Source organism: Bacillus sp. JZ109, assembly GCF_053903135.1.
The window spans coordinates 114323-171993 of the sequence record NZ_CP096388.1 but is presented as its reverse complement, the minus strand read 5'-3'; the positions used below and the strand labels follow the sequence as shown (position 1 = coordinate 171993).

The window sequence follows — 57671 nt, the reverse complement described above, 5'->3', positions numbered from 1 at the left end:
TCTTCATCATATTTAGTCAAAGGAATGAGGTTGCCATCATAATATTGTTCATTACAAAACTTGATGATCATAGGATGGCAACGATAGTGCTCCTTTAATAAAGTAACAGGAATTTTATTCTCGTATACTTTTAAAACAGAATGCAGTAGGCTATTTTCTACATAATCAAAGCAAGGTTCGATTCCCATTTCTCCCTTTGATATGTTCTTATCTGGAATGTGAGGTAGTTGTTTTGTATCTCCAACAATAATTACATTTTTAGCACAGCCTAGAGCAAGGATACCTGGCATCAATTCTAACTGTGAGGCTTCATCAATAATTAAGTAATCAAATAAGAAACCATCTGGAATTGATTTCATTAAAGAGAATGCAGTACTCAGAATAATAGGATATCGATTTATAAATCGATCAAACTGCTTTGCATCTTTATATTTCTTGTACTCAAAATTCTCTTTCTTAACCGTTTTTTGCTTATTATGTATATAATTTTTGAAAATTAATGTAGAGTAATTTTCAATTCGATTACTTAGCTCATCAAAATTTTTGGCATGTAGCATTTGATTTATTTTATTTAACTCAGAATTTAATTCAGTTAGTTTTTGCTTATAGAATTGATATTGGAGTTGAGAAAGCATTTTCTCTTTATTTAGACTGTCTCCTATTTGTTTGAAATCATATAACCCATAGTAGAAAAGATATTTGGTTTTCTTAAAGAAGTTCATTCGATTTTGTTTGTTCAGTGCTTCGTCAGCCATAAAATTTAAAATCTTATAATTATTAAACTTATAAAAAGGTAAAAGTTTTGGTTTCATGGTTTCTAATGACTCAAAATGTTGTTTATAATATTTTTCCTCCGTCTCTAGGTCTTTTATTTGCTGTTTTATCACTGCTTGTCGGTTTTGTAACTTTAATAGTTCTTTAATAGATTCTACATCACTTAAGACGCTTTTCAGTAACTCTGATTCTCTCTCATTCTCAACCTTCCATTCGGCTATATTTTGAGGGAGTTCCGGAAGTTGCTCAAAGAATTTTTTTTGATTATCTTGGCTACCTAATGATGCAAGAAGAAAATCGTAGCCTGCTTTCTCCATTTTTTCTCTTACATTGGCGACAGCAGAATTATTACTTGAGACAATTGCAGCATTTTTTCCCTTCATCATTATATTAGTGATCAAATTTAAAATAGTTTGTGTTTTTCCTGTACCAGGAGGACCTTCAATTACACTTATTTGAGAAGAAAAAGCAGACTGAACTGCCTGAATCTGACTTAGGTTTAAACCAAAAGGAAAAAGGAGTGTCTCTGAATCCTTATACGATCGATTTTCTTTTGAAAAATAAGCATAGAGAGCACTTTCTATTCTTAACGGCATACGCTGAATTTCACCTTCCAAAATAGGTGGGATATCATTTTTTGTTTTATCTTTAACGGCCGCTACATGTCTAAAATAATCCAAAAGTTGTTTAAACTTTGCATTACCTAAAGTAATCTTTTCAATATCTTTTTCTTTATAAATATATTTCTGATCATTTCCACTAAAAATCAAAACAGCATACTTATCTCCATATATTTTAACGCTTTCTATATTTGCTTTTACATTTCCCTTTAGAACTAGTCGCTCTTGCTTGTTAATGACCAATTCTCGAACAGGGGTAATTATACACCTATCTAATTCTTCACTAATCTTCATTCCACTGTTCAATGTAATATGAACAGTTATTTTAGCATTATCACGTTTAGATAATCGCCATTCTTTAATTTGATCAGAATATGTTGTATTACCTACCTCAATGCTTACACCCGTCAAATTATTCCCTCCAAAATAACTTTATCAAAATTGTTATTTTTTGTTATAGTATACAAAATTAATAAGGTGTTTTCAAAATACCTGATATGAAGTAAGTAAGAAAAGAACCTTTTCTTTTCCAAGAAAAGGTTCTTAAATATAATTTTATCTTTTAAGCTTACTACCCCATACAGCCTCACCGCTGCCATTCAACACACTAAACGTCATGACGTTCTTCTCTCTCACCGAATCCCACTGGCGTAAAAATACTCCGTTATACTTCTTGCCAGCTAACGTAAGTTCAGCTGTATTCTTTCCGGTGTTCTGCCATGTTCCGGTCATTTCCCCGGAAATGGTGTGGTTTTTGTTGAGCTGGATGTTGATGGTTTTTTTGATGTCGGCTGAGATGTCTTTTCCGTGCTGAATGAGCTTGTATGTTCCTGTGATGTCTTTTTGTTTTACTTCTTTCAATGTTTCGCCCGCATAACGATAGGGCGCTGCTACCGGCCAGCCGTCTTTGTTCATGAACAATTGGTGGACTCTGACTTCGTGTTCCTCACCCCTGCCCGGGAAGCGTGTGTGGAAGATTAAATAGGAACGCCCGGTTTTCTGGTCATAGTATGCGGAGTTGTGGCCTGGTGAGACGTACCCGGTGCCTTTTTCATTTTCTGTTTCAAAAGTGTAGCTGCCCATAAGTTTGACCCCGTATGGTTCGATGGAACGGTCGTCGAAGAATGTGCCTTCTTTGCCGCGGACGTCGAGCATTGGATTGCCTTCTGCATCATAGTAAGGACCGTCTGGTTTCTTGGAGCGGGCCACACGTATGTTATAGCCGCCTGTTGCATCAAGGCCGCCGAATGACAGATATAAGTAGTAGTATTGGGTGTCTGGATTGTAGAGAACATACGGGCCTTCGATTCTGCTGTGGTTGCCACCGAGCAGTTTTTTGCCGTAGCCCTGCCCAGGAAGCGGGAAGCCCGTTTTCGGATTCATTTCAAGTATGAAAATGCCGCCTGAGTATGATCCGTACACCATCCACAGCTTGCCGTCTTTATCAAAGAAGGTATGCGGGTCGACGACATTCGGGTGTTTGGTTGCGTCATACGGCGTTCCATCGCTGCTTGTGCCTTCCATTCCTGACTTCAAAAAGATGCCTTTGTTTTTGTATGGGCCTTCGATGTTGTCAGCAACGGCAACACCCATGGCGGATCTTGGTGAGTCGCCGCGGCAGGCGTTGTAGTACATGTAGTATTTGCCGTCCGCCAGCTGCGTGACGTCAGCCGCCCAAAGAGTATCGGATTGCGCCCATTCGAAGGTTTCTTTTAATTCTTCATAGACATTCGGGATAAGTGGGTTGTCGTTGCTTACGCTGGTGGTCAGCTGCTGCCATTGCATGAGGTCATTTGTTTTTGCTGAAGCGAGATGAGATCCAAAAACATAAAAGGTGCCGTTTGTTTCAATGATGGAAGGGTCATGGACGCTGACTTCTTTAAAAATAGGTTTTTGTGCATTGGCGGAGTTTGGGAGGGTGAAGGCCATGATAAGAGCTGCAAGAAAACATACACGAAACAATCGGTTGAACATCTAAACAATTCGCCTCTCTTTTTCATTAAATTTTAAACGCTTACATTTCTCTATGAAGAAACCCCGGCCTATTAAAACAGCCGAATGCTTTCATATTCAAACAGATAGGTGATTTCTCACTGTTCTCTTACATTGTCAGACTGATGTCTGTCTGTTTTGCGCAGGACTGCTGCTTGCATGTCCTCTCCTTCATAGTTCAACTCTTTTGCTGTTTCTCCTTCTTGCATCACGTCTGTTTTTCATTCGCGTACATGTAATAACTGCTTTGTCAGGTTTTGCATCGACTGTGATACAGCCATTTCGTTGTCGGCGTTTTTTAAGATGATGCCTGATTGCCCGTCAACACCGGAGTCATTCGGCTGGCTCTTTATAAAATGCCTTGCGAAAAATGCGACTTCGTAAACGCATATTGAGGGTTAGACAGCGGCCGCTTGCCTCCTGTCTGGATATCGTGTGCAATCGCTGAAAAAACCTGTGCTGCTTTCTGCGTCACGCTATTACAATAGTAATCTAACTTGTTAAAGACTGTAAAAAACCTTTTGACTTCTGCTGCTGAACCAATTAATATAATACTCAGTTAATAGTTATCAGAATTTTTAGGAATTGAGTGATTCATATGACACTGCATAAAGAGCGTCGGATCGGACGGCTGTCTGTTCTCCTGCTGCTGAATGAGGCTGAAGAGAGTACGCAGGTTGAGGAGCTGGAGCGAGACGGATGGAAGGTCTGTCTTGGCAAGGTAGGATCAATGGACGCGCATAAAGTAGTAGCCGCAATTGAAACCGCTTCCAAAAAGAGCGGTGTCATTCAATCTGAGGGTTATCGGGAGTCACATGCGCTTTATCATGCGACGATGGAGGCTTTGCATGGCGTGACCAGAGGTGAAATGCTACTGGGATCGCTGCTTCGGACGGTGGGCTTGAGGTTTGCCGTTTTGAGGGGAAATCCTTATGAAAGTGAAGCGGAAGGCGATTGGATTGCTGTCTCGCTTTACGGAACAATCGGGGCGCCGATTAAAGGTCTTGAGCACGAGACATTCGGTGTTGGAATTAATCACATATGAAACAGCCCATAGATCTTAGACGATAGGGGGCTATGCGTGAAAACAGATGTTCACAGCATAGCTCCTTTTTGTATGGGCGCTTTACCAAAGTAAAGAAAAAGGAGTTGGGCTTATGGTGACTTTAGACGGTTCTTCATTGACAACAGCCGACGTCGCTCGTGTGCTGTTTGATTTTGAGGAGGCAGCGGCTTCCGAGGAAAGTATGGAGCGCGTGAAAAAAAGCAGAGCGGCAGTGGAACGGATTGTACGCGACGAAAAGACAATCTACGGCATCAACACCGGATTTGGCAAATTCAGCGATGTCCTGATTCAGAAAGAAGACTCGGCGGCGCTGCAGCTGAATTTAATCCTTTCTCATGCCTGCGGAGTCGGCGACCCTTTTCCTGAGTGCGTTTCTAGGGCAATGCTGCTTTTGCGTGCCAATGCGCTGTTAAAAGGCTTTTCCGGTGTACGCGCTGAGCTGATCGAACAGTTGCTTGCTTTTTTAAATAAACGCGTCCATCCTGTCATCCCCCAGCAGGGATCACTTGGCGCAAGCGGAGATCTGGCGCCGCTTTCCCACCTGGCGCTTGCGCTGATCGGACAAGGAGAGGTCTTTTTTGAGGGGGAAAGAATGCCGGCAATGACAGGCTTGAAAAAAGCAGGTATTCAACCGGTAACGCTGACATCCAAGGAAGGGCTTGCCTTGATTAACGGGACTCAGGCCATGACTGCAATGGGGGTGGTCGCCTACATTGAAGCTGAGAAACTAGCCTATCAAACAGAACGCATTGCCAGCTTAACGATTGAGGGGTTGCGGGGAATTATCGATGCATTTGACGAGGATATTCACTCAGCCCGCGGCTATCAGGAGCAGATCGATGTCGCAGAACGAATTCGCTTTTATCTATCTGACAGCGGCCTGACAACCTCCCAGGGAGAACTGCGGGTTCAGGATGCCTATTCATTGCGCTGTATTCCGCAAGTACACGGTGCGACTTGGCAGACACTAGGCTATGTCAAAGAAAAATTAGAGATTGAAATGAACGCAGCTACAGACAATCCTCTCATTTTCAATGACGGTGACAAAGTGATTTCCGGCGGAAACTTTCACGGACAGCCGATCGCCTTTGCCATGGATTTTCTGAAAATCGCAATATCAGAGCTTGCGAATGTCGCAGAGCGCCGGATCGAACGACTTGTGAATCCGCAGCTGAATGACCTGCCGCCGTTCCTGAGCCCTCATCCCGGTCTGCAATCCGGTGCAATGATCATGCAGTACGCCGCGGCCTCACTCGTTTCTGAAAATAAAACACTGGCCCATCCGGCAAGTGTGGATTCCATTCCGTCATCCGCCAACCAAGAGGACCATGTCAGCATGGGAACCATCGCCGCTCGGCATGCTTATCAGGTGATCGCAAATACAAGGAGAGTCATTGCGATCGAAGCCATTTGCGCATTGCAGGCTGTTGAATACAGAGGCATAGAACATGCTGCGTCCTATACGAAACAGCTTTTTCAAGAAATGAGAAAAGTCGTGCCGTCCATTCAGCAGGACCGTGTTTTTTCCTATGACATTGAACGCTTGACTGACTGGCTGAAGAAGGAATCTTTAATACCTGATCATCAGAATAAAGAACTAAGGGGGATGAACATATGACTGATGTAAAAAAATCAATCCGTGCCAACAGAGGAACAGAGCTTGAATGCTTAGGATGGGAGCAAGAGGCAGTGCTTCGGATGCTTCGAAACAACCTTGATCCAGAAGTCGCCGAGAAGCCGGAGGACCTCATCGTATATGGCGGGATTGGCAAAGCCGCACGAGATTGGGACGCTTTTCACGCCATTGAGCATTCCTTGAAAACATTAAAAAATGATGAAACATTGCTCGTGCAATCCGGAAAGCCCGTTGGCATGTTCCGTACACACCCGCAGGCCCCTCGCGTGCTCCTAGCAAATTCTGTTCTTGTTCCGAAGTGGGCAGACTGGGAGCATTTCCACGAACTTGAGAAAAAAGGGTTGATGATGTACGGACAGATGACGGCTGGCAGCTGGATTTACATTGGCTCACAAGGCATATTGCAAGGAACCTATGAAACCTTCGCTGAGCTGGCGCGACAGCACTTTGGAGGCAGCTTAAAAGGAACGTTGACGCTGACAGCGGGTCTCGGCGGAATGGGAGGCGCCCAGCCGCTGTCAGTCACGATGAATGAAGGCGTCGTGATTGCCGTCGAGGTTGACGAGAAACGCATCGACAAGCGGATCGAAACAAAATACTGCGATCGAAAAACAGCATCGATTGAGGAAGCCTTAGCTTGGGCTGAAGAGGCAAAGCGGGCAGGAAAACCTTTGTCCATTGCACTTCTCGGAAACGCAGCTGAGGTGCATCACACACTTTTGAACCGAGGCGTCAAAATTGATATTGTGACAGATCAGACATCTGCCCATGACCCTTTAATCGGTTATGTTCCCGAGGGCTATTCCCTTGATGAAGCTGACCGTTTGCGTCAAGACACTCCAGAGCTTTACGTGCGCCTTGCGAAGCAAAGCATGAAAAAACATGTCGAAGCCATGCTGGCCTTTCAGCAAAAGGGCTCTATTGTATTTGACTACGGCAACAATATCCGGCAAGTCGCAAAGGATGAAGGGCTGGAGAATGCCTTCGATTTTCCGGGGTTTGTCCCTGCCTACATCCGCCCCTTATTCTGTGAAGGAAAAGGGCCGTTCCGTTGGGCGGCGCTTTCCGGAGATCCGGCAGATATTTACCGTACGGATGCGTTATTAAAAGAGCTGTTCCCGACAAATAAAGCCCTTCACCGCTGGATTGATATGGCACAGGAAAAAGTCACCTTCCAAGGCTTGCCGTCCCGTATCTGCTGGCTTGGATATGGAGAACGAAAAAAGATGGGCCTCGCCATTAACGAGCTGGTTAGAACCGGGGAGCTAAAAGCGCCTGTCGTTATTGGGAGAGATCATTTGGACTGCGGGTCTGTCGCCTCTCCAAACCGGGAAACAGAAGCGATGAAGGACGGAAGTGACGCTGTCGGTGATTGGGCTGTGCTAAATGCGCTTGTCAACACGGCGGCGGGTGCAAGCTGGGTTTCCTTCCACCATGGCGGCGGCGTCGGAATGGGCTATTCCCTGCATGCCGGCATGGTTGCAGTGGCCGATGGAAGTGAGCTGGCTGACGAGCGGCTCGCGCGGGTCTTAACGAGCGACCCAGGAATGGGCATTATCCGTCATGCGGATGCGGGTTATGAACGTGCCGTTGAAGTAGCGAAGGAACAGGACATTATCGTGCCGATGCAAAAATAAAGGAGTGATGACATGCCAAAGCAAATTGATACGATTCTCATCAACATCGGTCAGCTTTTGACGATGGAAAGCAGCGGTCCGCGGGCAGGCAAAAGCATGCAGGATCTTCATGTGATCGAAGACGCTGTTGTCGGCGTCCATGAACAGAAAATTGTGTTCGCCGGACAAAAAGGGGCTGAAGCCGGTTACGAGGCAGACGAAATCATTGACTGTTCGGGACGCCTTGTAACGCCTGGCCTCGTTGATCCGCACACCCATCTTGTATTTGGCGGATCTCGTGAAAAGGAGATGAACCTTAAGCTTCAGGGCATTTCATATTTGGATATTCTGGCGCAGGGCGGCGGGATTCTGTCTACAGTCAAGGATACCAGGGCGGCTTCAGAAGAAGAGCTGCTGCAAAAAGCCCATTTTCATCTGCAAAGAATGCTGTCCTACGGCACAACCACAGCAGAAGTGAAAAGTGGCTACGGCTTGGAAAAAGAGACAGAGCTCAAACAGTTGCGTGTCGCAAAGAAACTGCATGAAAGCCAGCCTGTTGACCTTGTCTCCACATTTATGGGAGCCCATGCGATTCCTCCCGAATATCAAAACGATCCAGATCAATTTCTGGATCAAATGCTTTCCCTTTTGCCGGAAATCAAAGAGCTGGAACTCGCCAGCTTCGCTGATATCTTTACAGAAACAGGCGTTTTTACAGTCAGCCAATCCCGCCGTTATTTACAAAAAGCAGCTGAGGCAGGCTTCGGATTAAAAATACACGCAGATGAAATCGATCCGCTTGGAGGTGCTGAATTAGCAGGTGAGCTAAAGGCCGTCTCAGCCGACCATTTGGTAGGTGCATCGGACGAAGGCATAAAGAAATTGGCTGAGGCAGGAACGATCGCCGTCCTCTTGCCGGGCACGACATTTTATCTTGGCAAAAGCACATACGCCAGGGCAAGAGCTATGATTGATGAAGGTGTATGTATCAGCTTGGCAACGGATTTTAACCCTGGCAGCTCGCCGACTGAAAATATCCAGCTGATCATGTCGATTGCCGCGCTTCATCTGAAGATGACTGCAGAAGAAATATGGCACGCGGTCACAGTCAATGCCGCATACGCCATAGGGAAAGGAGAAGAAGCCGGTCAGCTCAAAGTCGGCCGCTCAGCTGATCTAGTCATTTGGCAAGCCACGAACTATATGTATATTCCGTATCACTACGGGGTTAATCATGTACATCAAGTCATGAAAAACGGAACAATTGTTGTCAACAGGGAGGGAGCCATTCTTGGATAAGTACCCTTTTCTCAGAGAGGCCGGATCTTCGTTTAAAGACCGGGATGTCACAAAAATGAGCGACCTGATCGCAACATGGGACGGCCAAGACATTAAGGGACCGGCGTTGATGGGTGTCCCCCTATCAAAATCATCCATCAGTCATTCAGGCGCTTCCTTTGCACCCGGAACAATACGCCAGGCTCTGAAACATTCATCAGCCTATTCTGCTGAGCTTGGAGAGCACGTCGTAGCAGAGCTTCTATATGATCTGGGGGATATCGATATTCATGTCACTGATATCGTAAAGTCACATCATCACATTTTCCAAACCATGCACGCTCTGCTTTCGGACCATCCGGATTGGGTGCCGCTCATACTCGGGGGAGATAACTCTATCAGCTACTCCACTATAAAAGCGATAGCACAAACAAAAGGAACGACAGCGGTGATTCAATTTGATGCCCATCACGATGTTCGCAATACGGAGGACGGGGGGCCGACAAACGGCACCCCCTTCCGCCGCCTTTTGGATGAAGAGATTATTGAAGGTCAACATTTGATCCAGCTGGGTATCAGAGAATTCAGCAACAGCCAGGCCTATGAAGCATATGCAAAAAAACATAGCGTGAACATTCACACGATGGACATGATCCGCGAAAAAGGACTAATCCCAACGTTAAAAGAGATTTTGCCTGTTGTTCAAGATAGAACAGATTTCATTTTTATATCTGTTGACATGGATGTCTTAGACCAGTCCCATGCACCCGGCTGTCCAGCGATTGGCCCGGGCGGCCTCTATACAGACGAATTGCTTGAAGCAGTCAAGTACATCGCACAACAGCCCAATGTTGCCGGGATTGAAATTGTTGAAGTCGATCCTACCCTCGATTTTCGAGATATGACAAGCAGAGCTGCAGCTCATGTTCTGTTACACGCATTAAAAGGAATGAAACTCTCCCCATTCAAGTGATCTTCTGGCAGGTTGTATTTTGGGTATAGGAAACTCATTTGCCTAATGAATGGCAGTTAAAAGGAGGGCGAGACAGTGAATCTTCAGGAGAACAGCAGCCAACAGCTAAAACGCACAATGAAAAGCAGGCACCTATTTATGATCTCATTGGGAGGCGTCATAGGCACAGGACTTTTCCTCAGTACGGGCTATACGCTACATCAAGCCGGACCCGGCGGTACGATACTCGCTTATGTAATCGGCGGGTTGATGATGTACCTCGTCATGCAATGTCTCGGCGAATTGTCGGTTGCCATGCCGGTGACCGGCTCTTTTCAAAAATATGCTACAACATTTATCGGTCCATCTACCGGTTTTATGGTCGGCATCATGTACTGGATCAATTGGGTGGTGACGGTAGGCTCTGAGTTTACCGCATCAGGTATTCTCATGCAGCGCTGGTTCCCTGACAGCAGTGTATGGATGTGGAGTGCGATTTTTGCAGCCCTTCTTTTTATATGCAACGCATTTTCAGTTAAGTTATTTGCGGAAACTGAATTTTGGTTTTCCAGCGTAAAGATTGTCACCATTATTTTATTTATCATTTTAGGAGGAGCCGCCATGTTTGGCCTGATCTCTTTAAACGGAACGGCGGATGCTCCTATGTTGTCAAACTTCACGGACCATGGCGGGCTGTTTCCGAATGGCTTTCTCGCCGTTTTTATCGCGATGATATCTGTGAGTTTTGCCTTTTCTGGTACAGAGTTAATCGGCGTTACAGCAGGAGAATCAGCAAATCCTCAAAAGGATATTCCGCGATCCATCCGTAATGTCGCATGGAGAACCGTGATTTTTTTCATTGGCGCTGTCTTCATATTATCCGGGTTGATTTCTTGGAAGGACGCAGGCGTGATTGAAAGCCCGTTTGTAGCCGTATTTGCGGAGATCGGAATCCCTTACGCTGCTGATATTATGAATTTCGTGATATTAACAGCCTTGCTGTCTGTCGCCAACTCAGGCTTATATGCTTCGACCCGTATGATGTGGTCGTTAGCAAATGAAAACATGATCAGCTCCCGTTTTAAGAAAGTGACATCTAAAGGCATTCCTTTAAATGCCTTAATGATCAGTATGGCTGTATCTTGTTTATCTCTCGTTTCCAGTATCGTGGCCCCTGGAACTGTCTATGTGGTGATGGTAGCAATTGCTGGATTTGCAGGAGTCGTGGTCTGGATGAGCATTGCCTTGTCCCAACTCTTGTTTCGAAAGAGATTTTTGAAAAAAGGGGGGAATGTAAAAGATCTGACATTTCGCACGCCGCTTTATCCTCTTATGCCTATAGCCGCTCTCTTATTATGTTCTGCTTCTTGTATCGGTCTTGCTTTTGATCCCAATCAAAGAATCGCACTTTTCTGCGGAGTTCCTTGTATCATCCTTTGCTATCTCATCTACCATTTCAAAAGAAATGTTACAAAAGCGAAAAAAATCAGCCAAGAGGAATATCCAGCCGATCACATCCTATAATTAAAAAAGCACACCCCGCTCAGCATGGGATGTGCTTTATTTTTTATTCTGTAATTAACGTATGAATCAGCTTCGGCGCCTTCGCTTCCGCGGCGATGCGGATGTTGTCATAGACTTTTGCGATGACTTCATCGACGTTTTCTCGGTTAGCGTAAAGCGTTACGAGCGGTTCCCCTTTTTCTACTTTGTCGCCGACCTTTTTGCGGAGCATGATGCCGACGGCTAAATCGATTTCGTCTTCTTTTGTGGCGCGGCCGGCACCTAACAGCATCGCCGCGACGCCGATTTCGTCCGCAACGATTTCGGAGACGACACCCGCTTCTTTGGCAGGCACATCAATTTGATATGCGGCTTGCGGAAGCTTAGACGGATCGTCAACAATTGAGCTGTCGCCGCCTTGGTTTTTCAGGAAATCCTTGAATTTCTCAAGCGCTTTGCCGTTTTTCATGACTTCTTCCAGCTTCGCTCTTGCTTCGTCCAATGTATCGGCTTTTTTCGCAAGCACAACCATCTGGCTGCCGAGCGTTAAGACAAGCTCATGAAGATCCTCAGGTCCCTCGCCTTTGAGTGTGTCGATCGCTTCTTTGACCTCAAGCGCATTTCCGATCGCAAAGCCGAGCGGCTGGGACATGTCTGAAATGACAGCCATTGTTTGACGGCCGACGTTATTTCCGATCCGTACCATCGCTTTGGCAAGTTCAGCTGCGTCTTCTTCTGTTTTCATGAAGGCGCCCGCACCCGTTTTTACGTCAAGCACGATGGCGTCCGCCCCGGCAGCGATTTTTTTGCTCATAATCGAGCTTGCAATGAGCGGAATGGAATTGACCGTTCCCGTTACATCACGAAGCGCGTACAGTTTTTTATCAGCCGGCGTTAAATTGCCGCTTTGGCCGATGACCGCAACCTTGTCGCGGTTCACAAGTTTAATAAATGCATCCTTCGTCAGTTCCACGTGGAAGCCATCGATTGCCTCTAACTTATCAATCGTGCCGCCCGTATGGCCGAGGCCGCGGCCGGACATCTTAGCAACCGGCACATCAAGAGCCGCAACAAGCGGAGCGAGAACGAGCGTTGTCGTGTCGCCGACGCCGCCGGTGGAGTGTTTATCCACTTTAATTCCTTCAATGGCAGAAAGATCAATCGTTTCACCGGAGTTCACCATAGCCATCGTCAAGTCCGCGCGTTCACGGTCACTCATATCCTGGAAGAAAATCGCCATAGCAAGCGCGCTTGCCTGATAATCAGGAATGCTTCCGTCTGTATAGCCGTTCACGAAAAATTGAATTTCTTCAGTGGTGAGTTCTTTTCCGTTTTGTTTTTTGATGATGATATCTACCATTCTCATGTTTGGTCACCGATCCTTTTCGATTAAGTTCAGTAAATCAAGCCCACAATTGCTGCTGATAAAAAGCTGACAAGCGTAGCACCGTATAATAATTTCAAGCCGAAACGAGCGACGACATTTCCTTGCTTTTCATTCAGTCCTTTTACGGCACCGGCAATGATTCCGATTGAGGAGAAGTTCGCAAATGACACAAGGAATACCGATACGATCGCTGTTGTACGGCCGCTGAAATGGAAACCGTTTTGCGTAAGCGACGTCATGGCGACAAATTCATTCGATACCATTTTTGTTGCCATAATGCTTCCCGCATTAACAGCTTCATTCCATGGGATACCCACAAGAAAAGCGAATGGAGCAAACACATATCCAAGAATGCCTTGGAACGAAATACCGAATACTGCATTAAAAATGCCATTGATCAAGGCGATAATCGCGACAAATCCAATCAGCATCGCAGCGACGACAACCGCCACTTTGAAACCGTCAAGGATGTATTCTCCGAGCACTTCGAAGAAGGATTGTTTTTCCTCTTCCTCAACACGAAGCATATCCTCTTCTTTTGCAACCTCGTACGGATTAATAATAGAAGCAATTATGAAACCGCCAAATAAGTTCAAGACCAGTGCTGTTACAACATATTCCGGTTTCAGCATTGTCATATACGCGCCGACAATCGACATTGACACAGTTGACATCGCAGATGCGCAAAGCGTGTACAAGCGCTGCTGATTTAAAAGACCGAGTTCTTTCTTCAAGGAGATAAATACTTCTGACTGCCCTAAAATCGCAGAAGCCACTGCGTTATACGATTCCAATCTTCCCATACCGTTTACCTTGCTGAGGGCAAGGCCAATATATCTAATAATAAACGGGAGGACTTTCCACTTTTGCAGAATCCCGATCAGAGCGGATATAAACACGATTGGCAAGAGAACATTCATAAAGAATGTCGTTTGGTCCGCATTCACCAAGCCGCCAAACACAAAGTTAATTCCCTCTGCCGCGTATTCAAGCAGGTAACCGAATCCTTTTGCAAATCCTCCCACGAGGAAATTCCCTATTCCGGTATTGAGGAGAATGTAGCCAAGAATAAATTGCAAAATGAGCATAACAACAATTGGGCGGATCTTAATTCTTTTTTTGCCGCTGCTCGCGATCCACGCGAGGCCTAAAAACACGAGTAAACCGATAATCCCAATCAAATACTTCATATGTGTTTCTCCTTTATTTGTATTCGCTTACAATTACTGTTTCCTCAGAAAACGGAAAGCAGTCTGCCTTCCGTCAGCTCTTAATAGTTGTCTCCGCCTGATGCATTTTCTCCTTTTACGATAGAAACGCCTGCGCTGGCGCCAATTCGGCTTGCTCCGGCCTCTACCATTGTGTCTACATCTTCTTTCGTTCTGACGCCGCCAGATGCTTTCACGCCGATATCAGGTCCTACTGTTTTGCGCATTAAGGCGATATCTTCCTTCGTTGCGCCGCCTGTAGAAAAGCCTGTTGATGTTTTTACGAAATCCGCTCCCGCAGACACCGCTAAACGGCATGCACGTTCTTTTTCTTCATCAGTCAGAAGGCACGTTTCGATAATGACTTTGACAAGCGCTTTTCCGGCTGCAGCTTCCACTACACCGCGGATATCAGCTTCCACCACATCGTCTTCCTTGTCTTTTAAAGCGGCAATATTAATGACCATATCCACTTCAGTGGCGCCTTTTGAAATGGCGTCTTTTGTCTCGAACGCTTTTGTTTCAGTTGTATTGGCACCGAGCGGGAAGCCGATGACCGTACAAACGTCGACTCCAGTTCCCTTAAGCTCTTTTGCAGCAAGCTCCACCCATGTCGGATTGACACATACTGAAGCAAATTTGTATGTTTTCGCTTCTTCAATTAGTTTTAGAATGTCCGCTTTTTGTGTATGCGGTTTCAAAGCTGTATGATCAATTATGTTGGCTAATGACATCCTTCGCACACTTCCTTTTTTGTTAAGATATTTTTTAGCATAACCGACTTTTGAACATATGTAAATTGGTAATTGAAATTTTGTTCAATGAAAGGTTTGAACGTGTCACAAATCATTAACAAGCGCCCTCGCGGTATGCTGGTCAATGATTAAAACGTTGGCATATTTTCCGGTTAATGCTCCGTGAATGGAAGATACTTTTCTGCTTCCGCCGGCAACTAAAATGGAGCGTTCCTTCAGTCTAAGGTCTTGAAGCTCAACACCGATGGTCCGGTCATTGATGGCGCTGCTGCAAATATTCCCTTTCGCATCAAAAAAGCGTGAACAAATATCCCCCACGGCCTGTTTTTTCAGCAGGGCTTTCTCTTCTTCGTTAAAATATCCGAGTCGGAACAACAGCGCTTCATCACGGACAGTCCCCACCGTGAAGAGAGCGATATTCGCCTGCTTTCCCATCTCGATGATCCGCTCAATATGACGGTCTTTCTCCACCATTCGCTTCACATCCGCATTATCAAACACGACGGGAAGCGGGAGATAGCGCGGCATCGTTTGAAAAGCCTCTGCAAACAGCTGAATCGTTTCAGCCGAATACGTGTTTACCCGGGAATGGCTGATGCCGCCTTTTAGCTGGACGACCTCGACGCCTTTTACCTGCTTCGGCTGCATGTTTTGCGCGATTTGATACATGGTGGTTCCCCAGCTGACGCCGACAATGTCGCCGTCTTTTACCGTTTCATGCATATATTCTGCACCATAGCGGCTTAGGTCATGTGTAATTCCTGCATAATCGGGTGTCGGGGAAAACACAACATGCGCCTCAAGGAGCCCGTATTTCTCTTCAAGTATGGAACCGAGCGCATCCAAATCCTCAAATGGGTCCATGACGCGAATCTGGACATACCCTTTTTCTTTCGCATATTGCAGCAGCCGGGAAACGGTTGGCCTTGAAATGTTGAGCTGCTCAGCAATTTGCTGCTGACTGTAGTCAGACTGATAGTAAAGCCTTGCCGCTTCTATGCTTAATTGTTGTTTTTCCCGATCCATTCTGCACCTCCCTGTGGATCAGTCCTGATAAAACTGCTTTTGATTTGCTTTTATTATACAGGCTGGCGCCGGCTTTCATCCACCTGATTTCTAAGAAACTGAAAAACGCTCTGGGCGCAACCTGCCCAGAGCTTATTTCTCCCAGGTCATATGCTGATAAATGCCTTTCATAATGGCGTACATTCCATATAGGATCAGGCCTAATGCCAATATAGACAGAATCAATTTGCCATGCGGCTGCTGCGCGAGTTCGGCGAGCGCACCGTCAAAGCCTCTTGTGTCGTCGGGATCAGCGGTCATGGCTGTCTTGATGAGAAAATAGCCGATGGCTGAGAAAATAATGGAGCGGGCGATATTGCCTGCGCGCCCGGTGTTTTTCGTGATGCATATCATCTGTTTGTTCATTTTTGATGTATCGAATTCTTTCATAAAAGCAGCCCGAACGCCTTTCATAAATTGAACAATCGCAAATACGATAAAACCCGCACCCGTAAGCCCTGTGAGCCATTGGCCGAATGGCTGCGCCAATACATAAGCGGACCACGTCTGTTCTGAAGTGCCGCCGTCCCCTTGGCCAAACACAAATCGCAAGGCATTCCAAGCGATGGATGTGTAAACGGCGGCACTGAAAAAGTTTCCTATTCTCCGTGACAGGCCTCGCCTGCTGTTTCCGTGCCCCTCTGTGTCCTTGATCGCGCTTAACACCATCCAGATCACATAGCCGATAAGGCCGATGCCTATTAAAAAAAGCAATAGTGACCCATACGGCATGCGTGATAGCGTTTGGAGCGCTCCGCTCGAATCTTTGGCGCGGCCTGCCCCGGCAGCCGTCATAAAAGCCAAAACCCCAAGCAGAATAAAAACGCCGCCGAATGCAAAATAACCAAGCCTCCCGAATCGTTTGATCCAAGGCTTGGTTTCCTGTTTTATTTTTGACATGTACCGGTCTTTCACCGCCATGTGTCCAACCCTCTTTCACAGAAATCTTTACTGTAACATTCCCGTTTGGACAAAGTTGAAACAGCTTCTGCCTCAGCTATGGCTGGCTGAGATACGTTTTTGCTGTTTAGCTGATTGTGCAGGTGTCATCCAAGCAGCCGCTGCGGCAGCTGTGACTCCGCCTGCTAATTTCCCAATGATCATGGCCGCCGCCATTTCTTTTTTCATTCCAGCTACAAAACCGAGATGGCTGCCGAGTACAAAGGCGCCGCTGACCGCAAACGCGACATTGATGACCTTTCCTCTCGGCGTCATATTCTTTAATGAAGCCAGCATCGGGATATGATGCGCCAAAGAGGTCACTAATCCTGCTGTTGCTGTCTCATCTAAATGAAGGTGTTTCCCCAGGGCCTGAAGCGGTTTTTTAAAGGTTTTTGTAATAAAAGCCGTCATTGGAAACGCCCCTGCCAAGGCAATGGCGATGGTCCCTGTCGTTTGTATCCCTGTCTCGACATTCTCCATTCCCGGAATCAGCACAATGCCGGTCATCGTTTCAACTGAAACAGCTGCAAGCCCGATAATCGCAACCACACTGACCGCTTTCCCGAAGAGATGAAACAACTGAATCATTCTGTCGGTGTATCGCCATAACCCAAAAGCGATCACAGCAGATAACAGACTCGGGATCAGAAGATTTTTACCTATCATGCCGATGTCAAAGCCTGCGCATAATCCGCCGATTAAGCAACCGATCGGCACTGTGCACAGCCCGATTAATATGCCTTTCGCAAAATACGGATGATCCTCTTTTTCGATGATGCCAAGAGCGACGGGAATCGTGAAGACGATTGCCGGTCCCATCATTGTTCCTAAAAACACCCATGAAAACAGCCCGGCCTGCGGATCTTTCGCCATTTCTCCAGCCAGCGCATATCCTCCCATATCAATCGCCAAAATGGTGTTCGCAAAGGAAGAAGGGTCCGCGCCAATCGCCGTGTAAAACGGAGCAACAATGGGAATCAGGATTGCTGCCAGCACGGGCGCCAGCGACACAATTCCGATCATGGACAGCGCCAGCGGCCCCATAGCCTTAAAGCCGTCCGCAAACCGCTCGCCTAGCCCCCATCTGTTTCCCAAACAATAATCCGCCGCTCCCCATAGTAAAAAGGCAGCCAAAATGAATACAACCGCGTCATTCACCGTCATGGTTTTCTCCTTTTTCAAACGTATGATTGGTTTTATCATATCATCTGAAATCACCGAATAGAGTTGATCTTATTCAATATGAGCTAAAAATTCTTTTATATCGGCTTTTTCAACGGCTGTTATGATTCTCCGCGCTTTTTCTTGCGGGACCGTTAATGTCAATTTTTCTTTTATGTCTTCTTCAGACAGCTCATTTCCTGGCGCCCCTTTTGGGCAGTCCACACGCGCTTCGCAAATCCGGCCGTCTGATAAATAGGCCCGGACAATCGTGAAACGGCCTTTTGGAACGGCATGAGGAGCCGGCTGAATAGCATTGTCATATACGCGCTGAATTCGCCCCATTGTCGTTTGAACCCCGCTTGGGATCGGCTGGCTGCTGAAATGTTCAACGGTCAGGCCGTGTCCATGCAAAGCAAGAGCAATCACATATTCAACGCTGAAACGGCCTTCCTCTCCAGTTTTTGGAGATCTTTCCGTCAATGCAGCATCTCCGCCTGGCGGAAATATCACTTCAATACGTTCGGTATTGGCAGCAGAAATGGTTTCTTCGGAGATAAGCTGTCGTACCGCATCTGCTGCATGGTGTGCCGCGGAACAAAATGGATAGATTTTAAACCATAGACCCGGCTGCACAATTCTCCACGGTGCCCCCCAATCGTTTAGCAAAGTGTGTTGTGCTTTCTCAACGTCACCGTACAGACTGAAGAAACCAGTTTCTCCATCAAATGCCGTGCGGGACCCGCCAAATTCTGATTGGGCCAGCTTAACGGCCAGCAAGCCAGCCTGAGCCGCCAAACCGGCGTGCAGCGGTTTTATTTCTGTTCCAAATTGCACCCTCATCCCAGCAGATTGCGTAGCCGCAAAACCAATTGCTTTTTCCAGCTCTTCCTGAGTCAGCTCCTCAGCATAACCTACGGCGCAGGCAGCAGCGATGGCACCAAGCGTTCCTGTATTATGCCAGCCCTTTTCATAGTGGCGGCTGCCAATAGATTCTCCCAGCCGTGCCATCACTTCAACACCAACAATATAAGCGCCAAGAAGCCGCTCGTCATGTCCGCGAGCGGCAGATGCAATAAGGACCGGTACGATGACTGCACTGGGGTGTCCTCTTACATCGGAGTGGACATCATCAAAATCCAATGCATGGGCGATAAATCCATTCAGCATCGCGGATTGTAATGGCGCGGCCTTTTTGCCCTGTCCGATAATAGGAACAAGGGGCCGGCCTCCTTCATCCTCTATCAGACGGAGGAGCTTTTGAATTCCTTTATCTTCTCTTCCTGCGAATGAAGCGGCAGTAAAATCAAGTAATCCTTTTTTTGCTTCGCGAATCGCGTCAACTGAATGCTCAGGTTGTGATGTTCTCACAGCCGCTGCAAGACCTGCTGTCAGCCCTTGTTTGCTCATTTGATGGTCTCCAATACAATAACCGCCAGCTCCGCAAAGTATTGTGAGGCAACCGTAAGGGCATCTTCATCCAGTGTAAAGGCCGGATGATGCCACTCCTCCGTCCCGTTCGTTCCCATCCAGACAAAAAATCCCGGAATCTTCTCTTGATACAGAGCGAAGTCTTCTCCGCCCGGAGACTGCTCAGCGTGAACGGTTTGATAGCCAAGCCGTGCCGCAGCTTCGGATGCCGCATTCAAAAATGTGCCGTCATTCTGAACGGAAGGCAAATAAGGAAACCACTTGAATTCTGCTTGTGCCCCATAGCCCGCTGCAATTCCTTCAGCCACTCGTCTCATATGCTCTGGAACAGCCTGCCGCGCTTCTTTTTGAAAGGTTCGAACCGTCCCCTCCATTTCAGCTTGGTCTGGAATTACGTTCCACGAGGTGCCCGCCTGTACTCTTGTGATACTGACGACTGCGTTTTGCAGTGAGCTGATATTGCGGCTGACCACAGATTGCAGCCCGCTGATGATTTGTCCGGCTGTAGCGATTGGATCAATACTGTTATTCGGGATGCCGGCGTGTCCGCCTTTCCCTTTGATGACGATCTCAAACCGGTCAACACTTGCCATAAGCGGACCTTCCTTTACACCAATGGTTCCGACAGGCAGATCCGGCTTATTGTGCATGCCGAAAATCGCGGAAACGTCATCAAGTACACCAGCTTCTATGACCTTTCTTGCTCCTGCGGCAATTTCTTCGGCCGGCTGAAAGATAAAGCGGACTGTACCTTTCAGCTCGGCCTTTCTTTGATTCAGCAAAATCGCTGTGCCAATAATAGAAGCAGTATGAAAATCGTGTCCACATGCATGCATTGTGCCATCAACCTTAGATGCAAATGGGAGATTCGTCTGTTCTTGGATCGGGAGCGCATCAATGTCCGCTCGTATTGCTATCACGGGGCCGTCTTCCCGTCCTTTGATTTCTGCAATCACACCAGTCTCCAATTGAGGAACATCAAGTATTTCGATTTGCTCCTCCTCAAGCCAGCGGCGGATTTTTTTCGTCGTTTCAATCTCTTGAAATGACAGTTCAGGATGTTCATGAAGATCACGCCGCATATTGATTAAACGGGTATGAAACGCTTTGTCGGCCATTGTTCTTCTCTCCTTCTTATATAAGCTCTGCAGGCTCTCCCACCTGCTTGATAAATCGTTTCGTCCGTTCGTTTTTCGGATGGTCAAACAATTCCTCTGGCGTTCCCTGCTCGATAATATGGCCGTCTGCCATAAAAATCACTTGATCAGCAACCTCTTTTGCAAACGCCATTTCGTGTGTAACAATGATCATCGTTGTTTGTTTTTCCGCAATGGACTTGATGACCTGAAGCACCCCTGTGACGAGCTCAGGGTCAAGCGCTGACGTTGGTTCATCCAGCAAAATCGCATGCGGATTGACCGCAAGCGCCCGCGCAATGCCGATTCGCTGCTGCTGGCCGCCGGACATTGTGATCGGATAGCTGTCAGCCTTATGCTCCAGACCGACTTGTTTCAGAATCTCCATTCCAATACGTTTCGCTTCGTCGCGTGGTTTATGTTGAGCCACGATTAAAGCTTCTGTAATGTTTTGCAGAGCCGTTTTATTTTTAAACAGATTGTAGTTTTGAAAGACCATGGCCGTTTGCTGGCGAAGCCGATGTGCTTCCTTGCGTGTAAACTTTTCCGCGTTCAGTTTGGCTTCTCCGATTTCAATAAGGCCTTGATCCGGACGCTCTAATAGATTTAAGCACCGGAGAAGCGTTGATTTTCCGGAACCGGACGGACCGATGATTGCCACCACTTCTCCGCGTTTCACTTCTAGATCGATTCCGTCGAGCACGACGAGATCTTTAAACGCTTTGCGAATATTTTTTACTGTTATCAACTGATTTCACCTCTAAGTCCGGTATGGCTTGCTCATGGCACGTTCAAACAAGTCCTGCAACATGCTGTAGATCATGGTAAGAACCCAATAGACGATCGCAACCGCCAAGTACGTCTCAAAATATTTGAGGTTTCCTGAAGCGTACATCTTCCCTTGGGCGAACATCTCCATGACCCCTAATGTAAAGGCCAGTGACGTTTCTTTCAGGAGCCCGATAAATGTATTGCCCGTTGCCGGGATCGCATTTCGGATCGCTTGCGGCAAAATAATCCGTCTGTATGCCTGAAATTTTGTCATACCGACAGACAGGCACGCCTCCAGCTGCCCGTCATCAACAGAATTGAGGGCAGCCCTGAAGATTTCTGCCAAATATGCTGCATTTTTTAAGCTTAACCCGATGATAGCGGCTGTGAGAGCTGTCATTTTGCTCATCTCTGGAAATAGCTGCGGCAGCCCGTAATAGATTAAGAACAGCTGCACCAGTGTCGGCACGCCTCGGAAAAAGGATATATACAGCTTTGACAGCTGATGAAGCACTGGAATTTTGTTCTTTGTAATGAGTGCGAGAATAAGTCCTCCGATAATGGCAAAAATCATAGCCGCTATGGCCATAAACAACGTGATCGGAAGGGCCTGAATTAAAGTCGGGAACGCTGATATCATGAATTCCCAATCAATCGTGTTCATTCTGGTGAGTCACCGCCGTTTCTTAATGCTTTTGTTCTACTGTGATATCTTCATTAAAGTATTTTTCAGAGAGTTTTTTCAGTGTTCCGTCTTTACGCAATTCATCTAGGGCCTTATTGACTTTTTTGCGGAGCTTGTCGTGCGCATCGTCCTTGGCAAATGGGAATGCAACCTGTTCGTAAACAATCGGATCTCCTGCAAGCTTTAATGGCAAACCGGTCTTCTTGATTTGCGCGATCAATACAGTTCGGCTGTTGACATAAGCGTCTACACGGCCGTACGCAACATCCTTCAGCGTACCCTCTTGTGTTTCGTACGTTTTGATATTGATTTTTTTATCAGGATCTTTGCTTTCAAGGTTTTTCGCGTGGTTTGAACCGAGAACGGCTGCGACTGTCTTGCCTTTTAAATCGTCTACTGATTTGATGTCTGTATTGTCTTTTTTGACGACAATCTGTGTTCCCGCATAAGCGTATGGTTTCGTAAAGTTATACGTTTCCTTACGTTCGTCTGTCACAGCTACCTGGTTGGAAATGGTGTCAAGCTTGCCTGTTTGAAGCTCTCCCATCAGCCCGCTGAATTCAAGCAGCTTCCAGTCCAGTTTCATGTCAATTTTCTTAGCGACTGCTTCCATCACTTCCACGTCAAAACCTGTCAGCTTTCCGTTTTCTTTATAAGCAAATGGGTAACTTTGTCCTGTCGCACCGACATGAAGCACATTGTCAGCCTCTTTACTGCTGCTGTTTCCATTGCCGCAAGCTGAGAGCACCGCTAATAATGCAGCAACGACCAGCACTGTCCATTTTTTCATCTTCATTTGATTTTCCCGCCTTTTCTATTTTTATAGATCATGTCGCAATTGTTTTTTCATATAGACTGTGATATGCCCTTTTCCAAGGTCTTGTTCACCTGAGCGGACATATCCTTTTCGTTCGTACATCTCAATCAGCCACGGATGCTTATCCGCTGTTCCGAGTGAGACAAACGGAACCTTTAACGTATCGCGAAGGATTGTTTCCTCCAGCCATTGAAGCAGCTTTGTTCCGATTCCTTTTTTTCCGGTGTCGGGGTCCACAGCAAACCACCAGATATGCGGAACGCCATACGGTCCCGGCTGTTTTCCCCAAGGCATTCTCAAGGTGATGGTCGCGATGATCCTCCCGTCTTCTTCCATGACGTAGCAAGCATTTTCCCGAATATTTTTCAGCACCAAATCCAAATCCGCATGAGCGGCAGCAAAACGAATGCCGAGCTTTCGAATCGGTTCATAAGCCCGCAATGTCAGCTCGAGAAGCTGTTCGGCATCACGTTCAACTGCAAGGCGGTATCGTGGCTTCATCTAGCGTTCCTCCTTACTTTGCATAGCGGTTTACCGGCTTTTCCAAACCGAAATGCTCTCGTAATGTTGTGCCTTCATATTCTTTTCTGAACACGCCGCGCTCCTGTAAAATCGGAACCACTTGATCAACAAACACTTCAATTCCTTCTGGAAGAAGCGGAGGCATGATGTTAAACCCGTCACACGCTTTCGTATCCACCCATTCCTGCATCTTGTCGGCGAGCTGCTCCGGCGTGCCGACGAAGATATGGTGGCCTCTGGAGCCTGCAACGTATTTGTAAAGCTCTCGTATCGTCATATTGTCACGTTCAGCCATCTCCTGAACAAGCTTGAAGCGGCTCTTCACCGCATTGGAAGCTTCTGCGTCAAGCTTCGGCAGCGGCCCATCAAGCGGATATGCCGACAAATCAATTCCGCCTAAGTAATTTTGGAGAATTTGCAGACCGACAGATGGGATAATCAGATCTTGAAGCTCCTTGTATTTGGCTTGCGCTGCTTCTTCTGTATCGGCAATGATTGGGAAAATACCCGGCATGATGGCAATTTTTTCTGGATCACGTCCGAATTCCGCAGCCTGTTCTTTAATGGATTGATAAAATTCCTGAGCTGATTCCAGGTGGTTTTGTGCTGTGAAGATCACTTCTGCTGTTCTGGCAGCGAGCGCTTTTCCGTCTCCTGATGATCCTGCCTGGATAATGACAGGCTGGCCCTGCGGCGTTCTTGAAACGTTTAGAGGTCCGCGAACCGAGAAATATTCTCCTTTGTGGTTCAGCTCGTGCATTTTTTCTTTGTCAAAGAATTCACCCGTTTCTTTATTACGGATAAAAGCGTCCTCTTCCCATGAATCCCAAAGCCCCTTTACAACCTCGACAAATTCCTCTGCCCGCTGATAGCGCAAATGGTGTTCAAGGTGCTTTTCACCGCTGAAATTCAGCGCTGTTGATTCAATAGATGAAGTGACGACGTTCCATCCGGCACGGCCATTGGAGAGATGATCCAATGACGCAAACTGTCTGGCAATATGGAATGGCTCGCTGTATGTAGTGGAGGCTGTTGCTGTCAGTCCGATTTTTGATGTGACCTGCGCCAAAGCAGAGAGCAGGGTGAATGGCTCAAACCTTGTTAATACATTTGGATGTGATTTGCTGTCAATAGAAAGGCTGTCCGCTAAAAACAGCATATCCAGCTTGCCCCGCTCCGCTGTTTTCGCAAGCTCTTTAAAATAATCCAAATTCATGCTCGCATCTGACGGCGCGTCAGGGTGCCGCCAAGACGCAACATGATGGCCTGTACCTGCTAAAAATACCCCTAATTTGATTTGTTTCTTTTTGCTTGTCATGACGATACTCCTTTTATCATGTTTTTAGGCTGAATAATCCGAAAAATAAACTCCTATATTCCTAGTCGTTTAATATGAATAAATCAAAATGTACCTTTGTCTTGGACGTTTGTCAATGAGTTAAGATTAAATTTTTCTTTTTAAGCTGAAAAGAATTTCGCAGTATCATGGGACGGCATTTGTGCAACCTGTATACTGGCAAAACCAGTCTGATGCTGAACCTCGTTTTGATCCAAGTTTTATATAAATGTAGCTTGTACCTTATCTCTACTTCCGACCATACGCATTTTGCCGTCGCTTTTGCTCTTTGCTAATAAACGCGCGTGTCGCCGTCGTAGAACGGTCCATTTTCCAACTCATTCAGAAGCTGAGACATCACATAAAAAAATAAGCTGATCCCGGATTCATACCGAAATCAGCTAATTGAATCTTAATTAAGTTCTAGAATACTTTCTTCTGCTTTAGCAGAAAACACTTTAGGCTCAAGGCGGTCTAGGTCTTCATGAAATAAACTCACTTTTTGGATTTGCCGATTGTCATAGTGGTGGAAATAGTAGTTTCCAGTTTCGTTGCACATCACGGAAGTATATTGCGTATAATGAATTTCGTCTTCTTCCGTTATCACTGCGCCCTTTGGTATCGTCATATTTGCCAAAATGTGAAAAGCGGCTGTTACACCTTTCGTTTCATCGGCCGCCGGCTCTAGATGTTCTTTCAAATAAACAGCTCTGACAAACCGGGAAGGCGGTGTATAATCCCCCGGCAGACCAACAGTTCCTAAGCCTTGGCCAAAAGCAGAAAGGGCTAATCCGCCCAATTCTTTGCTCTCTAATTGCTTCGGTCTGATTCCTGTATATTGCTGCAGATTGGTTACATGCCATATAAAGTCGGGGCTGTTCGTCATGACACCAGGTTGATTATCATAGACTTTGAGGCCGTCTGCTCTCGGTTCTATCGTCAGGCTTCGGCCCGTCCGGTCTGACAATATCCAGTGAAGCGGTAAAACTGTATCCAATAGATCTAATTTTTTCTCTACAATCGTTAAAGATCGAATCTTTTCTTTTACGTCTTCCAAAGACTTACAGACTGACAGCACCCATGTCACAAACTCATGCGGGGCAATGTGAACGGTATCTTCCCGTATCGTTTTTTCGTACTCCGCATAGCCAGGAAAATAAAGTGCAGCACACGATAAACCGCTTTCATTAACACCGTCGGCAAATAATATATTTCCAAGTTTTCTCCCCATACCGATAAACGCGTACTGTGTCTGATGGGCCTTTCCGTCAGCTTCACTCTTCCAGCTGTAACGGCGCGGATAGAGAATGACCTCCGTCCCCAGCTGAAATGCAAAATCCATTGTTCTCGCTAATACATGTTTACGGTCAGCAGTTTCCAATGTAAGACTTGTGCACATTTGATCAGTCCCCTTTTCAATTCAGATTAATATCATACATATTGTGAACGAATTGGTTTTATCAGCATAACGAAAGTCAAATCGGTTCGTCAAAGAATTGACATTACATCAAATAAAACGAAAAAATCCAGCCTTTAGAAGGCTGGATTTTTTATTATTTAGCCAAAACAAGCTCGTGAATCGCATGCGCAACACCATGTTCATTATTGGAGCGTGTTTGAAAGTTTGCGGCTTCCAATACTTCTGGGATGGCGTTTGCCATGGCAACCCCGCAGCCCGCCCATTCGATCATTGTCAGGTCGTTCCCGTTGTCGCCTATGCACATGACTTCCGCCTGTTCAATTCCAAGCAGCTGAGCCAGCTGGCGTACAGCATTTCCTTTGCTGGCTTCCGGGTGCAGAATCTCATAAAAGAAAGGCGCGCTTTTGACCATTGAATATTTTTCTCTCACGTCTTTTGGAATCGATGTAATGACGCGGTTTAAGTTCTCCGGTTTATCAATAAACATCACTTTCGGGATGAGGATATCTTTTGGCACCTCGTCAATCTTGCGGAAATGAAGCGGCACCTGTGTCACATAGGATTCGTATACGGTAAATTCGCTAATATCCCGGTTAGGCGTATACAAATTAGATGAGTCAAAGAAATGCATCGGCGTCTTCAGCTCTAAGCTCAGGTCATATAATGAAGTCAAATCATCATAGCCGAGAGACAGCTCCGAGACCACTTCATTTGTATGCGTATTTTGAACAAGCGCTCCATTATACGCAATGACATAGTCGCCTTCTTCAATTAAATTCAGTTCATCTAAATATCTCTGCACGCCCCCGATAGGCCGGCCGGTGCAAAGCACAATTTTGACACCTTCCGCTTTTGCCGCGTGAAGGGCGTCGCGGACCTCCTCTGTTACTTCATGATGATCATTTAAAAGTGTTCCATCCATATCAATTGCAATTAGTTTGTACATCCTGCATCTCCTTCATGTCGTTTTCAGGCTATAGTCCCATCATATCGTTTTTTCTTTTTGATATTCAACCGGAAGAGATGGTTTTCTCCGGATTCTGTTTAGACGCCGCCCTTGTCTTCGGATACGCAAGCGCGGTTTCCGCTTTCTTTCTGCCTTGACGCCGTTTTCTGCTTTTTTCTGTTTCATCAGCAGAAAGCCGGCAGCTAGAAAAGGAATGCCGGTTATATTCAAGATGGCAAGCTTCACACCCGCCGCGATGAAAAAGAACCCCCATGAAGATGATGGATTCCGTCTGATCATGACGTAAGCCGCCATTTCCAGAACGATCAGGATGGCATGAAGCACTATGCCATAAATCAGCAATACAAGGGCAAAAAACAACACATAATTCACGATTGCCCCTGAGTACATCATAGCGCGCATCATTTGTATAAACGATAAGGACTGCATGGAGCCGCTGATGACATTAGGGTTATAGATCGTATAGTCACTAAATAAATGTTTGACTTTGAGAAAAGCCCATAATATAAATATCCATTGAATGATATGTAAAACAAGCCCCGCTGCCACCAGTCTTTCAGCTTTTTGATTTCTCATCTTTCTCCTCCCTGCCGTTCTTTGATTCGATTCTTGTCATCGTTTTTTTCTGGCCATTTTGCTCCCATATCAATGTCCCGTTTTCTCCTCTTTTCAGCGTGCTTTTGAGCGGATAATAGGGGCCGAGGTACTGAATCTCGATAGACCCGTCAGTGCTTTGGGAAATCACCTTGTATGCCATAAAAGGCAGCTGTACCTCTCCTCTTCCTTCCATCACTTCCGTTTCCACAACCTCGTCTTCGGTAAATGTGACTGTTGCTGATTTCACGCCGTCCGTTGGCCCGGGGGCAAGCCCCTCATCCCACGTTCCGTAATAAAACGGCGTCTCTTCTTTTTGCTGCTGGCAGCCCGATACCATGATGCATACAGCAATTAAAAACAAAATGCCATATTTGTTTCTCAAGGGGATCACCATCCTTTCCTCCTCTTTTTGGGCGAATGCCGTGCCACTGTGCCAATGACTACATAAGTTATAAGGAATTCACCCACAAGGAGATTGATCATAATGAACCCTTATCAATATTACAGCCCTCAGCTGCCTCAGCAGGAACCTTACTATAGCCACTATGAGTACAATCCTTATCCGCAGCAGGATGTATACGATCCATACCAAATGGACAGACAGCCGGCATTGGAAAGAAGAATCGCAGCACTTGAACGGCAAAATGAACAGCAGTCAAGAGAATTAACCCGTCTGACAAACGAAGACCGCCGTCAAAATCGGGAAATTGCACGGATTGCCGAGCAGGTCAATCAGCTAAGCCAGGCTGTTGAACGCCATACACGCCGCTTAAACCGGCTCAATCAGCGCCTCCGTACAGTAGAAAACCGGCTGAATATCCCATTTACTGCAGGGGAAGGCGGTTTCTGAGCGAAACAAAGAAAAAAAGCGGAATACGATTCTCCCATCTCAGGGTTTCGTTTTCCGCCATTCTTATATGTTAAAACGGAACATTTACATAAAAAGGGTTTGTACCCAGTATACAATCTTTACCGTTTTCATTCAAAGACAGAGGGGCTGAGGAAAATAATTGTAGTTCCTCATTTGCAGAATTTCTTTTCAATCAGGTTGCATGATAATACCGACTCACGTCAATCGATACATGGAGGGATCATTCATGCATAATACACAACACGGCTTGCAGCAGCTGAATCAATGCCGCCAGACTGCTCAGCAGCTCATTCAGCAAACACAGCAAAGCAGCCAGCAATATCGCCACATGCTTCATCAGGAACAGCAAAACATCCAAATGCTGCAGCAGATTCTAAACCACGAACAACAAGCTGCACATACCATTCAGCAAGCACTGCACGGGCATGACATGGCGATTCAAAAGTGCCAGCAGGTTGTCAACATGTGCAACCAAATGCAACAGGAACTTACTGGACAATCCAGCGTCATGAATACGAATGTGTCTACACTTCCATTCGGCCAAAACACGCCATTTCAGCAGCAATCCTATCAGCAGTAACATATAAAAAGCTCAACACAATGCGAGTGTTGAGCTTTTTTTCTTACTGTTCTTTGCGAATATGTATATCCTGAATAGACTGTTTCGGTGCATGAAATCTGCTCTCGGCTTCACTTCTTGCCTCGGCAAAAGCCCGCGCCTCCACATGATCTTTGTAGACATCCAGCTGAATCAAATACAGCGGGCGCACTTTAAATCCATGAATAATGGTCACCGCCCATAACGGGACCACAATAAAAACACCGGGCAGATCGGGCAATACAAAACCAAACGCAAAAATGAAAAAATAAATGATGCCGTACATGATCCACTTTCTATTTCTAACCTTGATGCCAATAAATAAAAAGGCAAAAAAACTGGTAATGGCAAAAGGCATGAAAATAAACAGCATCCACCAGCTATGCAGCCATTCCCAAGCGGAACCTCTTTTTGTAATTCCCATATTTTTCTCCTCCTATTTACCTATAATAATCGATTAGGCATACCGCGTCACCCATAAACGGGAAAAACTTTCTCCCTTAAAAATAGTGATAGACGGGGAACAGGTTTCTTGCTATATTATTAATTGATAATGATAATCATTACTAATCTATTGAGATACATAGTGGGAGGGTTCTTGATGAAAAAGAACATATTGCTCGTGGGCATGCTTGTGCTGCTTCTCATGTTTGTCAGCGCTTGCAGCGGCACGGCTTCTAAAGGGAGCTCAAGCGATTCTGCTTCCGAAAAAACAGAAATGAGAACATACAAATCACCAAAAGGGAACGTCAACATTCCTGCACATCCGAAACGCATCGTCACTGATTTTTATGCCGGTGAATTGCTGTCTGTCGGGGCCAATGTGGTCGGCTCAGGCTCATGGTCATTTGATAATCCGTTTTTAAAATCAAAGCTGAAAAATGTGAAGGATGTTGGTGATCCAATCAGCGTTGAAAAAGTGATGGAGCTTCAGCCTGACTTAATTGTTGTCATGAATGAAGAGAATGTTGATAAATTAAAGAAAATCGCTCCGACTGTTGTCATACCTTATAACACAGCGAAAAACGTAGAAGACACAGTCAGCATGTTCGGAGAAATCGCCGGAGCGAAAGACAAAGCAAAATCCTTTATGGCTGACTTTAACAAAAAAGCGGAAGCAGCTAAGAAGAAAATTGCCGGCGTCATCGACAAAGATGCGACCTTCGGCATTTATGAAAACACAGACAAGGGCGAATTCTGGGTGTTCAATGACAATGGCGGACGCGGCGGCCAAGCTGTATACAATGCACTTGGGTTAAAAGCGCCTGAAAAAATTGAGCAAGATGTCATCAAAAAAGGAGAGATGAAACAGCTCTCTCAAGAGGTTATTCCTGAGTATGCCGCAGACTATATGTTCATTACGGATTACAACCCGAAAGGCGAAAGCAAAACACTCGACAAGCTGGAGCATTCCTCTATTTGGAAAAATCTTGACGCTGTTAAACATAATCGCGTGTTTATCAATGACTTTGACACGTTCTACCCGTACGACCCGATTTCTGTCAGCAAACAGGTGGATATCATCACCGACATGCTGATCAAACGGGCCGAAGAAAATAAAAAATAAAAAAACGGCACAGTCATGACGCTGTGCCGTTTTTTATGATTCACTTTAATTTTGATTGTACGGAGTCCGGCATATTTTCAAACTTGACTTCTTCCCAAGTCTCGACATACTTTCCTTTCGCCTTCACCTTCAAATACGCGTTCTTCCGAAGCTCTTTGCCGGCGAAAAAGGTCACTTCTTCTTTTTTCCCGGATGCATTATATCCGTCTAATGTATATTCAGTACCGCCCGGACTAAGATGTCTGCCATCTCGATCAATCTGAACATAGACATCTTGCTGGTGAATAAACGGATTAAATCTGTCTGTAACATCGTTATGAAAAAAGAGAAGCCCGCATATTACGGCAGCAGCCGCCAAGACGGCCAGGATTGCCATTGCTTTTTTCATCTTTGCACTCCCCTTACTTGTTCATTTTTTTCAAATAGCTTGACCGCACCGCGAGGAAGAATAGAAGCTGAAAAATGAAAAACCCTCCGATGGTGAGACTGAGCGGCCCCGCGACATCAGAATAGCCTTCCACAGCCAATGTTCTCAAAGCAAACAGTGTATGCATGACGGCAATGACAAATGGAAAGAAGAAAAGAATCGCCAATTGTATTGTCACGCTTTGTGCCATTTCACGCTCACTCAGGCCGATTTTGGCCAGTGAACGGTAGCGCTCCCGGTCTTCATCTAAATCAGTGAACAGCCTGAAATATAAGAAACTTGCTGCCGCGACAAAGAATACAATTGCGATAAACAGGCCGATAAATAAACTCAGGCTCGGCAGCTGCACCGTATCATAGTAAGTCCCGGCTTTTGAAGCAAAATCAGAATGCACGTCGATATAATTGCCGTAAATCTCATTTTGCAAGGATTGGCTGATCTCAAGACTGTCTTTCCAATGATCATAGCTGTAGCCGTATAATGACGCTTGATCACCGAGTGATTTCAGCTGATCAAAGGTTTGATCATTCACTGCGATGATGGCATTCAATGAGATCAGCGGTTTTTTGACTTCTTTTACCGACAGTTTTTGATCAGACAGCTCCCCTTTTTGGTTCAGCAGCTTCAGCTGATCCGGCGCTTCGTTTTTGAAATTGCGGTCATACGTTCCCGGGAAATAGACAGCCTCGTCTTCTTTCAGGCCGTTCACTTTGACATGGAAGTATTTTGCCGCATCCGATTCACTGATCATGTAAACAGGGGGAACAGTTTCTCCTTCCTGATAGCGAACATAGGAAACATCTATTTTGTCTTTCTTATACGTAAAGCCGTGTGTTTTCAGTTCATGGTCAATATCTTTCAAATGAGTCTGTTCTTTTGGATTATTGCTGTAAGATAAATACTCCATTTCATAAGCGGACTCTTCCGCTCCGACGGTCGATTTGTACATTGCGAGCACGCCTGTCGCAGTAAACGCAACCGCGGAAATAATGCTGACAATAAAGAACAGGCGGGCGTTGTCTTTTAGACGATAGACAAGGTCAGAAACCCAAATGATGTTTTTCCCGCGCAGATAAAAGGTTTTCCACTTCTTCAGCGCGCGCAGAATCCATATGCTGCTTTGGCTGAAAAAGAAATATGTTCCGATGACGGTGAGCAGTAAAATGATAAACGGTTCGGCCCCGTGGACATTGCCTTTAAGAACCATGCCGTACCCGCCGCACAGACAGGCGATGCCGAATAAGGACAGAAGCACGGACGGCTTAGGCTCCGGTTTAACCTTGCCAGTGCCCTTTATTAATTTGATAACCGTATTTGATCTGACAAAAAGGATCGTAAACTGCGATAAAAAGAAAAATAAGAGCAGAAATCCGCAGGCCGTAATACCGAGCGCTTTCCAAGGCATATACAAAGGCAGCGCGTCCATTTCTAAAATATAAGCGCCGACCGTAAAGAACGTCTTTGAAAAAATGAATCCTCCGATAATACCGGCTGCAATTGACATGACGCCGATGATCATATTTTCCGCCGTAATGAGCTTTCTCAGCTGCCCCGGCGTGATGCCTTGCATGAGCAGAATGCCGAATTCTTTATTTCTCGATTTCAAAAATGCATTAACCGAATACAGAACAAATAAGAAAGAAAAAACAAAGATCATCCATTCCGCGGCGGTTAAGCCTTTTTTGGCGATGTTATTCAGGTAGCCTTCCTTTAATGCCGGATGAAACAAGAACATCGCAAAGGTAAAGAAAATCAAAACGGAAAAGGCGCTGCTTAAAAAGAATGCAAGATAGGCCCTTTTGTTTCTCGTGACGTTATTATAAGCGAACTGAAGAAAGGTCATTTGCGTTTCCCCCCAGCATAGACAGCACATCGAGAATTTGTTCATAAAATACTTGGCGGTTTTCCCCGCGGTAAATCTCATTAAACAGTTCGCCGTCTTTTATAAAGATGACGCGGCGGCAGTAGCTTGCCGCAACAGGATCGTGGGTCACCATCAAAGCCGTGACATGATCATCCTGATTCAGGCTCTGCATCGTTTCCATGACGTCTTTTGACGCTTTGGAATCAAGGTTGCCCGTCGGTTCATCGGCCAGGATGAGTGACGGCTTATGAATGACCGCTCTTGCGATGGCGGCACGCTGGCGCTGTCCTCCGGATACTTCAAACGTCCGTTTGTTGAGCAGGTTTTCGATTCCGAGCTTTGCCGCGATGCCGTGCAGTTTTTCTTCCATGACAGACGGCGCTTCTTTTTCAAGCGTTAACGGCAGCATGATATTTTCACCGATCGTCAGCGTGTCCAGAAGGTTGAAATCCTGAAACACAAATCCGAGCTGCTTGCGGCGGAAATGAGCGAGCTTTGTCCGCTTCAGGCGATGCGGGTTTTCTCCGTGAATCAGGATATCGCCTGAATCTGGACGGTCAATCGTTGAAATGATATTCAAAAGCGTTGTTTTTCCGGACCCGGACGGCCCCATCACCGCCGTGAACTCGCCTTCTTCTATTGAAAATGAAATTTGCTTTAAGGCTTGATAGGACACTTGTCCTTTATAGGTTTTATTTATATGTTTGACTTCAAGCATATTCGCCATGAAAATCCTCCTTATGGTTTTATTCTTGTTGATCTGGGCTGCTTTCATGTAGTGCCGGGACGTTCAACATAAAAATCCCCTTGACATAAATCCATGTTATCAAGGGGAAACAAAGCGGGCTATGTTGTTTTCTTAATGCAGCCTTACATTTTTGTAAGAAATGAAAATCGAACTGATGTCCCTTCACCGGGAGACGAGCTGATGTCCACCGTATGATTGAGCTTATCTGTAATTTCTTTGACGAGATGGAGGCCGATTCCCGTAGATTCTTGGAAACGCCGCCCGTTTTCACCCGTGTAATAAGGGTCAAACACCCGCTTGATGTCTTGTGAGGGAATCCCGACACCGTAATCTTTGACTTCAAGCACCGTCCTGTCTTCATCGCGGAAGACATTCAGCTCAAGTCTGTCACTCTTGCCCGCTGAATACTTGACCGCATTTGTGACCACTTGGCCAATCGCAAATTTGAGCCATTTGGCATCGGTGTAAATCTGATGATCATCGCAAACGTTCATTTTCGGATAAACGCGATATTGAATAAAAAATCGTTTATAGCTTTGAATGACTGATTGGAGAAGCTCGGACAGGGAAACCGCTTCAATTTTAAAATCCCTTTCAAACAGGTCGAGCCTTGAAGAATAAAGAAGCGTCTCCAGCCCGAATTCAATCTGCCGGACTTCTTTTTTGATTTGTTCAAAAACGGGCTCATCCTCTTCTTGAATGATTAAATTAATGACCGACAGCGGCGTCTTTACTTGGTGCACCCATTGATTCATATACGTCACCCGCGCGTCCAGCTTGGCTTCGGTCTCATGGAGCTTCTGGTGCTGCAGCCGGATCAACTCCATCTGCTTTTCATACAGCTCTGAACAGAACACTGAAGAACCGAGATACGGGATATCCGTCCCTTCCTGCCCCGAGCTGAGCCAATGATACACGCCGCGGTCTTTGTACCAGCGATAGGCAAGATAGCCCGCCAAAATAAGAAGCTGCACGCCCAATATGTAAAACAAGTGAGAAAAAGAATGAAGACCCGCAAACCAGTAATAAAAGAAGACAAACAGCCCTTGAAGGAGAAAAAGCAGAATCAGCACTGCATGAGACCGGAGAAACAGCTTCATGACTGCGCCCTCAGCTGGTAGCCTTCGCCCCGCACCGCTTCAATAGAAACAGGCGCATTCAGCTCCCGCAGTTTTTTTCTGAGCCGCGTGATATACACGTTAAGTGTATTATCATCGATGAATATGTCGGTGTCCCACGTCTTTTCCATGAGACGGTCCCGACTCGTCACCTTTTCTCCCCGCTCAAGCAGCACTTCCAAAAGCTTGCTTTCTTTTTTAGAAAGCTCGCTTTTTTCATCCTGAAAACGCAGTTCAAACCGTTCCACAAAGAGCTGAACGCCAGCATATTCAACCACTTTCTCTCCCTGCTTTGCGGCGTACTCCCCGTACGCCCTCCGGATCTGGCTTTTGATTTTCGCCAGCACAATATCATAAGAAAACGGTTTTTCGATATAATCGTCTCCCCCATTTTCAATCGCCATCACCTGATCCATTTCCCCGCTTCTGGCAGAAATAAAGATGATCGGGCTTGTGGAGTGCTGGCGGATCTGCCGGCACCAATAATATCCGTCATATGCCGGCAAATTGATATCAAGCAGCACCACATCGGGCTTTTCCCGCAAAAAGACATCAAGAACAGCTGTAAAATCCGCGGCGACCACTGTTTGATATCCGTATTTTTCAAGGTAATTCTGCAATAGTCCGCGAATGTCTTCACTGTCTTCCACAATCATGATTTTATTCAAACTGAACCACTCCCGTTTCTTACACTGCTGCCATCATCATAATCGTTTTGGGCGTATGGACGCAACACCGCACAAAAAAACCGCCATCTCGGCGGTTTCTGGTCTCTTTAGCCGACCTGCTGCTTAGCTGCTTTACCGGCTGATCCGAACTCTCTCATTTTGCTTCGCACTGTCTCTTCCACGGCTTCAATGCCGGGTGTCAAATAGCCGCGCGGTTCGTACAGATCGCTGTTTTCCTGGAACATGCGGCGTGTTTCGTCTGTCCACGCTACCATACATTCCGTATTGATATTGATCTTCGCGTGGCCGAGCGTGATGGCTTTTTTGATCTGATCCTGCGGAATCCCGGATGCCCCGTGAAGAACGAGGGGAATATCAGTCATGCAGGAGATAGCCTCCATTTCCTTAAATCCGAGATTCGGCTCACCCTGATATTTGCCGTGTACAGAGCCGAGGGCGGCGGCCAGCGCGTCGATATTGGTTTCTTTGACGATCCGCTCACATTCCGTGATATCGGCATAGCAGACCCCGCCGACCAGCCCGTCTTCCATTCCGCCGACCGTGCCGACTTCGGCTTCTACTGATACGCCGTGTTTTGCGGCATAATCGGTGACTTCTTTTGTCATTGCGATATTCTCGTCAATCGGCTGATGGGAGCCGTCAATCATCACTGAGCTGAATCCGGCATCAATGGCCTGTCTGCAGCGTTCCGCACTGCTGCCGTGATCGAGATGAAGCACGACCGGAACGGTAATTGCCATGTCCTCTATTAACGCCCCTACCATGGCGGCAATCGTTTTAAATCCGCCTAAATAGTCGACCAGGCGATCAGAAGCCGCGGCGATGACCGGTGATTGCTCCTTTTGCGCCGCCTGCAAAATCGCCTTCGTCCATTGCAGGCCGTTGATATTAAACTGGCCAATTGCATATTGCTCCCGCTTTGCATCTTCAAGAAGCTCTTTCATCGATACAAAAGCCATGTCCACCCCTCCTTTATCCATTACATGTTGAAGTATTTTGATACGACGTCCACTGTTGTTTTTTTCGCTGTTTGAATGGCTTCCTCAGCAGTCAGCTTATAGTATTCAGGCCGGAAGAGCTCAACCGATACAACATCAGAGAAGCCGATTTCCTTCAGTGCTGATAAGTGGGCATCTAAGTCAATTGCCCCTTGTCCCGGCCATACACGATCCTCATCTGTTAAAAAGCCGATTGGGAAATCTTCTGTATCATCAATATGATAGATGAAGATTTTCTTTCCGTCCGCCTGCTTTAAGCTCTCAATATTTGAACCCATTGCATGGAAGTGAAAACTGTCAAGGACAAGCCCGACATTGTCACGGTTAACTGTGTTTACGATCTCATACGCCTGTTCAAACGTATTGACCGTACATTGCGGATGGCCGACAAATTCAAGTGCGATTTTTACGCCGTACGGCTCCGCGATATCTGACAGCTCAGTCAGCACGTCTACACTGCTCTTTTTGATCTCTTCTTTTACAATCTTCTGCTCTGTCACAAGCGGAACGGCCACCACATATTTCACACCGAGGGTTTTGCATGTTTCCATCATGCCTTTAAATTCAGTGATGATCTCGTTGTGGCCCTTTTCATCACGGTTGTTGAAGAAAACAAGCGCGTTTAAAGCAAGCGGTTTGATGTGATGGGTTTGAAAATATTCCGCAAGATCTGCCAATGAATGATCTTTTAAGTACTCCGGCAGCTTATCCATTGTGCGGATTTCAATATAATCATAGCCGTGCTTTTCGCATAGTTCTAAATCCTGTTTAAGGTTTGAGTTTTCCAATGTTGTCGCTTCATTAAAACAAAGTTTCATGCCAGACTCCCCCATCTGCGTTTTAGATATGAAGGGAGTTCGGCAGGAAGGCTGTCGCCATATCCCGCCGAACTCCATGCTCAGCTTATGCCAGACCTAATTCTTCTTTCATTTTCTTAAGCATAAATCGGCTTGATTCATCCGCTCTTTCATCGACCCAAGCAAATACGGCATTCGTCGCAATTCCGTCGAACTTCATCTCTCTCAGTTTTCTGAAAATCGTATCAAAATCAACCTCGCCTTGACCAATGTCCAAATGCTGGTGAACCGTTACTTTCGCGTCAGGCGGATTGACGATATAGCGAAGGCCATGAGCCGCTTTATGATTATAGGTATCTGCAAATAAAACATGTGTGAGGCGGTCGCCGGCTTCGTCAAACATGGTCTCGATGTCGCCTTTGCCGTCATCATAGAAGAACGTATGCGCAGTCGAGTAGACAAGATTGATCCAATTCTTGTCAAGCGCGCGGATCATATCCATCGCACCTTTGTGCGTTTCGATAAAATCGTATGGGTGGGCTTGAAGATTAAGTTTAATACCTTCTTTTTCAAAGACTGGCAGAAGCTCATCCATGGATTTGATAAATTTTTCTTCACTTGTTAAAGGATCATATTTTGAACCGCTGAATTCGCTGTTCATCAAATCCACTTCAAGTTCAACCGCAATTTCGATTGCCCGTTTCCAATTGCGCACTGCTGCCTGCCGGCGGTCTTCATCAGGACCCGCCCAGTGGTAAAGAGGAAGAAGCGATGAAAGCTTAACACCTGTATCTCTTAAAAGGCGCTTTAATTGTTTGATCTTTGCTGAATCGACTTTCGGATATTTATAAAACGGGCAAAAATCCTCACGCGGAGACAATTCGATATATTCATAGCCAAGCTCCGCCGTTTTATAGACCGTTTCCTCTAAAGTTAAATCATCACGATACATGGATGGATCCAATGCTAACTTCATATTTTCACTCCTCTGTTTTTTAGTTTTGAACTGTTGTAAAAGATTGATAGAATTCCGGTTTTTCCTTCAATTCAACCTTTTCTTTTTGTCCAGATTCCTGGGCTTTTACACACGCGTCAGTCGTGACAGCAGCAATATAGCCGTCCCATGCCGTCGGTCCGCTGACCTCGCCTTTCTTTTGAATCGAATCAATAAAGTCTTGGATTTCCACATCGTACGCAGCAACAAAGCGTCTCTGCCAATCCATCAAAATATCAGTGCTGAATTTGCCTTCTTTTCTCAAGCTGATGCTTGATGGCTCGGGAAGCTTGATGATGCCGTCTTCTCCGACGATTTCGCATTGAATGTCATAGCCGTATTTACAGTTCACATAGATTTCAGCATTGATGACGATGCCGCCTTTTGTTTCAATCACCACGATTTGCGGATCTTTTAAATGCGGAAGCGCGTTTTTTGATTTTTTCGGATAGATGACTTGAACGGACTCGTAGTCATCATTGACGAGCCAGTGCAGCACATCAATTTCATGAACAAGCGTGTCAACTACGGCCATATCCGTTGTATAGTTATCTCCTACAGTCGGGTTGCGGTGCGCGCAATGAATCATAAGCGGCTCGCCGATGACATGATTGTCGAGTGCTTCCTTCAGCTGTACGTAACCGCTGTCATAACGGCGCATGAAGCCGACTTGAACAAGGCGTTTGCCCACTTTGATTTCTTCTTCGACAATGCGCATGCATCCTTCAGCTGTTGTCGCGAGCGGTTTTTCACAGAACACATATTTCTGGGCTTTAATGGCTTTCAGCACGCTTGACTCATGCGCAGGCCCCCAGCTTGTCACTAAAACAGCGTCTACATTTTCGTCTGCAAGCAAGCTGTCATCATTCGGATAAACCGTCGCGTTTAATTGGTATTGCTCAACGACCTTTTGTGCAGCTTCTTGATTAACATCCGTTACAGCTACAATTTCTGCGCCGGACAGCTTGTTCGTGATGCGGTTAATATGTTCTTTTCCGATTGCTCCAGTTCCAATTACGCCAATACGTAAACTCATTGACAGCCACTCCTTCTGTTGGTTACATGATTTTGCTTTCTGTTCCTTGCTTTACTTGGCTCTGAGGAGATCCGTAGAGTTCCTCTTGAATTTGTTCAAGCGACTTGCCAGACGTATTCGGCGCAAAGAGCAGCCCGATGATCATACTGGCCGTCACACATCCGAGAAGAATTGCAGCCATCGTTCCAATGCCGAAATTGGTCATAATCATTGGGACAAACAGACTCCAAATCCCTATTGAAATACGGACAAGAAAAAACATCAGTCCTTGTGCGGAAGCACGATATTGCGTAGGAAAGATTTCACTGGCCCATAACTGATAGTTCGCTTGCTGCCCTGCTCCGTTATTGATGCCGATCACGACAATAAACAGGAGCAGAATCGGCAGGCCTTCAACTGGCAGCAGAAACAGTGTCCACCCGATCACCGCCATGAAAGCGGCGATTCCAAATACGGTTTTTCTATATTTGTCGGCAAAGGGCATGAAGATCAAGGCGACCCCCAATCCTGTGAAGATAAACAGCCCCATTTGCAAAAGGTTGGCCATGTTGGCAGATACACCGCCGACCTGCTGATAAATGTATGGCATAAAGAAGCCCATGACCCCGGCAGCTAAGTTCCAAACCAAGTACACACCCATCAAAAACAATATGCTTTTTAGATACATAGGCTTGAGCAAATCAAAATACGATGTCTTATTCAGTACAGCCGGCTTCTCTGCCTGAGCATCCTCCGGCTGATTTTTTGTCTGCCAGGCGTCTGATTCCGGAAGCCTGATTCTCAGGATGTACGTAATCAGCGCAATCACAAGCAGATGGGCAAATACGATTTTATTCCCCAAGAGTCCCAAGTCACCGGCCAGTACGGAGAGGAGCAGTACAACGACAGCGCCCGCGGCCCAAGCGACTTGTGCTACGCCGCAATGCCTGGCCCGATTCTTCTTTGGCGCATTTTCCGCAATAATGGTCCATGACGCGGTTATGTCAGCTCCTACTGATAAACCGATAATGATGTAACCGCTTAACAACATGGGGAAATTAACCCCGAACAAAACCAAACAAATCCCTAGTGCATAAACCAGCATACTATTGGTATAAACAGCCTTCCGTCCGACTTTATCAGCCAGAAACCCGCCAAGCAGCGCGCCGACAGCGGCAGAAATCGCATTTGCGCTCAGCGCGCCGAGCAGCCCGATTTGCGTATCGGATAGCTTAAGGTAACTGACCCATAATGATAAACCGGCGGAGCCTGCCACAATTGAACCGGCATCAATATAGTTGGCCAATGCTGCCGCGATTGTCCGTTTATTGAAGGCTGAATCTCCATTGGTATTGCCCATATGTTCATTCCCCATTAAGCCAGATCCAACAACTGCTGATCAATATAGTTTCTCGCAATCAATGCATACTCCAGCGGGTTTGCAACATCGGGGTCCTGTTCAGCTTCAATGACAATCCATCCGGAATAACTGTGCTTCAACAGCAGCTGATATACTTCTCTAAAGTCAATGCAGCCGTCACCGGGAACCGTAAACATGCCTTTTAAAAATGATTGCCGGAACGATTGTCCTTCGAGCCTGCATTGTTCCATGACATTCAGGCGGGCATCCTTAAAGTGCACATGCTTAATGCGGCCGATATGCTTCTCAAGCATCCCCATGTAATCGCCGTCAGAAATATACGCATGGCCTGTATCATAGAGGAGGTGTACATGCGCAGGGTCAGTTCCTGCCATCAGGCGGTCCACTTCTTCCGCTGTTTGGACACCAGTGCCGAGATGATGATGATAGACAAGCTTCAAGCCATGCTGAGCGGCAATTTCGCCAAGGTGATTCAGCCCTTCGCAAAGCCGCTCCCATTCATCATCCGTAAAGTGCGGCTTCTCTGTGAACACGTTTTTCTCCAAGCTTTGCACGCTGTACGTTTGTTCAGAGACAACTGCGACATCCGCGTTTACTTGCTGCAAATACTCACAATGCAGGGTAAATGTCTTTGCCGCTTCACCAAGTCCGTCACGCAAAATAAAACTGCTGAACCATTTTCCTGCAATGCGTAAATTCCGAAGCTTCAGCTCTTTGTTCAGGATGGCAGGTTCGGGGAAAAAGCCCCCGACCTCCGTGCCTTGAAAACGTGCGACAACGATATCACTTAACAAATGCTGAAGTGTATTTCCCGCTCCAATTTCAGGCATGTCATCATTCCGCCACCCAATGGGAGCGATTCCCCACAGGATTTCATTTTTGCCCATCTTGGTGCCTCCCCTCTAATACTGCTTCGCAGATTCCAGCTTTTTCTCTTTTGCTTCGTATGCCTTCTGAACGCTTTCTTGTTCAGATACCTCTGCCACCCCGACATGCCACCAGCTGTCATAGCCGTCCGTCATTGTTTTAGGCAGCACCTTCATTTCAATTAATGTTGATACATCCTGTTTCTTCGCATCCTCTAACGCCGCTTTTAATTCTTCTACTGTGTTTGCGCGGTAGGTTTTCGCGCCGTATCCCTCAGCGACTTTCGCGTAATCGACATTCAGGATTTGGTTGTCATCTGTGCGGAACTCGCAATAGTAGCTGCCGCTGCCGTGATCCATTTGCAGGTTGTTGATGCATCCGAATCCTGAGTTGTCAAAGAGCAGCACATTGATTTTCTTGTTGTACTGAATCGCCGTGATCAATTCAGAATGAAGCATCAGGAAGCTGCCGTCTCCGACGATTGAATACACTTCTCTGTCAGGGTGGGCCAGTTTAAGACCGAGTGTCCCGGACACTTCATAGCCCATGCAAGAATATCCATACTCCAGGTGATACGTATTCGGAACATTAGAATGCCACAGACGCTGCAAATCTCCTGGGAGTGAGCCTGCTGAACAGATGATGACGCTGTCTTCAGGAATCGTCTCGTTGATTGTCAGCAATGCCGTTGTTTGCGGAAGCTCCGTATTCAACGCGTCAGCATATTCATTCAGGACCTCTTGAGAAAAGTGATTTTTGATTTCCGGATCAAATGCTTCCCGCTTAAACGTCACTTTGCTGAGACGCTCGCGTTCAGCTAGCCATTCGTCCTTCAGCTCCCGGATCGTTGTGCCGAACTCGCTCTCATAGCCTTCAAGCAAGCCGTGCAGTTTGCCAAGCGTCACTTTCGCATCCGCCACCACTTGGAATGCATCAAGTTTATACGCCTGCATTCGGCTGACGTTAATGTTCAAAAACTTCGCTTTATCAAAATCAAAAGCGGTCTTAGAGGATGTCGCAAAATCTGTATACCTTGTGCCGATGCCGATAATCAAATCAGCTTGGCGGGCCGCTTTGTTTGCCGCAAGTGTACCTGTGATGCCCATTCCGCCAAGGTTGTTCGCAAAATCTGCCTCAACGGTAGACTTTCCTGCCTGCGTTTCAACTAACGGAATGTTATAGGCTTCAGAAATGGCAACCAATTCATCGCGCGCACCGGAATATTTTGTGCCTCCGCCGACGAGAATCACAGGTTTTTTGCTGGATTTAATCAGCTCCGCCGCACCTTGAAGCTCGCGCTCGCTCGGCTGCATGCGATCAATATAGTGAACCCGTTTGACGAAGAAACTTTCATCAAAATCGTATGCTTCCCCTTCAACATCCTGAGAAATACAAATCGTTGCCGGACCTGCTTTTGCCGGATCAGTCATGACTTCAAACGCGCGCAGCAAACTGCTCATCAGCTGTTCAGGGCGCGTAATGCGGTCCCAGTATCTCGATACAGGTTTCAATGCATCGTTTGTCGTAATCGCCGCGCTGTATTCTTGCTCCATTTGCTGCAGTACAGGGTCTGGCTGTCTTGTCGCAAATGTGTCTGCCGGAATCAAGAGAACTGGGATATTGTTTGCCAATGCAGTGCCGGCTGCCGCCACCAAGTTAGCCGCTCCCGGTCCGACGGATGTAGACACTGCATATATTTTTCTTCTCAGCATTTGCTTGCTGTACGCCATGGCCGCATGCGCCATTCCTTGTTCATTTTTCCCTTGATAGACTTTCAAATGGCCTGCATCCTGCTCAAGCGCTTGCCCGATCCCTAATACGTTTCCATGACCGAAAATTGTGAAAATCCCTTCGACAAAAGGCTCTTCCTTTCCATCAACATGGATGTACTGCTGGTTTAAGAATTTAATCAGCGCCTGCGCTGTTGTTAAGCGAATTTTCTTGCCCACAAACGATCCCACCTTTACTCGATCTTTTTCAATTATGACTGTGCTTCAATAAGCTGTACGATTTCTTCCGCAGTCGGCATCGCTTCTGACGAACTGTGCTTGCTCACCACAATGGAAGCTGAAGCACTGCCGTATTTCAATGCCGTTTCAATGTCTTTTCCGCTGACAAGGCCATAGATAAAGGCTGACGCATAGGAGTCACCAGCTCCAAAGGTTTTCAGCACTTTTGTCTTGTACGCTTGGGCGCGGAATACCTCGCCGGATTTGCTGTATGCGTAAGAGCCTTCGACGCCGTGTTTGATGACAACGAGGTCGGCTGAATGGCCAAATAAATGATTGACGGATTCTTCATTGCTTCCGCCTGTGCGGTTTTCCATCACATCAAATTCATCGCGTGTGCCGATGACGATATCAGACTGCTCGGCAACCAAAGAATAATAAACGGCTGTTTCATCTGATGACTGCCACGTATACGGGCGGTAATCCAGTTCGAACACCACTTTAACCTGATGCTTCTTCGCGTATTGAACAGCTTTTAATACCGCTTCCCGTGACGGGCTTTTGGCGAGCGCTGTCCCGGAAACAAGCAGCATTTTCGCATTTGCGATATAGTCCTCGCTTACCTCTGAAGGCTCAAGATAAAGATCCGCCACATCATCGCGATACATTAAAATGCTGCATTCTTCAGGGCTGAGGATTTCTGTAAATGCAAGGCCTGCTTTGTGTCCATCTTGATCAACAACCATCTGTGTTGTATCAACGCCGGTCTTTCTCATATAGGACTCTATGAATCTTCCATGCTGGTCATCCGGAATTTTGCCGATGAAGCCCGCTTTTAAGCCAAGCTTCGCGCTGCCGATCGCGATATTCGCAGGTGAACCGCCGACGTATTTGGAAAATGTCATCGTCCCTTCCATTGGGCGGTTGTATTCGACTGCGTTCAGGTCAATACATGCCCGGCCGATGGCAATAATGTCAAAAGCCTTCTCTTCATTGAATGTATACTTCATCGTAAACAGCCACTCCTCACTTGTTAGCGTTCTAAAATCCACTCATGCGCCGGGTCGTTATGAAACTTCCATTTTCGCGTCGGCCCTGCCATGACATTTAAATAGTAGGATGTGTATCCGTCCGGAACGCCTACCGGATGGTATCCCGCAGGAACGATGACAACGTTTTCATTTTCCACAGTCATTGTCTCGTCAATAGAACGGTCATCTGTGTATACGCGCTGAAATACAAAGCCCTGTCCCGGGTCTAACTCATGGTAGTACGTTTCTTCTAAGAAAGATTCTTCCGGCAAGTTGTCTTGATCATGTTTGTGAGGCGGGTAGCTGGACCAGTTGCCGCTGTCTGTATAGACTTCAACTACTAATAGACTGTTAGCTGAAGGGTCTGAATCCGGAAGAATGTTATGAACAGTACGTTTGTTTGAAAATTGCCCGCGATGTTCAATTCCGTTGTCTTCCGCTTTGATCAGCTTTGTCGGAAGCTGCTTTTCCGATGGAGAATAGCAAAGCGCCACTCTTGCGTCGCTGACCGCTGTGATCTCAAATGCACGGTCATTTGACATATAGACGCTGTCTGTCGGTTTTCGTTCAAATACGCTTTCGCGCGTGCCGATATTCTCAAAAGTCGACTCATGATCTGTCACTGTAATTTTTCCCGTTACCGCCACAATACAGATTTCTTGTTTTTTCAATTCTTCTGTATAGCTTGAACCTGATGCAAGATCTAACACTTTAAACTCTACATAAGTGAGATCAGAGTTGGATGTCGTTACTTCGTGCACGAGTTTGACCCCATTAGATACTTCATGCGACTGCGGCTTACGCAACAAATAACTCATAGTGAAGCCCTCCTCTTTCTATTGGCAGAATGAGTCCGAACAGCGCAAATGGACGCCGTTCGGCTGTTCGTCGTTTAGTTGAAATCAGGTGCCGGATATCTTGCCGTTACCACTTTTTTACGTGTATAGAAGTCGACGCTGTCTTTTCCGTTCGCATGCAGCGTTCCAAAGAATGAAGATTTCCAGCCTGAGAATGGGAAGAACGCCATTGGAGCCGGCACCCCAAGGTTGATTCCTAGCATTCCCGCATCAATGTTTTCACGGAAGTAGCGGATTGCGTTTGAGTTGGATGTGAACAAGCAGGCGCCGTTCGCAAACTCAGACTTATTGGCGATTTCAATCGCTTCTTTCAGGTTTTTCACACGAATGACAGATAAGACCGGAGCGAAAATTTCATCTTTCCAGATCGTCATCTCTGTTGTGACATTGTCAAAGATCGTCGGGCCGACAAAGTAGCCGTCGTCTGACACATTTTCACGTCCGTCACATACGAGTCTGGCACCTTCTTCAAGACCTTTTTCGATATAGCTGAGCGTGCGCTTCTTGTTGTCTTCGCGAATCACCGGTCCTAAGAACACGCCGTCATCAAGGCCGTTACCGATTTTAATGTCCGCCACTTTTTCCTGCAGCTTCGCCATAAATTCATCGGCGATTCCTTCTTCAACCGTCACAACCGCACAAGCCATGCAGCGTTCACCGGCAGAACCGAAGGCAGCTCCGACGATGTTTGTGACCGTGTCTTCAAGATTCGCATCGTTCAAGACAATCGTATGGTTTTTCGCGCCAGTCAGAGATTGAACGCGTTTTAAGTTTTCGCTTCCTTTTTTGTAGACGTATTCGCCGACTGGCTTGGAGCCTACAAATGAAATCGCTTTAATTTCGGGATGCTCGAGGATGCCGTTTACAACGTCATGCGCACCGTATACGACGTTGAATACCCCTTTCGGAAGGCCCGCTTTTTCAAAAAGCTCAACCAATTTCTCTGTTAATAGCGGAGTCCGCTCAGACGGCTTTAAAATAAATGTGTTGCCGAGCGCGATCGCCATCGGGAACATCCAGCAAGGAACCATCATCGGGAAGTTGAATGGCGCGATTCCGCCGACAACTCCGATTGGGTAACGGTAGTTCGCCGCTTCAACGTCCGTCGCGATGGAAGCAAGCGAGTCACCCATCATCAGGGAAGGTGCTCCAGCGGCGAACTCTACGTTTTCAATCCCGCGTCCCACTTCACCTAAAGCTTCTTTTGTGTTTTTTCCGTTTTCAATGGTAATTAGATGAGCCAGTTCTTCTTTATGCTGGGACAGCAGCTGCTGGAAGTTAAATAGAATTCTGGCACGGCGCGGAACCGCCACCTTTGACCATGTTTTAAATGCTTCAGCAGCCGTTTGCGCTGCGTAATCAATATCCTCTTGTGTAGAAATCGGCACTTGGCATAGTACTTCTTTCGTCGCCGGATTGACGACATCTTCATATTGATCTGTTTTGCTTTCAACCCATTCACCGTTGATGTAGTTTTTTAATTTTCTGATTTCTGCCATTCTTATTGCCTCCTTCATTAGTAAACACATACACTTGTATGGATGGTTCCGGATAGATTCATATCAATATCCATTTTTCAGCAAGCCAAGAATTAAACGCTTTCAAAAAAACCAAAAAAATAAATGGCGGATGCATATTTACATACAAGCAACCATTTCATGCACAACAGGTTACTTTTTGGTCATTTCTTGGTTATATTCTAATTGCATAATACCCATAAGTCAATCATAAACACTAAATTTTTTCATTATTTTTATTATATTAATCTTTTAATCAAGTAAGAGAGGTAAGAGAAGCCCGCCGAATCTTGCAAAAGATATACACCGATGTTATCATTTTTTAAGCAACTATTGATTAACTTTTGGTTTTTATTATATATTTATGTTACGTAAAGATTCAAGAAGGAGTTTTTAATATGAAACTGATGCGGATTCAGGAAATGGAGGAGTACATTTTATCGCATGGCACTGTTTCCTTAGATGAGCTGTGCCAGGTGTTCAATGTCTCCAAAAACACAGTCAGACGTGATATCAACAAGCTTACAGAAAAGGGTGCGATTGAAAAAGTATACGGCGGCGTAACATCTATTGAAAAAACCGCATTAGTTCCTTTTGAAAATCGCACCATTCAGCACCAGGATGAAAAAACAAAAATCGCCCATTATGCTTCCCGATTTATTGAAGATCACGATTTGGTCTTCATTGATTCAGGAACGACGACAAAGTCTATTCTTGATACGCTTGATCCAGCCAAAAATGTCACCATCTTAACCAACAGTTTAGACATTATCAATGCGGCGTCAGCTTTGAAGAATATCAACTTAATCATTATCGGAAACAACTATAAGAGAAAAACCCGCTCCTTTGTCGGCATGGACGACCCGGCTATGCTTGATAAGTACAATATCAACAAAGCCTTTATGTCCGCTACCGGAACGACGCTGACACATGGATTGACCAACTCGGATCTGCTGGAGTATGAAATTAAAAAGAGGATTTCGGAAAAAGCAAAAGAAGTGTATCTATTGGCTGACCATTCTAAATTCGGAAAATCAACGCTTCTGACATATGCGCCGTTTGACAGGCTGCATTGCATTGTGACCTCTCAGCCATTAGACGACGAGTACACGCAGTACTGCAATGAGCATCAAATCGGCATTCATCTGGCCGAACGTTTACAATAGTGTTGAGAGTCTATCATCCATTTTATTCTAGGAGGCAGATCATGAAAAAAGCGAAGCTCGGAAAATCAGACTTGCAGGTATTCCCTATCGGATTAGGAACAAATGCTGTCGGAGGACATAACCTCTACCCGAACCTAAATGAAGAAACCGGAAAAGAATTGGTGCGCGAGGCGATCCGTAATGGCGTGACAATGTTAGACACCGCTTACATTTACGGGATCGGCCGTTCCGAAGAATTAATTGGTGAAGTGCTGCGTGAATTCAACCGTGAAGATGTTGTCATCGCGACAAAAGCCGCTCACAGAAAACAAGGCAATGACTTTGTCTTTGATAATTCACCAGATTTTCTTAAAAAATCAGTTGATGAAAGCCTGAAGCGCTTGAATACCGATTATATTGATTTGTTCTACATTCACTTCCCTGACGAACATACGCCTAAGGATGAAGCCGTTAACGCGCTGAATGAGATGAAGAAAGCCGGAAAAATCCGTTCCATCGGTGTATCCAACTTCTCTTTAGAGCAATTGAAAGAAGCAAACAAAGACGGTTTGGTAGATGTATTGCAAGGCGAATACAACCTGTTAAACCGTGAAGCGGAAAAAACATTCTTCCCGTATACGAAGGAGCATAATATTTCATTTATCCCTTACTTCCCTCTCGTATCAGGTTTATTGGCAGGAAAGTATACAGAAGATACAACGTTCCCAGAAGGCGACCTGCGAAACGAACAGGAACACTTCAAGGGTGAGCGTTTCAAAGAAAATATCAGAAAGGTCAACAAGCTTGCGCCGATTGCCGAAAAACACAACGTGGATATCCCTCACATCGTATTGGCCTGGTATTTAGCAAGACCGGAAATTGATATTTTAATCCCAGGAGCAAAACGTGCCGATCAGCTGATTGATAACATCAAAACAGCCGACGTGACGCTTTCTCAAGAGGATATTTCATTTATTGATAAGCTGTTCGCATAAGAAGAAAGCAGCCTTCTCCAATGGAGAAGGCTGTTTTTTTGTGCGATAAATTCCTAAATAACTGATTTTGAAGCAAAACCTTACAAAATGAGCCATAAATCCGATAAAATAAAGGTAGTTTATCTCAGAAAGAAAGTGATTGAGAAAGCAAAAGTATGAAACGTTCATATCATCTAGCTCATATGAAATAAAGCTGACCCAGCTTCTTTTATTTGCTGGTCAGAATAGCGGACCGTTTCGATGGTCTATGGAGGAAACAGAATGAAACTTAAATATGTAAAAGCCTTAGTTGCAGTAACCGTTGCTTTAGGTGTACTGCTGCCATCAACGATTTCTCATGCAAAGAGCTTTAGCGGCCGCTCATCATCTAGTTACAGCAGCCGAAGTTCAAGCTCGTCATACAGCGGAAGCTATAAATCAAGCCCGAAATCAAGCTACAGCTCAGGATCAAGCTCTTCTAGCAAAAAATCCAAGACGTCTGACGATTCATCATCATCGATTTCGCTTAAAAAGAAGCCTTCGGAAAAGGCAAGTTCATCAAGCTCTAAAAAATCGTCAGGCACCTTTTCCGGCGCTACATCAAAAGTAACCGGAAAGACATACAGCGGAAAAACGTCTAAAGCCTATGTTGGCGGACGATATGTTTCAGTCAATCATTACTATCACGCAGGTTTCGCGCCATCAGGATGGTTTGGATATTATAGCGGATTTACAATGGGTATGTTCATGATCAGCATGATGCACCCATGGGGTTACACCTATCATCCAGTCGGAGGCCCCGGTTATGTTTCTTATGGCGCTTCACCCATTGCCTGGATCGTTGATATCATCGCTTTGATTATTATTTTAATCATTGTCATCGCATTGATTCGCGCATTTAAAGCACCGAAGACGTACAGAAGGAGATTTTAGGCAATGAGATTAATATTAAATGAGCAAGAAATTGTAGACGGAATTTGCGTGTATATTTCCAATGAAGAAGATATCTACCCTGAAGACGTTGAAGTAAAGGAGCTATCTTATAACAAGCGTACAGGGTTCTTCGCTGAAGCCACATTTGGCCTGCACCACAAGCAGCTTATGTCAGATGACATTTCAGAAGGCATTATTCAGTTCTTAGAGGAATACCACAACTTCAATCCGGACGTTACCGTCGTTGAATTGCAATTTGATAAGAAAAAAGGCTTCTCCGCCTTGGTTTTTGTCAACGAGGACGAATAAAAACCAAAACCTTACTCCGGGTGAGTAAGGTTTTTTATAATGGTTTTCCAGTAGACAGGTAGAGCATCTCCCCTTTAATCAGCAGACCGCCTGAGAGATAACATGCAAAACCTCCTTTTACTCATATCCTTGCGTCAAAAAGGTTTTGGCGCTTACAATGATTTTGAAAGGAATGATCACAATGGCAAATGCTCAATTCCCTCTTATCACACAAAACCTTTCTCTCGATCTCGTGAATACTGAAATTGTAAGCTATGATAAACGGCACGATCTCATCCAGTCAGAAAAAGATCTGATGGCATGGTTTGAAATAATGGGAGAAACTGCTCCTTTTCTCAATTCTTTGACGCTACAGGAAGTCCGAGGACAATTGCAGCGGATTCATCAATTCCGGGCTGAGCTGAGAAAACACTTTGAGCGTATCGTCGAAGGCAGTGAACCCTCTCAAGCTTTTATCTCTTTCCTGCAAGATCAAATCGCCGCCGCTCCCTTTTCTTATCAAATCATAGATGACAAACTAGCCCGCATTCCGAATGGAAAACCAGATGATTCCATTTTATCGCTTATCGCTTACGATGCGTTGTGGCTGATTCATACAAAAGAAATTCAACAGCTGAAACGGTGCGCAAACGAAAAGTGCATTTTGCTTTTTCTTGATAAAACAGGAAGGCGAAAATGGTGCTCCATGAAGATATGCGGCAACAGGCATAAGGTTTCACGCCATCAGAAAAAAATGAATCATGAGTAAGAATCCGTTCCCCAGCGAACGGTTTTTTTATTGACTCAAAAAACTAACCTCTAAAAATAAAATTGACAGGTTAGTTTTTAACTATTATTCTATACATACTGGAGGGATAAATTTGGAAAACAACTTCTTTTTTAAAATGAAAGGAAATGGAAAAACACCCTTGCAGGTGAACGGCAAAGATGCTGTTACAGGGCTTATCGGAGGATTTATTACCATATTGACACTGGCTTCGTTGACCGCTTATACATCAAGCTTATGGTTAATGGCGCCTTTTGGAGCGAGCTGTGTGCTCGTATTCAGCGCTTGGAATGCTCCATTATCACAGCCAAGGAATGTGATTGGCGGCCATTTTATTTCCGCTCTTACTGGGATTGTTGTCCTTCACATATTCGGCGCCCACCCATGGACCTTTGCATTGGGGACAGGGCTTGCTATTTGCTTGATGATGCTGACCAAAACCACTCATCCTCCTGCCGGTGCAGATCCGATTGTCGTCATTCAAGGTGCATATGCTTGGAGTTATTTAGTATTTCCCGTACTCATTGGATCTGTCATCATCGTGATCATCGCTCTCATTATTAATAACTTACGCAAAAATCGCCAATACCCAGCATTTTGGCTTTAATGTTTTCGTTTGTTCAAAACAAATGTTTCAAATGAGATAGGAAATGGGTACTAATCTATTAACTTTGTTATACATTTTAGATACTCATTGGCTCAACAACTGAGGAGGAGACATTTGTGAAGAAAGACACAAGGAAATATATGATCTACTTTTTCGGCGCTTTAGGGGGACTGCTATATGGTTACGATACAGGCGTTATCTCCGGAGCACTCCTGTTTATCAATAACGATATTCCTTTAACGACATTGACAGAAGGATTGGTTGTCAGCATGCTGCTCCTTGGCGCGATTTTCGGTTCTGCCTTGAGCGGCACATGCTCAGACCGCTGGGGCAGGAGAAAGGTTGTATTTGTCCTTTCCATCATTTTTATTATCGGTGCGCTCGCTTGCGCATTTTCTCAAACAATCGGCATGCTGATTGCATCTAGGGTGATACTCGGGTTGGCCGTCGGCGGTTCAACGGCACTTGTGCCCGTGTATCTTTCCGAAATGGCACCGACGAAAATTCGCGGGACACTCGGCACAATGAACAACTTAATGATTGTCACCGGGATTTTGCTCGCCTATATCGTTAACTACCTGTTCACACCATTTGAAGCGTGGCGCTGGATGGTCGGTCTGGCCGCAGTGCCTGCCGTGCTTCTATTAATCGGCATCGCGTTCATGCCGGAATCGCCAAGATGGCTCGTGAAGCGCGGCCGTGAAGAAGAAGCGAGACGAATCATGAACATCACTCATGATCCCCAAGACATCGAAATGGAATTGGCAGAGATGAAGCAAGGGGAAGCAGAGAAAAAAGAAACGACACTCAGCGTCCTAAAAGCCAAATGGATTCGCCCCATGCTTCTGATTGGCGTCGGCCTAGCTATTTTCCAGCAGGCTGTCGGCATTAACACGGTCATCTACTACGCGCCGACCATTTTTACGAAGGCCGGTCTTGGCACGTCAGCTTCCGCACTCGGCACAATGGGAATCGGCGTCCTTAACGTCATCATGTGTATCACTGCCATGATCTTAATTGACCGTGTCGGACGCAAAAAACTTCTGATCTGGGGAAGTGTCGGCATCACACTGAGCCTTGCTGCTTTATCAGGCGTGCTCCTGACACTGGGGCTTTCCGCATCAACAGCGTGGATGACAGTAGTCTTTCTCGGCGTCTATATCGTCTTTTACCAGGCGACATGGGGTCCTGTAGTGTGGGTGCTCATGCCTGAGCTCTTCCCGTCCAAAGCGCGCGGAGCCGCGACAGGGTTCACGACTTTGGTGTTATCGGCAGCCAACCTGATCGTGTCGCTCGTCTTCCCGCTGATGCTAAGCGCAATGGGCATCGCATGGGTCTTTATGGTTTTCTCAGTCATTTGTCTTCTCTCATTTTTCTTCGCTTTCTACATGGTGCCGGAAACCAAAGGGCGAAGCTTGGAGGAAATTGAAGCAAGCCTGAAAAACCGGTTTAAAAAGAAGAAAAGCACCCAAAACCAAATGCTGAATGAGCGTACATTATAAAAAAAAGGAATCGTCTCCTTATGGGACGATTCCTTTTTCTGTTTACACCATGACCTTGCAAATATTGTTCGTAAATTCCACAGGGTCCTGAATCGGCAGGCCTTCGATGAGAAGCGCCTGATTGTACAGAAGGTTTGTGTACAGGCTCAGCTTCTCTTTATCTTGTTCAAACGCGTCCTGCAGCGTTTGGAATACCTCGTGATTTGGGTTGATTTCCAGCACTTTTTCCGCCTTCACATTTTGGCTGTCAGGCATCGCGTTTAAGATTTTTTCCATCTCAATTGTCACTTCGCCGTCAGCAGCAAGGCAGACTGGATGTGATTTAAGCCGTTTTGAGATTCTGACGTTTTTCACTTTGTCTGACAGAATGTTTTTCATTTCCTCAAACAGATCCTTATACTTGCTTTCCTCTTCCTCGGACTGCTTTTGATCCTCATCCGTGTCTATGCCAAGGTCTCCGCTTGATACGGACTTGAATTCTTTTTCCTGATAAGAAGCCAGCATTTTAATTGCAAACTCATCGATGTCCTCAGTAAAGTAGAGGATTTCATAGCCTTTGTCCGCCACCATTTCCGTTTGCGGCAGTTTCTCAATGCGGTCGTAAGAATCACCGGTCGCGTAATAAATGAATTTCTGCTCCTCTGGCATTCTGGAAACATACTCGTCTAAGCTGACCAGTTTTTTCTCTTTTGAAGAGTAGAATAATAGGAGATCCTTCAATTGATCCTTATTCGCGCCAAAATCATTGTACACGCCGAATTTCAGCTGTCTGCCGAACGACTTGTAGAACGTCTCGTATTTCTCGCGGTCTTTTTTCAACAGGCTTTGCAGCTCGCTTTTGATTTTCTTGCTGATGTTTTTCGCGATCAGCTTCAGCTGGCGGTCATGCTGCAGCATTTCTCTGGAAATATTCAGCGACAGATCCTCAGAATCGACCATGCCCTTCACAAAGCTGAAGTGGTCCGGTAGCAGGTCTGCGCACTTATTCATGATCAGCACGCCATTGGAATACAGCTCCAAGCCTTTCTCATATTCCTTGGAATAGTAGTCAAACGGCATGTTTTCAGGGACGAATAGAATCGCGTTGTAGCGAACGGCTCCATCCACACTAATATGAACGTGTGTCAGCGGTTTATCAAACCCGTAATGCTTTTCAGCATAGAATTTTTCATAATCCTCATCTGTCAGCTCGCTTTTGTTTTTTCTCCAGATCGGCACCATGCTGTTGACCGTCTGCTCTTCCTGCACCTCTTCAAATTCATTTTCGCTGCCTTCCTTCGGCTTATTAATGGTTGTATCCATTTTGATCGGGTAGCGAATGAAGTCGGAGTACTTCTTGATGATCGCTTTTAAACGATATTCCTCTAAAAACTCGTCATAGCTATCATCCTCTGTGTTCTCTTTGATTTTTAGAATAATGTCTGTACCGACAGAATCCTTTTCACACGGCTCAATCGTATAGCCGTCTGCACCCGCAGACTCCCATTTATAAGCCTCTTCGCTGCCAAGCGCTTTACTGATGACTGTCACGACATCGGCAACCATAAATGCCGCGTAAAAACCGACACCGAACTGCCCGATAATGTCATGTCCGTCTTTCAGCTCGTTTTCCTTTTTAAACGCGAGGGAACCGCTTTTTGCAATTGTTCCAAGATGCTGTTCAAGCTCATCCTTTGTCATTCCGATCCCCGTATCAGAGATGGTTAATGTTCTCGCATCTTTGTCAGCTGCGACCTTTATGTAGTAACTGTCTTTATCAAACGTAAGCGCATCGTCCGTAAGCGCTTTGTAATAGATTTTGTCAATCGCATCACTCGAATTGGAGATTAACTCGCGCAGGAAAATTTCTTTTTGGGTATAAATGGAGTTAATCATCATATCCAGCAAGCGTTTAGACTCTGCTTTAAACTCTTTTTTCGCCACTCTTGATCGCTCCTTTACCATTATGTAAACCCTTTTCAGCATCTATTTATCACATAAGATGACAATTGTCAATTAGATTGATAGATGCATATATATGTAAATTTAACATTAGTTGGATTTGTTTTCACTCTTTTTCTCACTCATTCTCATAAAAAAGAGAGGCTTCATCATCCTCTCTTTTTTTCTGTGTCATTCCAGCGGCCAAACTCCCGCTTCATCCATATATGCACCGGGTAGAAAAACAAACCGAACGGTATTAAAAACAATAGATTATGCCATGAAGCATTCAGAAATGCGCTTGCAGTCACCGGAAACGTAATCTCTTGCAATAAAAAAGAGATGACAGTCAGCACAACAAATGCAGATGGAATGGTAATGAAGCAATAAAACTTGAGCTCCTTCTTATGCTGTACCTTCAAACATACAAACCTCCCAACAATTTCTAATTCATCTTAACATATGCCGGCCTTTCTTTTCTCGCATGTTTATCACTGCACATAGCGGGAAGACAAATAGAAAAAGGAGGTCTCGTATCATGGGAAGACTTGAAAACAAAACAGCAGTGATCACAGGCGCCGCGACAGGCATTGGGCAAGCGACGGCAGAGGTTTTTGCCAATGAAGGCGCGCGTGTGATCATCGGAGATATCAATAAAGATCAAATGGAAGAAACAGTTGACGCAATCAGAAAAAACGGAGGACAGGCCGAATCCTTTCACCTCGATGTGTCAGATGAAAACAGTGTGAAAGCATTTGCTGATCAAATCAAGGATGCATGCGGAACGATTGATATTCTGTTTAATAATGCCGGCGTTGATCAGGAAGGCGGAAAGGTGCACGAATATCCGGTTGACCTGTTTGACCGCATTATCGCCGTCGACCTGCGCGGCACGTTCCTTTGCAGCAAATATCTGATTCCGCTTATGCTCGAAAAAGGAGGCTCCATCATCAACACCTCCTCCATGTCAGGCCGTGCCGCGGACCTTGACCGCTCCGGCTACAACGCAGCAAAAGGCGGCATCACCAACCTGACAAAGGCGATGGCGATCGACTACGCACGGAACGGCATCCGCGTCAATTCCATTTCACCGGGTACGATCGAAACCCCGCTGATTGACAAATTAGCAGGCACCAAAGAACAGGAAATGGGTGAAAAATTCCGCGAAGCCAACAAATGGGTCACGCCGCTCGGCCGCCTCGGCCAGCCGAAGGAAATGGCGACAGTGGCCCTGTTCCTCGCGTCAGACGACAGCTCATACGTCACAGGAGAGGACATCACCGCAGACGGCGGCATCATGGCATACACATGGCCAGGGAAAATGCTGATTGATGAGAAATGGAAGAAAGAAACGAAATAAGAGAGGGGATGTCCCTCTCTTTTTGTCTTTCAAAGCAATACAACCTTATACTTTTTCACATCCAAAAACTGCAAAAATTCCCTCGCCAGCACTTCAGGCGGATGCGCCTTTCCTTCATCCAGCCGATACAAAAGCAACCCAATAATCATTGCGGATACATAATGGGCATAAAGCTTTTTCTCTGCGTGAATATCAGTTTGCTGATGCAGATAAAACGATTCCAGCGCTTTGAACATATCAGGTATCACATGAGGAACACCCCATTCCCGATTGAGAAAATGGACAATGGGCATGTTTGACAAAGCAGAAAGCAGACTGGCGAGCGCCTTCTCCGCTTCCTTTAAGGAAAATTCATTCGGGCTGGAGGCAATCGTCAGGTGATCAATGATCTCCGCACATGATCGCTGTATCATGGTTTGGAGCAATTCCTCCTTATTGGCATAGTGATCATAAAAGGTTGCACGGCGGATATTGCTTTTCCGGGTAATATCCGAAATTGTGATGGCTGCGTAGTCTTTTTTCTCCGCCAGCACGTCCAGAAATGCCTTCTGGAGCGCCTCTCTCGTTCGAACCACACGCCTGTCGATTTGCTTGTCCTTCTCTCGCTCTCCTGGCACAGCTTGTCCAAACAGCCAATAAAATCTCTTTTGAGAAACAAGCTCCCATACCTTTTGGCTGATAGCTTCCGGAGTCGCGGCCGCATCCTCATTCAGCCAATACAGGATAATCGCGTACGTGTACAAGGCCCGGTAATGTCCGTAAATTTCCCGTTCGATCGGCGTCAAATTCACATGGACCGGAGTCAGCAGAACATCCTGCTGAAACACATCCCTAAAAAAACGATGGAAATGCTCTCTGTTCATCATCACAGAAAAAAAGGATCGATGCTCATGAACAAAGGACAGCGTCGGATGCACCGTTTGCCGTTTTTTGTTCAAATGAAGGGTATCCATATGACTGAAGGCGTCAAAAAGCGCTTTGCCCAGTCCTTCCTTCATGTCTTCGATCACATCCTCAATGATTGAAAACTTATCCTCATAATAAAGGTAGAGCGATCCGCGGCTCACTTTGGCCTTCTCAGCGATTTCTTTCATTGTGATGTGTTGAATATCTCTTTCTTTCAATAAAGCCAGCAGCGCCTCTTTCACTTGAGCTTCGGCAGATTCCGGCACAAAAGACACCTCCAATCATTAGACAGATCTTAGATATATGTACGGTAACGTATAGATG

The 57671-nt window shown here is 45.9% G+C and carries 55 protein-coding genes and 1 pseudogene (1 of these 56 cut by a window edge); 17 read left to right on the top strand and 39 right to left on the bottom strand.

Going from position 1 to position 57671, the window contains the following annotated elements; translation table 11 throughout:
* The 3 genes and pseudogenes from M1D94_RS00930 to M1D94_RS00920 form a co-directional block, all read right to left on the bottom strand.
* Positions 1–1805, bottom strand: the 5' portion of a protein-coding gene (locus M1D94_RS00930) for an AAA domain-containing protein (protein WP_085185380.1). It extends 955 nt beyond the left edge of the window; only the first 1805 of its 2760 coding nucleotides appear in the window; the start codon lies at positions 1803–1805; its stop codon lies beyond the left edge, outside the window.
* A gap of 144 nt (positions 1806–1949) precedes the next feature.
* Positions 1950–3368 (bottom strand): glycoside hydrolase family 43 protein, encoded by a 1419-nt coding sequence (abnB, locus tag M1D94_RS00925; protein WP_212082593.1) that lies wholly within the window; start codon positions 3366–3368, stop codon positions 1950–1952.
* A 135-nt stretch (positions 3369–3503) separates the two neighbouring features.
* A pseudogene (locus tag M1D94_RS00920) lies at positions 3504–3667 on the bottom strand (hypothetical protein).
* A 317-nt stretch (positions 3668–3984) separates the two neighbouring features.
* Between M1D94_RS00920 and hutP the strand changes: the two are divergent.
* The 6 genes from hutP (at position 3985) to M1D94_RS00890 (ending at position 11458) form a co-directional block, all read left to right on the top strand.
* On the top strand, positions 3985–4431 hold the full coding sequence (gene hutP, locus M1D94_RS00915) for a hut operon transcriptional regulator HutP (RefSeq protein ID WP_003243875.1): 447 nt from the start codon (positions 3985–3987) through the stop codon (positions 4429–4431).
* Positions 4432–4543: 112 nt separating this feature from the next.
* A complete protein-coding gene (gene hutH, locus M1D94_RS00910) occupies positions 4544–6070 on the top strand; it encodes a histidine ammonia-lyase (protein ID WP_015714995.1) in 1527 nt (508 codons plus the stop codon).
* Complete coding sequence (gene hutU / locus M1D94_RS00905; protein ID WP_064671744.1) at positions 6067–7725, top strand: urocanate hydratase; 1659 nt, start codon at positions 6067–6069, stop codon at positions 7723–7725. The genes hutH and hutU overlap by 4 nt, the downstream gene beginning before the upstream one ends.
* Before the next feature lie 12 nt (positions 7726–7737).
* Positions 7738–9003 (top strand): imidazolonepropionase, encoded by a 1266-nt coding sequence (gene hutI / locus M1D94_RS00900; RefSeq protein WP_103804006.1) that lies wholly within the window; start codon positions 7738–7740, stop codon positions 9001–9003.
* A complete protein-coding gene (gene hutG, locus M1D94_RS00895) occupies positions 8996–9955 on the top strand; it encodes a formimidoylglutamase (RefSeq protein WP_103804008.1) in 960 nt (319 codons plus the stop codon). Before hutI ends, hutG begins: the two co-directional genes overlap by 8 nt.
* A 75-nt stretch (positions 9956–10030) precedes the next feature.
* Positions 10031–11458 carry an amino acid permease gene (locus M1D94_RS00890; RefSeq protein WP_032725050.1) on the top strand — a complete coding sequence of 476 codons (1428 nt, stop codon included), beginning with the start codon at positions 10031–10033 and terminating at the stop codon, positions 11456–11458.
* 43 nt (positions 11459–11501) lie between these two features.
* On the opposite strand, the gene M1D94_RS00885 is transcribed toward M1D94_RS00890, so the two are convergent.
* The 17 genes from M1D94_RS00885 to M1D94_RS00805 all read right to left on the bottom strand — a co-directional run bounded on the left by M1D94_RS00885 (position 11502) and on the right by M1D94_RS00805 (position 28031).
* On the bottom strand, positions 11502–12803 hold the full coding sequence (locus M1D94_RS00885) for a pyrimidine-nucleoside phosphorylase (protein ID WP_141949319.1): 1302 nt from the start codon (positions 12801–12803) through the stop codon (positions 11502–11504).
* A 29-nt stretch (positions 12804–12832) separates the two neighbouring features.
* Positions 12833–14014 (bottom strand): nucleoside permease NupC, encoded by a 1182-nt coding sequence (nupC, locus tag M1D94_RS00880; RefSeq protein WP_003227130.1) that lies wholly within the window; start codon positions 14012–14014, stop codon positions 12833–12835.
* A gap of 80 nt (positions 14015–14094) precedes the next feature.
* Entirely contained in the window at positions 14095–14766 is a 672-nt protein-coding gene (deoC, locus tag M1D94_RS00875; protein ID WP_003227127.1) for a deoxyribose-phosphate aldolase, read from the bottom strand.
* Between the two features lie 105 nt (positions 14767–14871).
* A complete protein-coding gene (gene deoR / locus M1D94_RS00870; protein WP_003227124.1) occupies positions 14872–15813 on the bottom strand; it encodes a DNA-binding transcriptional repressor DeoR in 942 nt (313 codons plus the stop codon).
* A 132-nt stretch (positions 15814–15945) separates the two neighbouring features.
* Positions 15946–16773, bottom strand: coding sequence for a DUF1206 domain-containing protein (locus M1D94_RS00865; protein WP_041850322.1), 828 nt, complete (start codon positions 16771–16773; stop codon positions 15946–15948).
* Between the two features lie 72 nt (positions 16774–16845).
* Positions 16846–17958, bottom strand: coding sequence for an ethanolamine utilization protein EutH (gene eutH / locus M1D94_RS00860; RefSeq protein ID WP_029318596.1), 1113 nt, complete (start codon positions 17956–17958; stop codon positions 16846–16848).
* Positions 17959–18027: 69 nt separating this feature from the next.
* Positions 18028–19365: an MmgE/PrpD family protein gene (locus tag M1D94_RS00855; protein WP_456270384.1), complete on the bottom strand. Its 1338-nt coding sequence runs from the start codon at positions 19363–19365 to the stop codon at positions 18028–18030.
* On the bottom strand, positions 19362–20504 hold the full coding sequence (gene sndB, locus M1D94_RS00850) for an N-acetyl-sulfur-metabolite deacetylase SndB (protein WP_283857084.1): 1143 nt from the start codon (positions 20502–20504) through the stop codon (positions 19362–19364). The genes M1D94_RS00855 and sndB overlap by 4 nt, the downstream gene beginning before the upstream one ends.
* 16 nt (positions 20505–20520) lie before the next feature.
* Positions 20521–21270 carry an amino acid ABC transporter ATP-binding protein gene (locus M1D94_RS00845; RefSeq protein ID WP_003243284.1) on the bottom strand — a complete coding sequence of 250 codons (750 nt, stop codon included), beginning with the start codon at positions 21268–21270 and terminating at the stop codon, positions 20521–20523.
* 12 nt (positions 21271–21282) lie between these two features.
* Positions 21283–21957 (bottom strand): amino acid ABC transporter permease, encoded by a 675-nt coding sequence (locus tag M1D94_RS00840; protein ID WP_003227111.1) that lies wholly within the window; start codon positions 21955–21957, stop codon positions 21283–21285.
* Positions 21958–21979: 22 nt separating this feature from the next.
* A complete protein-coding gene (locus M1D94_RS00835; protein WP_041850320.1) occupies positions 21980–22774 on the bottom strand; it encodes an amino acid ABC transporter substrate-binding protein in 795 nt (264 codons plus the stop codon).
* Positions 22775–22798: 24 nt separating this feature from the next.
* Positions 22799–23296 (bottom strand): sulfur-containing aminoacid acetyltransferase SnaB, encoded by a 498-nt coding sequence (gene snaB / locus M1D94_RS00830; protein ID WP_003242734.1) that lies wholly within the window; start codon positions 23294–23296, stop codon positions 22799–22801.
* A gap of 13 nt (positions 23297–23309) precedes the next feature.
* A complete protein-coding gene (locus M1D94_RS00825) occupies positions 23310–24635 on the bottom strand; it encodes an LLM class flavin-dependent oxidoreductase (RefSeq protein WP_015715007.1) in 1326 nt (441 codons plus the stop codon).
* Between the two features lie 430 nt (positions 24636–25065).
* The gene (yxeI, locus tag M1D94_RS00820; RefSeq protein ID WP_041850319.1) at positions 25066–26052 is read right to left on the bottom strand and encodes a penicillin V amidase; all 987 of its coding nucleotides are present in this window, start codon (positions 26050–26052) and stop codon (positions 25066–25068) included.
* Between the two features lie 154 nt (positions 26053–26206).
* On the bottom strand, positions 26207–27019 hold the full coding sequence (gene yidA / locus M1D94_RS00815) for a sugar-phosphatase (RefSeq protein ID WP_041850318.1): 813 nt from the start codon (positions 27017–27019) through the stop codon (positions 26207–26209).
* A gap of 39 nt (positions 27020–27058) precedes the next feature.
* A complete protein-coding gene (locus M1D94_RS00810) occupies positions 27059–27616 on the bottom strand; it encodes a hypothetical protein (protein WP_003242636.1) in 558 nt (185 codons plus the stop codon).
* Positions 27597–28031 (bottom strand): lipocalin family protein, encoded by a 435-nt coding sequence (locus tag M1D94_RS00805; protein ID WP_041850317.1) that lies wholly within the window; start codon positions 28029–28031, stop codon positions 27597–27599. Before M1D94_RS00805 ends, M1D94_RS00810 begins: the two co-directional genes overlap by 20 nt.
* Positions 28032–28121: 90 nt before the next feature.
* Here M1D94_RS00805 and cotNE point away from each other — a divergent pair, with 90 nt between their 5' ends.
* Together cotNE and M1D94_RS00795 are read left to right on the top strand one after the other, a co-directional pair.
* The gene (gene cotNE / locus M1D94_RS00800; RefSeq protein ID WP_003227093.1) at positions 28122–28487 is read left to right on the top strand and encodes an inner spore coat protein CotNE; all 366 of its coding nucleotides are present in this window, start codon (positions 28122–28124) and stop codon (positions 28485–28487) included.
* Between the two features lie 247 nt (positions 28488–28734).
* The gene (locus tag M1D94_RS00795; RefSeq protein ID WP_043858345.1) at positions 28735–29088 is read left to right on the top strand and encodes a hypothetical protein; all 354 of its coding nucleotides are present in this window, start codon (positions 28735–28737) and stop codon (positions 29086–29088) included.
* A gap of 43 nt (positions 29089–29131) precedes the next feature.
* Here M1D94_RS00795 and M1D94_RS00790 read toward each other — a convergent pair whose 3' ends face one another.
* Complete coding sequence (locus M1D94_RS00790) at positions 29132–29530, bottom strand: hypothetical protein (protein WP_003227087.1); 399 nt, start codon at positions 29528–29530, stop codon at positions 29132–29134.
* Positions 29531–29707: 177 nt separating this feature from the next.
* On the opposite strand from M1D94_RS00790, the gene M1D94_RS00785 reads away from it, so the two are divergent.
* Complete coding sequence (locus M1D94_RS00785) at positions 29708–30673, top strand: iron-hydroxamate ABC transporter substrate-binding protein (RefSeq protein ID WP_021481022.1); 966 nt, start codon at positions 29708–29710, stop codon at positions 30671–30673.
* A 40-nt stretch (positions 30674–30713) separates the two neighbouring features.
* Here the strand turns inward: M1D94_RS00785 and M1D94_RS00780 are convergent, their stop codons facing one another.
* The 15 genes from M1D94_RS00780 to iolA form a co-directional block, all read right to left on the bottom strand.
* Positions 30714–31061, bottom strand: a complete 348-nt coding sequence (locus M1D94_RS00780; RefSeq protein ID WP_021481023.1) for a YxeA family protein — start codon at positions 31059–31061, stop codon at positions 30714–30716.
* Positions 31062–31074: 13 nt separating this feature from the next.
* A complete protein-coding gene (gene yxdM / locus M1D94_RS00775) occupies positions 31075–32943 on the bottom strand; it encodes an ABC transporter permease YxdM (RefSeq protein ID WP_456270383.1) in 1869 nt (622 codons plus the stop codon).
* Complete coding sequence (yxdL, locus tag M1D94_RS00770; RefSeq protein ID WP_021481025.1) at positions 32918–33691, bottom strand: ABC transporter ATP-binding protein YxdL; 774 nt, start codon at positions 33689–33691, stop codon at positions 32918–32920. The genes yxdM and yxdL overlap by 26 nt, the downstream gene beginning before the upstream one ends.
* A 143-nt stretch (positions 33692–33834) precedes the next feature.
* Positions 33835–34812, bottom strand: coding sequence for a two-component system sensor histidine kinase YxdK (gene yxdK / locus M1D94_RS00765; RefSeq protein ID WP_015385109.1), 978 nt, complete (start codon positions 34810–34812; stop codon positions 33835–33837).
* Positions 34809–35498, bottom strand: a complete 690-nt coding sequence (gene yxdJ, locus M1D94_RS00760) for a two-component system response regulator YxdJ (RefSeq protein ID WP_003243527.1) — start codon at positions 35496–35498, stop codon at positions 34809–34811. The genes yxdK and yxdJ overlap by 4 nt, the downstream gene beginning before the upstream one ends.
* A gap of 107 nt (positions 35499–35605) precedes the next feature.
* Entirely contained in the window at positions 35606–36478 is an 873-nt protein-coding gene (gene iolJ / locus M1D94_RS00755) for a 6-phospho-5-dehydro-2-deoxy-D-gluconate aldolase (protein WP_064671730.1), read from the bottom strand.
* A gap of 20 nt (positions 36479–36498) precedes the next feature.
* On the bottom strand, positions 36499–37335 hold the full coding sequence (iolI, locus tag M1D94_RS00750) for a 2-keto-myo-inositol isomerase (protein ID WP_049140862.1): 837 nt from the start codon (positions 37333–37335) through the stop codon (positions 36499–36501).
* A gap of 85 nt (positions 37336–37420) precedes the next feature.
* Positions 37421–38290 (bottom strand): sugar phosphate isomerase/epimerase family protein, encoded by an 870-nt coding sequence (locus M1D94_RS00745; RefSeq protein WP_424934866.1) that lies wholly within the window; start codon positions 38288–38290, stop codon positions 37421–37423.
* 19 nt (positions 38291–38309) lie between these two features.
* Positions 38310–39344, bottom strand: a complete 1035-nt coding sequence (iolG, locus tag M1D94_RS00740; protein WP_014481414.1) for a bifunctional inositol 2-dehydrogenase/D-chiro-inositol 1-dehydrogenase — start codon at positions 39342–39344, stop codon at positions 38310–38312.
* 22 nt (positions 39345–39366) lie between these two features.
* Complete coding sequence (gene iolF, locus M1D94_RS00735) at positions 39367–40683, bottom strand: myo-inositol transporter IolF (protein WP_424934865.1); 1317 nt, start codon at positions 40681–40683, stop codon at positions 39367–39369.
* 14 nt (positions 40684–40697) lie between these two features.
* Positions 40698–41591 carry a myo-inosose-2 dehydratase gene (gene iolE, locus M1D94_RS00730; RefSeq protein WP_003227062.1) on the bottom strand — a complete coding sequence of 298 codons (894 nt, stop codon included), beginning with the start codon at positions 41589–41591 and terminating at the stop codon, positions 40698–40700.
* 15 nt (positions 41592–41606) lie between these two features.
* Positions 41607–43520: a 3D-(3,5/4)-trihydroxycyclohexane-1,2-dione acylhydrolase (decyclizing) gene (gene iolD / locus M1D94_RS00725; protein WP_101502598.1), complete on the bottom strand. Its 1914-nt coding sequence runs from the start codon at positions 43518–43520 to the stop codon at positions 41607–41609.
* Positions 43521–43552: 32 nt separating this feature from the next.
* The gene (iolC, locus tag M1D94_RS00720; RefSeq protein ID WP_456270382.1) at positions 43553–44530 is read right to left on the bottom strand and encodes a 5-dehydro-2-deoxygluconokinase; all 978 of its coding nucleotides are present in this window, start codon (positions 44528–44530) and stop codon (positions 43553–43555) included.
* 23 nt (positions 44531–44553) lie between these two features.
* On the bottom strand, positions 44554–45369 hold the full coding sequence (gene iolB, locus M1D94_RS00715) for a 5-deoxy-glucuronate isomerase (RefSeq protein WP_014478486.1): 816 nt from the start codon (positions 45367–45369) through the stop codon (positions 44554–44556).
* Positions 45370–45443: 74 nt separating this feature from the next.
* Positions 45444–46907 (bottom strand): methylmalonate-semialdehyde dehydrogenase, encoded by a 1464-nt coding sequence (iolA, locus tag M1D94_RS00710; RefSeq protein ID WP_032725032.1) that lies wholly within the window; start codon positions 46905–46907, stop codon positions 45444–45446.
* Between the two features lie 416 nt (positions 46908–47323).
* Here iolA and iolR point away from each other — a divergent pair, with 416 nt between their 5' ends.
* The 7 genes from iolR (at position 47324) to M1D94_RS00675 (ending at position 53161) form a co-directional block, all read left to right on the top strand.
* Complete coding sequence (gene iolR / locus M1D94_RS00705) at positions 47324–48091, top strand: myo-inositol utilization transcriptional regulator IolR (RefSeq protein ID WP_038828963.1); 768 nt, start codon at positions 47324–47326, stop codon at positions 48089–48091.
* A gap of 41 nt (positions 48092–48132) precedes the next feature.
* Positions 48133–49065 (top strand): aldo/keto reductase, encoded by a 933-nt coding sequence (locus tag M1D94_RS00700; protein ID WP_003243075.1) that lies wholly within the window; start codon positions 48133–48135, stop codon positions 49063–49065.
* Between the two features lie 261 nt (positions 49066–49326).
* The gene (locus tag M1D94_RS00695; RefSeq protein WP_003244225.1) at positions 49327–49977 is read left to right on the top strand and encodes a hypothetical protein; all 651 of its coding nucleotides are present in this window, start codon (positions 49327–49329) and stop codon (positions 49975–49977) included.
* 3 nt (positions 49978–49980) lie between these two features.
* The gene (locus M1D94_RS00690) at positions 49981–50286 is read left to right on the top strand and encodes a YxcD family protein (protein WP_021481035.1); all 306 of its coding nucleotides are present in this window, start codon (positions 49981–49983) and stop codon (positions 50284–50286) included.
* Positions 50287–50467: 181 nt separating this feature from the next.
* Entirely contained in the window at positions 50468–51034 is a 567-nt protein-coding gene (locus M1D94_RS00685) for a CGNR zinc finger domain-containing protein (protein ID WP_172861450.1), read from the top strand.
* Between the two features lie 136 nt (positions 51035–51170).
* Complete coding sequence (locus M1D94_RS00680; RefSeq protein ID WP_250503708.1) at positions 51171–51659, top strand: HPP family protein; 489 nt, start codon at positions 51171–51173, stop codon at positions 51657–51659.
* A gap of 116 nt (positions 51660–51775) precedes the next feature.
* On the top strand, positions 51776–53161 hold the full coding sequence (locus M1D94_RS00675; RefSeq protein WP_021481038.1) for a sugar porter family MFS transporter: 1386 nt from the start codon (positions 51776–51778) through the stop codon (positions 53159–53161).
* A 42-nt stretch (positions 53162–53203) separates the two neighbouring features.
* Here M1D94_RS00675 and htpG read toward each other — a convergent pair whose 3' ends face one another.
* Both htpG and M1D94_RS00665 read right to left on the bottom strand, forming a co-directional pair.
* The gene (htpG, locus tag M1D94_RS00670; protein ID WP_003243561.1) at positions 53204–55084 is read right to left on the bottom strand and encodes a molecular chaperone HtpG; all 1881 of its coding nucleotides are present in this window, start codon (positions 55082–55084) and stop codon (positions 53204–53206) included.
* 167 nt (positions 55085–55251) lie between these two features.
* Positions 55252–55503 (bottom strand): hypothetical protein, encoded by a 252-nt coding sequence (locus M1D94_RS00665; RefSeq protein WP_014481429.1) that lies wholly within the window; start codon positions 55501–55503, stop codon positions 55252–55254.
* Between the two features lie 116 nt (positions 55504–55619).
* Between M1D94_RS00665 and M1D94_RS00660 the strand changes: the two genes are divergently transcribed.
* Positions 55620–56441, top strand: a complete 822-nt coding sequence (locus M1D94_RS00660; RefSeq protein WP_064671723.1) for an SDR family oxidoreductase — start codon at positions 55620–55622, stop codon at positions 56439–56441.
* 29 nt (positions 56442–56470) lie between these two features.
* On the opposite strand, the gene M1D94_RS00655 is transcribed toward M1D94_RS00660, so the two are convergent.
* Entirely contained in the window at positions 56471–57613 is a 1143-nt protein-coding gene (locus tag M1D94_RS00655; protein WP_161619222.1) for a TetR/AcrR family transcriptional regulator, read from the bottom strand.
* Between the last annotated feature and the right edge of the window lie 58 nt (positions 57614–57671).

Excerpts from the sequence above, each read along its gene's own strand:
- abnB (WP_212082593.1), bottom strand. The coding sequence starts at position 3,368 with ATGTTCAACCGATTGTTTCGTGTATGTTTTCTTGCAGCTCTTATCATG.
- hutP (WP_003243875.1), top strand. The coding sequence starts at position 3,985 with ATGACACTGCATAAAGAGCGTCGGATCGGACGGCTGTCTGTTCTCCTG.
- hutH (WP_015714995.1), top strand. The coding sequence starts at position 4,544 with ATGGTGACTTTAGACGGTTCTTCATTGACAACAGCCGACGTCGCTCGT.
- hutU (WP_064671744.1), top strand. The coding sequence starts at position 6,067 with ATGACTGATGTAAAAAAATCAATCCGTGCCAACAGAGGAACAGAGCTT.
- hutI (WP_103804006.1), top strand. The coding sequence starts at position 7,738 with ATGCCAAAGCAAATTGATACGATTCTCATCAACATCGGTCAGCTTTTG.
- M1D94_RS00885 (WP_141949319.1), bottom strand. The coding sequence starts at position 12,803 with ATGAGAATGGTAGATATCATCATCAAAAAACAAAACGGAAAAGAACTC.
- nupC (WP_003227130.1), bottom strand. The coding sequence starts at position 14,014 with ATGAAGTATTTGATTGGGATTATCGGTTTACTCGTGTTTTTAGGCCTC.
- deoC (WP_003227127.1), bottom strand. The coding sequence starts at position 14,766 with ATGTCATTAGCCAACATAATTGATCATACAGCTTTGAAACCGCATACA.
- deoR (WP_003227124.1), bottom strand. The coding sequence starts at position 15,813 with ATGGATCGGGAAAAACAACAATTAAGCATAGAAGCGGCAAGGCTTTAC.
- M1D94_RS00865 (WP_041850322.1), bottom strand. The coding sequence starts at position 16,773 with ATGGCGGTGAAAGACCGGTACATGTCAAAAATAAAACAGGAAACCAAG.
- eutH (WP_029318596.1), bottom strand. The coding sequence starts at position 17,958 with ATGACGGTGAATGACGCGGTTGTATTCATTTTGGCTGCCTTTTTACTA.
- M1D94_RS00855 (WP_456270384.1), bottom strand. The coding sequence starts at position 19,365 with ATGAGCAAACAAGGGCTGACAGCAGGTCTTGCAGCGGCTGTGAGAACA.
- sndB (WP_283857084.1), bottom strand. The coding sequence starts at position 20,504 with ATGGCCGACAAAGCGTTTCATACCCGTTTAATCAATATGCGGCGTGAT.
- M1D94_RS00840 (WP_003227111.1), bottom strand. The coding sequence starts at position 21,957 with ATGAACACGATTGATTGGGAATTCATGATATCAGCGTTCCCGACTTTA.
- M1D94_RS00835 (WP_041850320.1), bottom strand. The coding sequence starts at position 22,774 with ATGAAGATGAAAAAATGGACAGTGCTGGTCGTTGCTGCATTATTAGCG.
- snaB (WP_003242734.1), bottom strand. The coding sequence starts at position 23,296 with ATGAAGCCACGATACCGCCTTGCAGTTGAACGTGATGCCGAACAGCTT.
- M1D94_RS00825 (WP_015715007.1), bottom strand. The coding sequence starts at position 24,635 with ATGACAAGCAAAAAGAAACAAATCAAATTAGGGGTATTTTTAGCAGGT.
- yxeI (WP_041850319.1), bottom strand. The coding sequence starts at position 26,052 with ATGTGCACAAGTCTTACATTGGAAACTGCTGACCGTAAACATGTATTA.
- yidA (WP_041850318.1), bottom strand. The coding sequence starts at position 27,019 with ATGTACAAACTAATTGCAATTGATATGGATGGAACACTTTTAAATGAT.
- M1D94_RS00810 (WP_003242636.1), bottom strand. The coding sequence starts at position 27,616 with ATGAGAAATCAAAAAGCTGAAAGACTGGTGGCAGCGGGGCTTGTTTTA.
- M1D94_RS00805 (WP_041850317.1), bottom strand. The coding sequence starts at position 28,031 with ATGGTGATCCCCTTGAGAAACAAATATGGCATTTTGTTTTTAATTGCT.
- cotNE (WP_003227093.1), top strand. The coding sequence starts at position 28,122 with ATGAACCCTTATCAATATTACAGCCCTCAGCTGCCTCAGCAGGAACCT.
- M1D94_RS00795 (WP_043858345.1), top strand. The coding sequence starts at position 28,735 with ATGCATAATACACAACACGGCTTGCAGCAGCTGAATCAATGCCGCCAG.
- M1D94_RS00790 (WP_003227087.1), bottom strand. The coding sequence starts at position 29,530 with ATGGGAATTACAAAAAGAGGTTCCGCTTGGGAATGGCTGCATAGCTGG.
- M1D94_RS00785 (WP_021481022.1), top strand. The coding sequence starts at position 29,708 with ATGAAAAAGAACATATTGCTCGTGGGCATGCTTGTGCTGCTTCTCATG.
- M1D94_RS00780 (WP_021481023.1), bottom strand. The coding sequence starts at position 31,061 with ATGAAAAAAGCAATGGCAATCCTGGCCGTCTTGGCGGCTGCTGCCGTA.
- yxdM (WP_456270383.1), bottom strand. The coding sequence starts at position 32,943 with ATGACCTTTCTTCAGTTCGCTTATAATAACGTCACGAGAAACAAAAGG.
- yxdL (WP_021481025.1), bottom strand. The coding sequence starts at position 33,691 with ATGGCGAATATGCTTGAAGTCAAACATATAAATAAAACCTATAAAGGA.
- yxdK (WP_015385109.1), bottom strand. The coding sequence starts at position 34,812 with ATGAAGCTGTTTCTCCGGTCTCATGCAGTGCTGATTCTGCTTTTTCTC.
- iolJ (WP_064671730.1), bottom strand. The coding sequence starts at position 36,478 with ATGGCTTTTGTATCGATGAAAGAGCTTCTTGAAGATGCAAAGCGGGAG.
- iolI (WP_049140862.1), bottom strand. The coding sequence starts at position 37,335 with ATGAAACTTTGTTTTAATGAAGCGACAACATTGGAAAACTCAAACCTT.
- M1D94_RS00745 (WP_424934866.1), bottom strand. The coding sequence starts at position 38,290 with ATGAAGTTAGCATTGGATCCATCCATGTATCGTGATGATTTAACTTTA.
- iolG (WP_014481414.1), bottom strand. The coding sequence starts at position 39,344 with ATGAGTTTACGTATTGGCGTAATTGGAACTGGAGCAATCGGAAAAGAA.
- iolF (WP_424934865.1), bottom strand. The coding sequence starts at position 40,683 with ATGGGCAATACCAATGGAGATTCAGCCTTCAATAAACGGACAATCGCG.
- iolE (WP_003227062.1), bottom strand. The coding sequence starts at position 41,591 with ATGGGCAAAAATGAAATCCTGTGGGGAATCGCTCCCATTGGGTGGCGG.
- iolC (WP_456270382.1), bottom strand. The coding sequence starts at position 44,530 with ATGAAGTATACATTCAATGAAGAGAAGGCTTTTGACATTATTGCCATC.
- iolB (WP_014478486.1), bottom strand. The coding sequence starts at position 45,369 with ATGAGTTATTTGTTGCGTAAGCCGCAGTCGCATGAAGTATCTAATGGG.
- iolA (WP_032725032.1), bottom strand. The coding sequence starts at position 46,907 with ATGGCAGAAATCAGAAAATTAAAAAACTACATCAACGGTGAATGGGTT.
- iolR (WP_038828963.1), top strand. The coding sequence starts at position 47,324 with ATGAAACTGATGCGGATTCAGGAAATGGAGGAGTACATTTTATCGCAT.
- M1D94_RS00700 (WP_003243075.1), top strand. The coding sequence starts at position 48,133 with ATGAAAAAAGCGAAGCTCGGAAAATCAGACTTGCAGGTATTCCCTATC.
- M1D94_RS00695 (WP_003244225.1), top strand. The coding sequence starts at position 49,327 with ATGAAACTTAAATATGTAAAAGCCTTAGTTGCAGTAACCGTTGCTTTA.
- M1D94_RS00690 (WP_021481035.1), top strand. The coding sequence starts at position 49,981 with ATGAGATTAATATTAAATGAGCAAGAAATTGTAGACGGAATTTGCGTG.
- M1D94_RS00685 (WP_172861450.1), top strand. The coding sequence starts at position 50,468 with ATGGCAAATGCTCAATTCCCTCTTATCACACAAAACCTTTCTCTCGAT.
- M1D94_RS00680 (WP_250503708.1), top strand. The coding sequence starts at position 51,171 with ATGAAAGGAAATGGAAAAACACCCTTGCAGGTGAACGGCAAAGATGCT.
- M1D94_RS00660 (WP_064671723.1), top strand. The coding sequence starts at position 55,620 with ATGGGAAGACTTGAAAACAAAACAGCAGTGATCACAGGCGCCGCGACA.